We start from the raw sequence: 57,671 nt of genomic DNA, 5'->3' as shown, positions 1-57,671 counted from the left end.
CCAGCAATCAAGATATAGACGTTTTTCATGGGGGGTAATCTTAGCATAGTGAACTGTATAATTTAATATTCTTTCTGTTGCATCTTGATAGGAAAGTTGAAACGGTTGTTGACGCAAAATATAGTGGTCAACTTGTAACCGCCAAGATGGAAGTGAATTGTTTAAAACCCCTTCAATTTCCTTTCGCATTGGTATGGACAATTCACTGCGTTCAAGTAACAAATTGGCGATAATCTGCCCTTGTTCCACTTGTCCAATGTCTGTTAATGCACCTATGCAACGGTATAATGCGCGGATACGTGATTCCTGCCAGTCATGATTTTTGCCAATGATTAATTCATGTTGAGCGATCGCTTTGATCAGTTTGGAGATATTGGGATCTTCTCCCCACATCATCCCGAATTCGAGAGCGATCGCTTCTAGTTCGGCTTTGTCCCGTTCTGATACCGACAGGGTAATAGACTGACCTTTTCGACTCATTATAAATGTCCGTATACTTTATACTTATTTTCTCTTGTCAACTTTCATTTTCGGTGTCATTATAGATTTTAACAACGAGTTACGGACAGTTTTTAATTACAACACAAAAACTGCAACTAATGGTTGCAGAAATTGAAAAGAGTTATTAAGGGTATGTCAGAAAATTACAGTATTCAACTCAAACCTGTTTATTCTCAAACAGTCCCCACACCTGATGGGGTTAAATTACCAGATGGTTGGTGTTTATCTTGGCATCAATTAGAGACTTTAAAAGCCTTGCGCGATCCAAATATTGATGTAGTTTTCAACACTGCTATGACGGGAGATGGTAAAAGTTTAGCTGCTTATTTAGAAGTTCTTCAAGGTGAATTTTCCGCGATTGGACTTTACCCAACTAATGAATTAGCACGTGATCAAGAAACCCAAATTAAAGGGTACATTGATATATTTCAACCAGAAAATCAACCTCGTGTAGTTAGATTGAATGGGGCTGATTTAGAAATTTATGCGGAAAACGAAGAATTAAAAAAAGGTGCTGCACTTTTAACTCGTGTAGTACAATCTGAAATACTTTTAACCAATCCTGATATTTTCCACTACTTACATCATGGAGCATATCTAAGCCATGATGATAGTCCTGATAAACTTTGGGGGCGAGTTAATAAAAACTTTGATTTATTTATTTTTGATGAATTTCATGTTTTTGCTGCTCCCCAAATTGCCAGCGTAATTAACACCATGCTGTTGATTCATTGTACAAATCGGCGAAAAAAGTTTCTCTTTCTTTCCGCCACACCAGATAAAGATTTAATTTGCAGATTAGAAACAGCAGGATTTCGTTGTCAAGAAATAAATCCTCTGGAAGAAAATAAATATCATTTTCCTGATAATACAGAACAAGAAGCGAAACTTAAAAACCAAGATTGGCGACAGGTAGCGCGAGGAATTGCACTCAATTTTATGCCTTTAGAACCGAGTTTTAAAGCTTCGGAAACTTGGTTAAAAGCCAATAGCAATTTAATTGTATCTCAGTTTCAAGAATATCCAGGAAGTAAAGGTGCAATTATTCTCAATTCAATAGCAGCAGTTAAGCGACTAACTCCATTTTTTCAAGAACTTTTAGAACCCTACAATTTAACAGTGGGAGAAAATACAGGTTTATCAAGTAAAGGAGAGAAAGAGTTAAGTTTAGCGGCTGATTTAGTTTTAGGTACAAGTACAATTGATGTGGGGGTTGATTTTAAAATTAACTTTCTAATTTTTGAATCATCAGATTCTGGTAACTTTATTCAACGCTTAGGAAGATTAGGAAGACATGACGGATATGAAAAAAATGGTCAAACAATTAAGTTTAATAATTTCACAGCTTATGCTTTAGTTCCTAAGTTTTTAGTTGAGCGTTTATTTCAAACAGATTCACCACCACTACAAGTTGATAATATTTATGATCGTCCATTTTTACAACAAACCATAAAAGAGCAATATCGTAAAATAAATGACTTTCATGGTTATTATCGCCGATGGGGTGCTGTGCAGTCATTTTGGTTATGTTGTAAATTGAGCGATCGCACTATTAAACAACAATATGATCAAAGTCGAGAAAAGTTTCAAAAAGCCTGTGAACAAGTATTTGATACAAGTTTAAAATCACAAGCTGGACATATTACAGGATGGGCTAAAGACTGGAAAGAAATGTCAGGTAAATCAGGAAATCCCATTGCTGATGATGCAGCTAGTTTTCGCGGTTCTAGTCCTTTGCAATGTGGTTTATATGATTTAACAGAAATTAACGAAGCAGAAAGATTTAAAACTTATGATTTACCAGGAATTTTAAGCAACTTAGAAATAGAAATGTGGACGGAAGCAGGATTCATACGGGCATTAAAAGAAACTGCCCAACGGACTGGACAACCCATAGCTAAAGGTAGATTTGCTCATTGTCTCGCATTTATCAAGTTGCGTTCCTATCATGAGGAACGGTTGAACTGGAAATTTACCTATTCTGGAGACTTGCAACCCATCGCTGACGCTTGGAAAGTTCAGGTTTTAACAGGGGTGGGAGTATGGCAACCGGATAATGCTTGGATAGGTCAAATTGATAAAAAGCTGAAAAAAGAGGGTTTAGTTTGTTATGTAATTCGTCGTCCTGTTACTGAAGTGCGGATGCGGTTAAGGCTACCTATGCACTTTCAACTTTATCCCATCAGTGACCAGTACAGTATTCATGAAGCAACTCAGCCCTATTCTATAGTCTTTGGTCAATCTGCGCTGCTACTAGATACGCTTGCTTATACATTTAAAAGCAAAGGAAACGAACTATGGATTGCTTGAGTTTTCGATCCCTAATAGGGATTAAGGAGTTGTATTAATGCCTTGATTACTTCTTTACTACAATTTCAATCCCTGATAGGGATTAGAGTTTATTCTCAAGGCTTCCTTAGTATATATCTTAAAAAGTCTCATGGAAAAATTCTTTTTATTGCCAGATTTTTTTGATATCTTTACCTGTGATGTTTAATACTGTTTAAGACTAAACTCATTTTAGTATAAATGAAATAAAACAAATTTAATCTTGTTTTAATACGCTGTTAATTTCTCAATTTCTAATCCTGTAAATATATTTTTTGTGTCTACATCTTTTCTACAGACCTTCGTATGTTACATTAAGGAGAACCGGAAAAAAGTTATCCCAGTTCACCTATATAGAGTCGCACCTTATAGGTTAGCACTAGCATGGCTGATTCGGCGCAAACCACTTGAGGTAATTTTTTATGAAAGAAAACCTTCCAAATCGTATGCTGAGGCTTTATATAGAAACCCATCAACAGATGGAACTTTTTGACTTGCAATCTTACACCTCAGAAAAGCCTATTGTAACTGGGGATGTACTGGAATTGGTAGAAGAAATTCAGCAACCACAACCAAGTCTCTATAAGCAACTTGAACTAAATTTATTTCCGCAGAAAATCTACTTGACTCATCTAGAGTTAATGGAATTAGCTGCGTAATGTGTTAAAGAGTTTGGAAATATAAACTTCTTGGTTTACCAAACTCCTTAATTTCAACTAGCTAGTAGGGTGCGTTAGCCATAGCGTAACGCACCAAAATAAATACTAAATAACTAAACCATAAACATTACTAGAAAGAATCACATTGTTGAAATATCTTCATCATGAATAACCCCATTGCTGATGATTACAGACATCTACTTATGGAAGTACAACAACGAATTCGTGCAGCCCAATACGATGCTCTCAAAGCAGTTAATCGAGAAATGATTAACCTTTACTGGGATATTGGCAAGATGATTGTTAGCAGACAACAGAATGTTAATTGGGGCAAATCAGTCGTAGAAGAGTTAGCAAAAGACTTACAAGCCGAGTTTCCAGGTATTAGTGGTTTTTCTACTCGCAACATTTGGAGAATGAGAGATTTTTACCTAACTTACCACTCTCAGGAAATTCTGCCACCAATGGTGGCAGAAATTGGATGGACTCACAATATAGTCATTTTGGAAAAGTGCAAAGATGATTTAGAACGAGAATTTTATATTAAAATGACTCGTAAATTTGGTTGGACAAAAAATGTTTTAGTTCACCAAATTGAAAATCAAACCTATCAAAAAACTCTCCTCAATCAAACTAACTTTGATCAAACAGTTCCAACAGAGATACGTAACCAATTAAAACTAGCTGTTAAAGATGAATATACTTTTGATTTTCTGGAATTAGCAGATGAACACAGCGAAAGACAGCTAGAACAAGCAATTTTGACAAGAGTTGAACCATTCTTACAAGAAATGGGTGGTTTATTTGCTTTTATTGGTAGTCAATATCGCTTAGAAGTTGATGATGAAGAATATTTTATAGATATTCTATTATATCATCGCCGTTTAAAGTGTTTGGTGGCAATAGAATTAAAAATTGGTAAATTTTTACCTGAATATGTTGGCAAAATGCAATTTTATCTATCTGTCTTAGATAATACGGTAAAGTTACCAGATGAAAATCCTTCTATTGGCATTATTCTTTGTAAATCCAAACAGAGAACTATTGTTGAATATGCATTGAAAGATTCTAATAAACCCATTGGTGTATCAACTTATCAAATAGTTTCTACAGTACCGCAAGAGCTAAAAAATCAACTTCCAGATCCTGAACAAGTTGCTAAATTGCTAGAAGGATTTGAATAACTATTAACCAGTAGACTACTCATATCATGAAAAACAACACTCTCACAATTTCAGAACTTCAACATTTATCCTCACAACTTCCTGAAAAAATACCTTACTTAAAAATGTTAGTCCTGTTTGGTTCTAGAGCAACTGGTAACACTAACGCTCATAGTGACTGGGATTTTGCTGTTTTAGGGGATGAAGAAAAATATAACTCATATATGGAAGAACATCCATTAGCTTTGTTTGAATTACCCATGCTAATTGGGGAATTATTTAAAATAAATTCTGATAAAATTGATATTGTTCAATTAAATCAATGTTCTTGGTTAATTTCTCATTTTGTTGCTCGTGACGGAATTTGTGTGTTTGAAAAATATCCTGGAGAATTTGATAATTTTCGCGCACATTCCTTAAAAACTGAATCAGAGTTAAAAAAATTCCGTCAAAAACAACATCGGATAATTGAAATACAACTAAATAAGTGGGGAGCATGAATATGATGATATAGATCCAAATCAAGTTTTCAAAGCAATTAATTTTGCCCTATAGCAATATCCACTTTACGTCAGATAAATCAACTCTTATTTAATTTCATTGGCAGAAGACAATGGCTAAAAAAAGTAAAGATGCAAATGAACATCAACAATTATCACTCTTAGAACTAGAAAATAATTCTAATTCTGAAACCTCAGATGATGATTGGTTATCCGGTGATTTTGGTTTTGATGGAGATAATGACAGGACTATTGAAACTAAAGGAGAATTGCTCACACTTAAACTATTAAAAGAAGCAATACAATCACAAAATATCAATGATCAAGTCATGGCAGATTTTAGCGAATATGTATTACCCAATTTGCTTAAAATAGCTATTGGTGTAACTGCTAAAGGTGGTAAATTCTTTGATGAAATTGATGAAAAACGAGAAGCCGAAGGGAAAACTAAAGTTAGACGTGATAATGCTGCTGATCAATCTTTAAATACTCATTTACTCAATGGCTTATTTCCAGCAAATTTAATTGAACAAAGATTAGAAAAACTGGATACCACAGTTAAGCGATTAGTAAAAGATAAAGAACGACGTTTAGTAATTGCTGGCTTTATTTTACATGACTTTGAAAAATTTCCAGATGCACCTGAAGACTGTCGCAAGTTACCTTTAGATGAACATAGAAAAATTATTGATGAAAAAGTTAAACAATTAGGACTTGATAAATTTATCAATCCAGATAATTCTGAAGAGTATCAAGAATATATTGATGATTTATTGTGTATGGCTTATAATGCACAACGACGCTGGGATACTAACTGGAATTTTTCTGAGTTTGGCTTAAATTCTGCTCTTAAAGACCGCACTATTCGCAGTTTATGTGATTTAACCTGTTTAGCTGATTCTCTCGCTTCAATTATCAAACATCCCCAAGATGCAGAAAATACGAGACTTAATGAAATTATCCACAGTCTGAGTGATGGTAAATTGAAATTCACCTATCATCACATTGCCGAAAATAGAGGCGTTTTAACTAACGTTGTTAATAATGCAGTAATTGAAGCTCACACTAACTTAAATACTGCTGAAAATACATATTATCAACCTTTGTTATATCTACCAACAGGGGTAATTTATCTAGCATTGCGTGATGCTCCTCCTATCTCTCCAGAAATTTTACCAGATATGGTAGTTAATAAGATTAAATCCCTTTGTTCTGGTCAATTAAAACTGAGACAAACGGGATTTGGTAGAGATGGAAAAGGGATGAAATATGCTGAATATTACAACCTCTTTTTTGAGTCTCCTGGTTTAATGCAAGTTGCGTTAGATGCTACTTTACGCATTTTAAATACTGGTAAAACATCTGTTGGTAAAAGTCGTAGTGAAAATTTAGTTAAGTTTCAAAAACAAAATGTTTTATCTGCTGATTATGATTTTCAATTTGATGATGATATTCGCATTGATCAAATTGCCGAATTTGGAGATTTAATTACTCGCAAAATTTGGGATGAAATAGTTAATAAAATTGAAACTGAAAGGAAGAAAGATAAAAAACTTCCACAAGTTCCAGATTTTGATTTAACTCATAAAGTTGCTGAATTTTGGAACTTAACAGAATATTTACCGCAAGTTCGAGAAATTCAACGTATCAATGAAAGTTTGAAAGAACAAAAATTAAAGGGTAATACGGGAGGTGTACCTTATGAATGGTATTATCTAGCGGCTAAATATTTGGAAAAAAATCCCGGTATTGAAGATGTCCGCGAAAATTGTCAACAGGTAATTTATTACTTGACAGATTTAATTTCCCCAATTCTTGCACAATATCAATTACCTGATGGTTGGGATGATTTAAGGTTGTGGGTATCAAGAGTTATCATGTTACCTAATACCAATAAAGAAACATCTGTCACCACTGAAGTTGATAATTTTATCAATGAGTTGAGTAATTATAATGCTGCTAAAAAACCAGGCAGAGGTAAACAATTAATCTGCTCAATTTCTCATTCAGCTTATACTGTCACTGAACAGATGGAATCAGCAGTTTTATTTACACCTCAAGTTTATACAAATAAACAAATGTTAGGAGGTTCTAACGCTAAACGGAATATTTCTAGTATTGCGGGTGTAGAAATGATGTTGAGACAAATATTAATGAATCAAACTCAAGCTGTAGGTAAAAGATTTGAAGATGGTAAATATCGCTATCTCTACTTTTATCCAACTTATTATTTCACTCCAGAAACTAATAAGTTTTTACAAAAAGCCTACACAAATATTGCTCAAACTCGTTTTGATACTAGCATCCGTAATCATTTCATTAGTAAAGATTTACAGGTTGATTTAACCAAAGAAAATTATCAATGTGTGGATAGTTTCTTAATTGATGAGAATTTAGATAGTGAAAAAGATCGCACTTTTAAACTTTCTTATCCAGAAGATCAACCTTTAACTTTTTATTTCATGGCTTTACCTCCTGGAAGGGATAGCACTGATACAGAATCTTGGGTAATGCCGAGTTGGTTAGCGTTCGCTTTTCCGATGATTTTAGATGTGAAAACTGTGGTTTCTGAGTCTCCTATTCCCCCATTTAATGATGGTGCAGAATTTGAAGAAACGGTATTTCTGGATAGTGCGCCTCATGCTTTTAGAACTTTGGTAAAAAGAGATAGATTCAGACTTGATTATATTCTTGAAGGTTGGGAAGAGTCCGGTATTGAATATCCTGCACCTTTAAATGTTTTAACGGCTGCTTATGCTATTCATTTAGATGTGAATGCTAGACAAGGTAAGACTGGTTATGATGCTAATTGGGGGAAATTTACAGAGTTAGCAAAAGATTTTGAAACCAGTCCACTTAATGTCTTTGCTTATCTGAATAAATGGGTGCGTAATCAAAAAGTTGAAACGGCAAGGATTGAAAAAATCAAACTTTACACCTATCATTTTTATCCTTGTTTTGACCCTTATGCAAAATTTGATTCTACTCAGGAGAAATTAATTGTGGAAGAAAAATCAACTTTGAATCATCCAAAGAAATTAACGGAACTTTATCGCCGATTTTATCGGGCAAATAAAAGGTTTAATCCTAAAGCTAATGCTGTTTTAAAACCCATTGATATTGCTGCGGAAACTATTCTCAAAGCAGATTCCAGTGTGTTTGATGGTGAAACTTTAATTATAGCCGTAGCAGCAGAGGTTTTTAAACTCATGGATCGGGTACATTCTTCAACTGCGGAAGGACGTTGGATGATGAATAAAAGGGAGGAAGAAAGACAAGCAGTTTTAGAGTTTGCCAACTATTTTGTAGTGGAGGTATTTGAAGGAAGTTTTAAGAGCGATCGCGCACGTTTAGCAGGTCGTCAATTAAACCTAATTCGAGATACTTGTGAATTTCTTTATCGTCTAGCAGATGATGAAGAAAACGCACTAAGCCCTGGCGATTAGAAATCGCGGCTACACAAACAAAGTCCGCCTTCGCGGACTAATAACAAATTGGGTGTTTTAACCCACGCAGGTGGGTTTTGCCTGTGTAGACGCGGTTTCTAACCGCCGATTCTTAAATTAACCTCATTTTTGTAAATATTGGAGAAACATCATGACACTCTTAAAAACCGTTGATGCTAAATTATTTCAATCAGAAATTCCCTATAAACCAATGGGAAAATATGCCCACTTTCTCACCGTTCGCATTACTGAATCTTATCCTTTATTTCAAACAGATAGCGAACTAAATAAAGCAAGAGTTAGAGCAGGAGTAAAAGATAAAAACACCATTAGTCGTCTTTCTATGTTCAAGCGTAAACAGTCCACACCTGAAAGATTAGTCGGTCGGGAATTATTGCGAAAATATGAATTTATGAAAGCAGAAGAATGTGAATATAACGTATCTTTTGCAATGGATAATGCTGACTGTATAATCTACGGTTTTGCTATTGGTGATTCTGGTTCAGAAAAATCAAAAGTTGTGGTAGATACGGCATTTTCAATTACAGCTTTTGATGAATCTCATGAAACATTCACTCTCAATGCACCCTATGAAAATGGAACAATGGCTGCAAAAGGAGAAAAGAAATCAGATGGGAAGTTAGATGGTGAAATAGGTACAGTTACAGCCAGAATTAACCAGCAAGATCACATTAGACCACAAGTTTTCTTTCCCAGTATTGTAACACTGAAAGATCCCACAGAAGCTAGTTTTCTTTATGTTTTTAATAACATCCTCAGAACTCGTCACTATGGCGCACAAACAACCCGTACAGGTCGCGTTAGAAATGAGTTAATTGGTGTTATTTTTGCTGATGGAGAAATTACCAGTAACCTGCGGTGGACTCAAGCAATATATGATCACATGAAGGCTAATAATACTCTCAAATCTCCAGATCCCTTAGATGAAGATGATGTAATTGCATCTGCTAAAAGTGCAATTGAGAGTTTAATGAATGATGAATTTATTGTGCATACAGATTTAATTGGTGATGCTTTTATACCTCTAATTAATGAAGTTAAAAACATCACAAATAACGAAGAAGGAATTAAATCAATTTTGCAAAAAGCTAATACAGAAGCTAAAGAATATGCCAGTAAACATATCAAGAAGAAAACAGCCACTAAAACTAAGTAGTTGAATATTCAGATCCCCGACTTCTTTGAGAAGTCGGGGATCTATACTCTATCATCACCACTATGACCATTATCTATCGCTGCAAATTAGAACTACACGACAGCCTCTATTTTGCTACCCGTGAAATCGGCAGATTATATGAAACAGAAGCAATAATTCATAACTATGCTCTCTGTTATGCACTTGGTTTAGTTGATAGTCAAATCTACTCAACAACCGTTGCAGAAGAGGATTCTTATCGCTATTTCTGTCCCGAACAAGTGCCAAAATATGAAGCACATTTAACTCCTTTAAATGAACAAGGAATTTACATAACTCCTGCTCGTTCTCTGAGACATTCATCTATTCTCAATACATGGAAATATGCCAATAATAACTATCATGTAGAAATGGAGAAAACCCAAAAGAATATTCCCAGTTTTGGACGAGCAAAGGAAATTGCACCAGAAAGTCAATTTGAGTTTTTTCTAATTGCTCAAAAAGAGATTAAATTACCTAAATGGATTCGTTTAGGTAAATGGATGAGCAAAGCAGAAATTACGGTTGAGAAATTACCACAACCAAAAACAAAAACTGATTTATTTACCTGCACTCATCCTTTAAACCCTTTAGATGTCATGTTTACTAATCAAGTCATTAGTTATGATGTGGTCAATATGCCGCCAGTAAGTCTGATTCAAAATGTGCAAATACAAGGGGAATATTACTATTTTGATGATGTCAAAAATGTAAAAATTCCTAAACAAATGCAATACAGATTTCGTGCTTAAAATGTAATTGGTGGGCAATGCCCACCCTACTTTCAATTATTAATTATGCCCCATAGTCTCATCCTCAACATCATCCCCCAATCTCCAATTTACCCCAATTTCCTCACAGGTAGACATTACCACGCCTTATTTCTTAACCTAGTGAGTTCTGTTGATAGAAAATTAGGAGACTACTTACACGAATCAAACGCCGATAAAGCCTTTACGCTCTCACCATTGCAGATACAAAACAAACATAAAACCCAATCTTATAGTTTGCAATATGCCCATCAAAATCCTATTCCTGCTGGTACTTCTTGTTGGTGGCGTATTTCTCTATTAAATGACAATTTATTTAATCAGCTTACACCTTTATGGTTAAATATAAACCCTAAACAACCTTGGCATTTAGGTTCAGCTAACCTATATATTACTAGCATTCAGGGTACACCCCAATCTAATCAACCTTGGGCAAATGCTTGTAGTTATTCCCAACTTTATCAACAAGCAAGCGAAACAGAACGCAATCTTAATTTCATCTTTTCTACACCTGTAGCTTTTCGTCAAGGTGCATTTGATAATGTTTTACCAACAAGGGAATCTGTATTCAATAGTCTACTAAATCGGTGGCATAAATATAGCGGTATTGAATTAACTAATATTTCTTTTGAATCAATTTATGCTAGTGCTTTTAATATCAATACTGAAGTTATTAGCAACTATGACAATAAATTTATTGGTTGTTTAGGTGAAATCAGTTATCGCATTCTTGGCAATGCAGAAACAACGACAATTAAACAAATTAACGCATTAGCTGACTTTGCTTTATATGCTGGTATTGGCAGAAAAACAACAATGGGAATGGGAATGGTGAGGAGAAGGTGACAGGTGACAGGGAACAGGTGACAGGGAAGAGGAAAGAAGGTAAGAGGGAGAGTTAATAGGTTAGAGGCAAAAGTAAATAAGGGAAGAGGAGTTAGTTATGAAGATTGAATCACATCGAGATTTAATTGTGTGGCAAAAATCAATGAATATGGTAGTGAATATCTATAGCAATCCTAAATGAAATGTGTTCGCGAAGCGTGCCGTAGGTATCACATCTCTTATTTTCCTACCTCGTGTCCTCTGTGCCTCTGTGGTTCGTTAAAAAAACTAGTTCATAACTCAAATAGGAGTCCTATATCAATTAGCATCTGCATTTCCAAATACAGAAATTTATCGTCTTACTTCACAAATTACTCGTGCTGCTGCATCTGTTCCAGCCAATATTGCCGAAGGTCATGCACGAGGAACAACTAAAAACGATTTTGCACATTTTTTATCTATAGCTAAGGTTTCATTAATGGAAACAGAAACTTTTTTAATGCTTGCTGTTAGATTAAATTATCTAACTTCAGAACAAGCAAATCCCACATTATCGCTGATTATAGAAATTAGTAAAATGCTCACTTCTCTTCGTTCTAAAATCTTAAATACACCATAACTAACTTTCTTCCCACTATCAACTTTTATCACTTTTAATTAATTATGTTTCAAAACGAAATGACTAACTCTCTTCCTACTTTCACCTGTAACCTGTCACCTGTCACCTCTGATGATGATTACGTTAATATCGCTTCTTTAAATCAATATTCCTATTGTCCTCACCGTTGTTGGTTGATTCATTGTGCAGGGGAATTTATTGATAATCAATACACAATTGAAGGTACAAGTTTACATGAACGAGTTCACACAGTTGGAGAACAAAATCGTGAGGAAACTTGGCAGATACGCGCTATTTATTTGAAATCAGAGCAATATAAACTTATCGGTAAATCTGATTTAATTGAGTTTGAAAATGGCGGATTTTACCCTATTGAATACAAAAGAGGACGCAGGGGAGAATGGGATAATGATGAATTGCAAGTTTGCGCTCAAGCTTTGTGTTTGGAGGAAATGACAGGAAAAAATATCAATACTGGCTATATCTATTATGCTCAAACTCATCAACGGAAATTAGTAGAAATTACCCCAGAATTACGAGGTAGTACGATCGCTACTATTGAAGCTATCCAAACCTTACTGTTTACAGGTGCTATGCCAAAAGCTGTAAAAACAAAACGCTGTGATGGTTGTAGTCTTTATTCTCGATGTTTGCCACAACTTGCTGATAAAGTTGGGCGTTATCAAGAAGCAAATTAACCCAGATCCCCGACTTCTGAGATCAATTCATAATTTATGTAGAAAATAAAAAAGAAGTCGGGGATCTTATTTAGTCACCTATTATCTATTTTGAGGATTTAATTATGGGTACTCTTTACATCGTACAAGATGATGCTTTTATTGGTAAGGTTGATGAACGGATTAATGTGAAATATGAAAAGAAAATTCTTCAAGATGTTCCGTTTATTCATCTTGAGGGTGTAGTTGTTTTAGGACGAGCAACTATTTCACCGGCTGTTGTAGATGAATTGATGCAGCGTCATATTCCTCTATCTTTTATCAATAAAATTGGTCATTATTTGGGACGGTTAGAACCAGAAATGACTGGTAATATTTTCATTCGCAAGGCACAATGGCAAGCAGCAGGAGAAACCCCCCAATCTATTCATCTGGTGCAAGGGTTTGTTAGGGGAAAATTAAAAAATTATCGTCAAACTTTGATGCGTTATCAGCGTGAATTTAATGATATTGATCTATCTAAAAGTATTCCTCGCATTGAACAGGTAATTGCTGCAATTAATTCAACTGAAAGTATCAATTCTTTGCGGGGTTTAGAAGGTTCTGGTAGTGCTGCTTATTTTGGTTGTTTTGATAGTCTGATTCGTAATTCTCAATTTTCTTTTACTAAGCGTGTCCGTCGTCCACCTACAGATCCAGTAAATTCATTGTTAAGTTTTGGTTATTCTTTATTGCGTCATGATCTGCAAAGTGCTGTGAATATTGTCGGTTTTGATCCGTATTTAGGATACCTACATTTCGATCGCTATAATCGTCCTTCTTTAGCTTTAGATTTAATGGAAGAGTTTCGCCCTTTAGTAGTAGATGCGGTGGTTTTATCTATTTTGAATAAGCAATTATTAACTCCAGCAGATTTTGTAACTGAACCGTTAAGTGGTGCTGTTTCTCTGACTCCAGAAGGACGTAAGACTTTTTTAACTTTGTACGAAAAGAAAAAAATATCGGAGTTTAAACATCCAGTAATGGGGCGTAAATGTAGTTATCGAGAGGCTTTTGAATTGCAAGCGAGATTACTGGCTAAGTATTTAATGGGAACAATTGATAAATATCCCCCTTTGGTATTGAAATAAAATTTATTTAGATAGAATTTATGAATGTTGTTGTTTCTTACGATATTTCTGAGGATAAACGCCGGACTAAAATCCATAGTATCCTCAAATCCTATGGACAATGGGTGCAGTATAGTATTTTTGAATGTGAGTTAACTGATACTCAATATGCTAAATTGCGATCGCGTCTCAATAAACTCATAAAACCTGAAACCGACAGCATTCGCTTTTACTTTCTTTGTGCTTGCTGTTTTGGTAAAATAGAAAGAATCGGTGGTGAACAGCCCCGTGATCAGACGATTTTCTTCGCTTAATGCGCGGGGGGGTGGGTGTAAAAAATTCAATTTCTCAAAAAATGCCTGAAATCATGTCTACACAAGCTTTTCATGCAGTTCATGGAGTTCACCCATCCGCGCACCTTGCACAGCAGGAGTTTCAGCTATTTTACTCCTTGACACTTTTCTTGAAATGGATTATCATGAAAGCATCCGCGCAACTGAACCTTGAAAACTACATATATATAGGCTTTCAGCACCCCGCGATTGCAATTTCACTTACTCCCTATTAGGGATTGAAACATCTGCTAATTCCTTCAAGTAATTTGGATCATTTGATTGCAATTTCACTTACTCCCTATTAGGGATTGAAACCTAATTCATGGCTTATAGGTTGCAGCAGCCCCGGCATTGCAATTTCACTTACTCCCTATTAGGGATTGAAACAAGAACAAAAACAAACATCGGCACAAAATCAAATTGCAATTTCACTTACTCCCTATTAGGGATTGAAACATTGATGAGCGATAGTGTACCCAGCAAAATAGTAATATTGCAATTTCACTTACTCCCTATTAGGGATTGAAACGGGTGAGAAACCGCATAAATTGGATAGATGGTAACGAATGATTGCAATTTCACTTACTCCCTATTAGGGATTGAAACTAAACTTCCAGTCACAGAAATGCTATATAAGTCATATTGCAATTTCACTTACTCCCTATTAGGGATTGAAACTAAAGATGGTTCGAGCATTTCTCTGTTGTCTAAAAAAATTGCAATTTCACTTACTCCCTATTAGGGATTGAAACAAAAATAGTTTTTGTAGATAAGCGATATTTTCCATTGCAATTTCACTTACTCCCTATTAGGGATTGAAACGTTAAGGCTGCTTGGGTAAAATCTGGCATCATGCATTGCAATTTCACTTACTCCCTATTAGGGATTGAAACACTCAGGATGTGGAACGGCACTGTAATATTCGGATTGCAATTTCACTTACTCCCTATTAGGGATTGAAACATTGAAGAGATTTACCTAAAATATATGACTCAAGTATTGCAATTTCACTTACTCCCTATTAGGGATTGAAACTAAGAATAGGGTGTCGGCGCAACGTTTTAAAGACTTGCATTGCAATTTCACTTACTCCCTATTAGGGATTGAAACAAGCAGGGCATGGTGGTAAATTCCTTACCACTGGATTGCAATTTCACTTACTCCCTATTAGGGATTGAAACCAGACCTGAGTCTTTATTCCCTAGCTATAATTTTTTATTGCAATTTCACTTACTCCCTATTAGGGATTGAAACCATTGATGAAACTTATGCCGCCATCGCGACTTCAATTGCAATTTCACTTACTCCCTATTAGGGATTGAAACTGGTTTACAGTAATCGTCAGCATTACCGCAATAATATTGCAATTTCACTTACTCCCTATTAGGGATTGAAACCCAGAAGAATGTGGAATAGACCGAGTGATTTAGTTCCTTATTGCAATTTCACTTACTCCCTATTAGGGATTGAAACGGGATTACCGAGAAGATTATCCTACGCCTGCTAATTGCAATTTCACTTACTCCCTATTAGGGATTGAAACAATTATTTGAGTGTGAGGTACAGGATATTATAAAAAATTGCAATTTCACTTACTCCCTATTAGGGATTGAAACTCATAGCTTGCCTTCTTCCCACGTCCACCAACTGGATTGCAATTTCACTTACTCCCTATTAGGGATTGAAACTAGAAGTTGGAGGAGTGCTAGTTGGAGGTTTAGAAATTGCAATTTCACTTACTCCCTATTAGGGATTGAAACTAAGGAATTTCAGAAGAATAATTCCACATTGACATTGCAATTTCACTTACTCCCTATTAGGGATTGAAACTGTTGAAGATTGTTTACTCCGTAATTCTGTCGCCAAAAAGAGATTGCAATTTCACTTACTCCCTATTAGGGATTGAAACAGTGACAGCGGAACTAACATCGGCCGGAGTACCAGCATTGCAATTTCACTTACTCCCTATTAGGGATTGAAACGGGGTGAAAATCCCCTTTTTTTATTTATGAAAAAATTGCAATTTCATTTACTCCCTATTAGGGATTGAAACCTGTGAATCCTCAAACTTTGGCTGAATTATATGCTTTTGAGATTGCAATTTCATTTACTCCCTATTAGGGATTGAAACCTATTCGCAGATCAAGAACCTTACTCAGGGAGCATATTGCAATTTCATTTACTCCCTATTAGGGATTGAAACCTTGACCTCTTTCTATTTTCAAAATGGGACTAGCATTGCAATTTCATTTACTCCCTATTAGGGATTGAAACTTCCAAGAGCAGAAAATGGATTTAATTTTAAGCCAATTGCAATTTCATTTACTCCCTATTAGGGATTGAAACATGAATCAAAAGCTTTACCAGGTATAGAAAGCAAGCAAGCAGATTGCAATTTCATTTACTCCCTATTAGGGATTGAAACACTTGCCTTGGGGACTCGGTGTTGATAGCACCATCCCATTGCAATTTCATTTACTCCCTATTAGGGATTGAAACTTAGCCAACTCTCCCTCGTCAATACCTTTATTATCATTGCAATTTCATTTACTCCCTATTAGGGATTGAAACCTGGCAAAAGAACCGTTAGCGATTGATAGCTTGGCTGCACATTGCAATTTCATTTACTCCCTATTAGGGATTGAAACCGCAGTATCTACCGCCCCCGCAGTTTCCCTGGCAATTGCAATTTCATTTACTCCCTATTAGGGATTGAAACTCATCTTCCTTCGTGTCGAAATATTTGTAGAAAATAATTGCAATTTCATTTACTCCCTATTAGGGATTGAAACCGCCAACAAGGAATTATTGAGGGTTCGATAATTGCATTGCAATTTCACTTAGGAATGTGAATTAAATAAGGTGCAAAAGTAGGGTGTGTTAGCGACAGCGTAACGCACCATTCCAGGTTACATCAGAATTGCAGGTTATTAAATTTGCGTTCCTAACTAATTTTTTCCGGATAGAGATGGAATATTCAGCACTTATATTTTAGGGGGTTTTACTTTTTATCAGTGATGTAAGTGCAGTGACAATTATAAATTTTACACTTGCCATTTATCAATTGTTGAGTTGGATTAAGAAATTAGCCTTGAAAATAGGCTTTATTGTGGCAAATATATCTACGATTACCATTTAAAGGTATTCAAATTTAAGCTGGGCTAAATGCAATGATTGATACCCCTAATCAACAAAGGTAGAAATAATCAGGGTTATTAAATCATTATTTGCAAGTAAATGCTATGACTCAGATTACAAGATCACTAATATTTTCTGGCGATTTGGCACTAAAATAGCCAGTATTTAGGGTATTCTAAGGGAAATAGTTAGATTTAACAATTTTCCAAGCAGTTTCTGAGTAATCTCTTGGCAGTATTAGCTATAAATCATGACTATCTTTAATTATGCAGGTAAATTATCTAGCATTAGTAAACCTGGGCAAATCGGACAATGATCAGCGGTAAAATAGGGTAACAATTTGTAGTTTTGTCAGTCAGGTGTTTGATAATTTTAATAACAGTTCAGGAGTCATAATACTTGGTAATTCGGGAATATAGAGGAGAAATATTTGATAAAAATAATCTCAGACAACTCTAAAATCCGTTATTATTTTGACTGAATCTGAATGCTCACAAATTTAATAAAGGTATTGCATTTTTTTGAATCAGCAATATCTAAAAACTTTATTTCTATATCCGGCAAAATTCAGCAAGAATTTAGTAGTGCTACAACCGAACAGAAGTAACAGCCTTTTATTGAATTTAAGATAATACCCTAATTCCAGTTAATTTATCAAGCTTAATTATGGAAAATATATCACAACTAGGGTCACAAGTTAGACATAAAACAGCTTACCCAGATATCCTCGTTATTTCCCGAATATTTCGCCCAGATGAGGCTGTAATTGGTGAATATGTCTATAATCGCTGTTTACAAGATCCAGATCGGGTAATTGTTTTAGCTGGTAGTTGTGCTGGAGATAAGAAATTCGATAAATCCCAACAATTTCCTGTTTATCGTTGGTTTAATTTTCCGGCTTGCTGTGATCACTGGCTAGGAAATATAATCCAATCTGGTTTTAATATTATTGCTGCTTTTTTATTAGCTATTAAATTATATTTTCGCTATCATTACCGCTATATTGAATGGTGTCACGGCTATGATTTTCCGGCATTGTTGTTACTCAGTTATATTTTACCAATTCGCTTTTTTATCTATTTACATGGTAATGATTTACTAAGTGTAACTAGTAATCCGTTATGGAGATGGCTATTAAAATTAACTCTCAATCGTGCTGATGGAATTGTTTGTAATAGTTCTTATATTCGCAATTTTTTAAGAAATACTTTTCGGCTAGATACACCCACTCATGTGATAAATCCGGTAGTGAGGTCAGAAAGATTTGGCAATCCCACTAGTTTGAGTCATATTGATGATTTACGTAATCGTATCCGGCAGATTTATAATATTCCTGAAACAGCGATAGTTATTCTTTCTGTGGGTAATTTAGTTAAATATAAAAACTTTAACCGGGTAATAGATAATATTCCCGTATTGCTAAATTTTGGTGTGGATGTTCATTGCATTATTTGCGGTGAAGGATCTTGTGAAATCCAGCTAAAATCTCAAGCGGAAAGGTTACGAATTGATCAACGGGTACATTTTGCAGGGTATGTGCCAGAAAGGGATTTAGCCGGTTATTATGCAGCTTGTGATATTTTTGCCATGTTAAATTCAGATAATTATGAAGATCAAACCATAGATAATTTTGGTATGGTTTATTTAGAAGCTGGTTATTTTGGCAAACCTGTAATTGCTTCTCGTTTAGGTAGTGTTTTAGATGCAGTTCATCATGAAGAAAATGGCCTGTTAGTAAATCCCGATTCTGGTTATGAGGTTTTGCAAACTTTTAATCGGTTATGTCAAGATTCACAGCTTCGGGAAAAACTTGGCCGTCAAGGTAGGGAATTAGCGAAACGGAAGACCTATCATCGCTGGTTATATAGTCCTGAATCTTGTTCTTCTTGTTTGTTAAATTAACCACGACCAAGGATGGTGACTATCCAGTAGAAGCTATTATTGAAATGGCGTTCACGTAGTGTCTCTGAAAGAGAATCGCTAGTTTCCTAGATACCGAAGCATTAGGTTTCGCAGACTGCAAACCAGGACGAGGACAATAGTAAACAACAAATATATATTAGTATTATTGAAACCTAATATATGGTCACTAAAATCATATACAAATCTGCAACTATTGTAACTGTTGTCATGGAGAATAAAATCATTGTTCCATAAATTGACTCAGTTCGATAATATTGCAATCGGAATCTTGAATAAAAATTGCAGACTCTGTATAATTTGCATTTTTTTGTTTTGTTAAAATCAGTAAATTGACTTAAAACCAATATATTTCAGTTAAAGATAATTGTAGCGACTGTCTTGATTGTCAAGCGATCGTTAAGGAAAAATTTAAAGTCTAGGAAAAAAGTCAGAAAATAGAGGAGAAAAACAGAACAGAACAAAACAGGTAAATTATAGATTGCCATAAATTACCAAACTAGATTGGAGGTATAAAAACGACAGTAGAACTTTATGCAGAAATTGGTTGTGAGTCTTGAGAAATAGACCAAGGAAGATGATCTCGAATCATCGCATTTAAAATAACTAACATTTTATGAACGCAAGCAGTAATGGCCAATTTTTTGGGTTTACCACGTTCAACCAAGCGCTCATAAAAAGTTTTGATAACAGGATTATGACGCATGGCAACAACAGCACCCATATAAAGAATGGCACGAACATGGGCGCGACCACCATTAATCATGCGCTTACCTTTGTGCTGACCACTATCATGATTAATTGGTGCAACACCAACTAAGCGAGAGATTTGTTTGGCAGTTAATTGACCTAATTCTGGTAAGTCAGAAACTAAAGTGGTAGAAATTACTTGACCAATGCCAGGAGTAGTTTTGAGTAGATTGACTTTATCAATCCATTGTTGATTATTTTGGGTCAACGTCTCAATTTCTTGATTGAGTTGTTGAAGATGTTGCTCAAGATAATCAATATGGGATTCAATATCTGTCAAAGCTTTACCACGAGCGCGGTCACGGCGATTCTTTTCCGCTGTAGACATTTCTACTAATTGTCTTCGGCGACTAATTAATTCGCCTAATTGACGTGACATTTCACAATCAAAATGCTAACACCTCCGGTTTCATTGCTTCACCGAAATGCGCCAAAATCTGTGCATCAATGGCATCGGTTTTGGCTAACTTACCTGTAGCTTTAGCAAAGTCTCTTCCCTGACGAGGATTGATTAATGCTACTGGTAAAAGAGCCGCTTGCAATTGAATGATTAATTCTGTTTCTAGTCCTCCTGTTGCTTCCAGTACGATTAGGTTTAAATCGTTAGATTGAAGTTGCTTAACTAGATTAGCTATTTCTGTTTCAGTATTAGCAAATTGAAATGCTTTACCCATTGGACGGATATAAACATCAAGTGTTGCTTTACTTACGTCAATGCCTACCCATTGGGAGATATAATCCATTTTTAACTCTCCAATTTCAATTACTTCTTTTTAATTTGTTTTGTTTTTATTCATCCCCTTGATTTCACTCATCCTTGCACGATACGGGCTATATTATCTATGTCTTTGTTCATAGTTTTTACCCCAGGCGACTGTTCGAGTTCTGTCATGGAGATTGTTGTGGTGATCCTTGCTACAAAGCGGTCTTTTCTGACCCAGGTTGGGACGGTCTACCACTTCTTCTAACATACCTCTAAGATACAAGGTTGGGTTAAGCGACAGCGCAACCCAACGCATTTGTTGGGTTTCATGCTTCAACCCAACCTACAAATCAAGGCTTTTTCTAATTTGGACAAGGTATTGTTAATGTGAAATAATCTTCCCGCAATTCTAGTAGTTCGTCAAATTTATTTTGACGGGTAATGATCGGAAAAAACTTCTGTTCTTCCCTCCTCTGCCCCGGTGCCTCTCTTCTCCCCCTGCTTGCCTTCACGCGTCATTTTCGGGTTGACAGACTACTAGTTCAGTTAGGAACGTGGATTTATTAACTTACAATTCTTGATAACGACCGTCTAACATTAGTTAGATTACATCTAACAAGATTTGCACTTTATTTAATCCTCATTCCTTAGCGTCTGTTGATCTTCAAAAGTATATCTGTTTTAAAATACCAGTAACAATTAGACCATCAAATAATTATGGCTATTTGTTTGTCAGATATTATCCTGTATATACTCCTAAAAATCACAGACGCTACTAGATTTAGTGTTAACTTTAACTACCTTAGAATAATCCTAAAGTTAAGGATTTGTCTAATGGCATTGCAGCACCAATACCTAACCAGATGGTAACAAGAGTACCAAAAAGAAATACTGTTGTTGCTACGGGACGACGGAAGGGGTTTTGGAACTTATTCACGTTTTCCAAAAAGGGAACGAGAATTAATCCCAAGGGTACAGCAGCCATTGCTAACACACCTAATAGTTTACTAGGTAGTGAGCGGAGAATTTGGAATACAGGATATAAGTACCACTCTGGCAAAATTTCCAAAGGAGTAGCGAAAGGATTGGCTGGTTCACCGATCATCGCGGGATCTAGAGTTGCTAGAGCCACAATACAGGCGAAAGAACCCATAATGACGACTGGGAATATATAGAGCAAATCGTTGGGCCAAGCAGGTTCACCATAGTAATTGTGACCCATGCCTTGGGCAAGTTTAGCTCTCAATTTGGGATCGCTCAGATCCGGTTTTTTTTGGGTTGACATTTTTAAATGCGCTCTCCGGCTGAAGTGAAGTTAAAGTATTGGTGGAAGCTGTTAACAATGCAACTAGCTCAAGTTTCCGATAGTAGTTTATGTCTACAACTACAAGTTATTTTCTCTTTAGTTTAAAACAAACTACGATGATCTGGAAACACAAGTTTTGCCTATTTGCTAACAACTTTGATTACAAAGGTCCAGAAATACCTTGTTTGCGAATCATCAGGAAGTGGAACAACATGAAGACGGCAATTAACCAAGGAAGAACGAAGGTGTGAGCGCTATAGTAGCGGGTAAGTGTAGCTTGACCAACACTAGAACCACCACGGAGTAAATCGGAGATGAGAACGCCGACTACGGGAATGGCTTCTGGTACACCACTAACAATTTTTACAGCCCAGTAACCAACTTGATCCCAAGGCAGAGAGTAGCCTGTTACACCGAAGGAAACGGTGATAACTGCGAGGATAACACCACTGATCCAGGTTAATTCGCGGGGCTTTTTGAAGCCACCGGTTAGATAAACGCGGAATGTGTGGAGAATCATCATTAATACCATCATGCTGGCTGACCAGCGGTGAATGGAGCGAATTAACCAACCGAAGTTGACTTCATTCATGATGTACTCGACAGAAGAGAAAGCTTCAGCAACTGTAGGTTTGTAGTAGAATGTCATCGCAAATCCGGTGGCGAACTGGATCAGGAAGCATACTAGGGTAATTCCACCTAAACAGTAGAAGATGTTAACGTGGGGAGGAACGTATTTGGTGGTGATATCATCAGCAATTTCTTGGAGATCCAAGCGTTCCTCAAACCAGTCATAGACGTTAGCCATACAATCTTAAAGTCCTAAAAATAGATTGCGGTTGATAAGTTTTGTTATGCGAAGCTTAGTCAGCCATGACTATTCAACTAACCTCAGTTAGAGGGTTCGCTTCTCGCTTCATCCAAGAGAATGGGGTTCTATTTGTCCACGAGCGTAGATTTGGGTGTAACTCACCCTATTTTTGATAAATCTTCCCGTCTTCTTGTCTTTACGAGCCAACGCTAACTATGTTGACTCCAAAGATGATTTTATCGTTGATCAGGAAGAATGGGCAGCTCATAAATTTGGACTAGCAACTTTATGAGAAGAATGCACTTCTTCTATAAAAAAAGTAACATAGTCGAGAGATAGATTTCATCAGCAACTGAGCATTACAGAAATTTTTAGGGAATTTAAGTCTGAGATGGCACTGAAATTAGGGTTCATTCACAAACGGGTTTGGCGGCTAGGATGCTTACTGCTATTGCTTTTTGGTTTGGTGTTTGCAGGATATGTTCCGCCGGCTTCGGCTTTGACTCCAGAACAGAAGTTAGTTTATGAAGTATGGCGAATTGTTAATCGCTCTTATTTGGATGGAACTTTTAACCATCAAAGCTGGCTTGATGTGCGACAAAATGCATTAAAAGGACATTTTGCTAATCATGAAGCAGCCTATACTACTATTCAGGCGATGCTAAAGAGTTTGGATGATCCTTTTACCCGGTTTCTTGATCCTGAGAAATATCGCAGTTTGCAAGTTAGCACTTCTGGAGAGTTAACTGGTGTGGGATTACAAATTACTCTCAATCCCCAAACTGGTGTTTTGGAGGTGATTACACCCATTAATAATTCTCCGGCGGATAGGGCGGGTTTAAAACCACGCGATCGCATCTTGAAGATTGAGGGTTTATCTACAGAGAATCTGACTCTTGATGAGGCGGCGGCGCAGATGCGTGGATTAAGAGGCAGCGTGGTTACGCTTTTAATTGGCAGGGAAGGAGAACAGGATCAGGAGGTTATCTTGGTGCGCGATCGCATTTCGCTGAATCCTGTTGTTTTTGATTTACGATTATCCCCCCAAGGAACCAAGATTGGCTATCTATCACTGAGTCAATTTAGTGCCAATGCTGTTACTGAGTTGGCACAAGCTATTTCTATTTTAGAAAAAAAAGGCGCGTCTGCCTATATTCTTGATTTAAGAAATAATCCCGGTGGACTCTTACAAGCAGGAATTGAAACTGCTCGTTTATGGTTAGACTCTGGCACAATCGTTTACACTGCCAACCGTCAAGGCATTCAGGGAACCTATGAAGCCTTTGGACCGGCTTTAACGACAGATCCTTTAGTAATTCTCGTTAATAAAGGAACTGCCAGTGCCAGCGAAATTCTCGCGGGTGCATTACAAGATAATCATCGCGCCCAATTAATTGGGGAAACAACTTTTGGTAAGGGTTTAATTCAATCTTTGTTTGAATTGTCCGACGGTTCTGGTTTGGCGGTGACAATTGCTAAATATGAAACTCCTAACCATCGAGATATTAATAAGTTGGGAATTAAGCCTGATCAAATTATTTCCCAACCATCACTTAACCGAGAACAAATCGGCACAAAGACAGATACTCAATATCAGGCGGCTGTAGAACTTTTGAGTAAGAATTTGGTAATGGGTAATTGGTAATGGGTAATTGGTAGGAATTTCTTTCCCTATTCCCTATTCCCTATTCCCTATTCCCTATTCCCTATTCCCTATTCCCTCTTAACTGTCACCTGTCACCTGTCACCTGTCACCTAAATTCAAGTTGGTGATTTTTTGGTAAGCTTGGTCTATACAGGATTTACCTCTAAGGTAGCCTGTATTAGCGCCAGGGCATAAATAAGTTAAAGTTTGTGGTGTGAAGCGATCGCTTAATAACTTAACGCTTTTAAGTTGTCGTAGCCAATGAAAAGTTTTAGAAGTGCGTAGTGGCATAGGTTCACCATGCTGGTTAGGAAGTAAATGCCGTCCCGAAAATAACACGCCGTCAAATTCACGATAGTATAGACAAGAAGAGCCTGGAGAATGGCCTGGTGTCCAAATTATTTGTGTTGTGGCATTGAGAGTGAACTCATCAGTAAAAGTGGTGACAGTTGAACCGGGCAATAAATAGGCTTCTTGTTCTTGGATGAGAATTTCGCAATTTAAGATTTGCTGATATTCTGCGGCTTTACCAATAGCACCACGATGACTGATAAAAAACCACCGAATTCCCCCATGTAAGGACAAAAAATCCTGGTTTATTTGTTCTAAAGCTGGGCAATCTATGAGAATATTTCCTTCATTGCCGATAATGAAGTAAGATGTCCCTCCTAAAGTGTCCCGATTAGGTGGAAAGGCAAAAATACTGTTATTCGTAAAAATCAGAGGATTTTCTGGCGTTGACAGGCTTTTTGTCAGAATAGAACGTGGTGGTTTAGTCTTGTAACTCGACTGCTGGGGAAAAGAAGACATAAATGAAAAAACTCAAACTCAAGGAGTGGTGAACAATCAGGTTACAGTGTGTTTACCATGACTGTGAACCGTGATTGAAAAATTAAGGCGTGCAGTCTTGCTTATAATTAGAATCTGTAACAAAAATTATAGGTAAGTCATTCTATCAAAATATAGTGAAAATAATATGGCATTTTGGTTTCTCCTCCTTCTGGGGTCATTGACTTATTTAATGATGCAACAGAGCGTTGCACGGGCTACAAGAACCCCTGTATGGTTATTGTGGTTGGTTTTAATGACACCTGCATTTGTATTGACTGGTTGGACGCTGATATATGGTGTTAAACAAGCTCCCCCATCAGCGCTCATTCTTTGGGTATCGGGAGGTTGTTTATTATTATATTGGGTGTTGTTTAATCGGGGTCGGCAATTACCCGTAAATTCAGAAAATCAATCTCCAGAAAATCTATCACCATCCAATAATACTCCTCCTGTAGAAATAGCGCCCGTCCGTCCCATTAACGTAGCAGAAGAAAGTCAACTGCGAAATTGTTTTCCCTGGTCTGTATATTATGTCCAAAATATTGAGTATCGTCCCCAAGCGGTAATTTGTCGGGGACAGTTGCGAACTATGGCTAGTGCGGCTTATGAGCAGATTAAAACTAATATTGAAGGACAATTTGGCGATCGCTTTTTAGTCATATTTCAAGAAGGGATGAATGATAAACCCTTCTTTGTATTAGTTCCCAATCCTCAAGCAGTTAAACCAAATAACCAACAAGACGCAGAAAAAATTTCCGAACCAGTCTTAGCATTACTATTGTTAGTAGCAACTTTATTCAGCACCACTTTTATCGGCTTGAAAATTGCGGGTTTTAATATCACCCAACTAGAATCTGATTTCACATTATTTTTTCAGGGTTTACCCTATGCTTTGGGCTTAATAACTATCTTAGGAACTCACGAACTAGGTCATTATTTAACAGCGAAATTCTACAAAATTCGCACCACATTACCCTATTTTATTCCTATACCTTTTTTCTTAGGCACATTTGGTGCTTTTATTAAAATCCAGAGTCCCATACCTCACCGCAAAGCGTTATTTGATGTGAGTATTGCTGGTCCATTGGCAGGATTTATTATGACTATACCTTTATTAATTTGGGGTTTAGCTCATTCAGAAATAGTAGCTTTACCCGAAAAAACCGGACTTTTAAACCCCAATGCACTCAATCCTAAATATTCGATTCTATTAGCTTTACTCTCAAAGTTGGCTTTAGGAAGTGAATTAACTGCAAAATCTGCCATTGATTTACATCCAGTTGCAGTTGCAGGTTTCTTAGGATTAATTGTCACCGCATTAAATTTGATGCCTGTGGGACAATTAGATGGTGGTCACATTGTTCATGCTATGTTTGGACAACGAACTGCTGTGATTATTGGTCAAGTTGCCAGATTATTATTACTAATGCTTTCGTTTATCCGAGAAGAATTTTTATTTTGGGCAATTATTTTATTATTTGTTCCCTTAGTTGACGAACCTGCTTTAAACGATGTCACGGAATTAGATAATAAACGTGATTTTATGGGATTAATATCAATGGCTTTGTTACTGTTGATTGTTTTACCATTACCCAAAGTTTTAGCTAATTTGTTGCATATATAGGAATCCGGTTTGATTCTGTGAATTTTCCTGCGTAGGAAGGCAAGAGGCAAAAGGCAAGAGGCAAGAGGCAAGAGGATTTGAGAATATGAAGGTGTACCGAGTTTTGTATGGCTACGCCACGCAAGCTATCAAAAATCAAATAGGAGTCCTATATAAATGTAATTAAGAGGCAAGAGGTAATGACCAATGACCAATTACCCATTACCCATTACCAACCTCAATATTGTAGTCTAGGATTCTTGTGAATTAGCGGCTTCAGTAGCCTTTTTAGAAGCATCTGTGCTACCCATACGGATTTCAGAAGTGAAGGAAGCCATACTAAAGCCACCAAAACGCTTTAGCACACTTACTCGCATCCGTAAATTAGGACTGGCAAACCATAGTCTTTCTTCAGACCACATGGTTTCATACTCAGTAATTAGAGTTAAAGCACCATCGTCACCGATTTTATAGCTACCAGCAACGGGGGCTTTTTCGGCATAACCCATTTCTCGGAGTAATTTACCTTCATCTGGGTTATCTGTATTGGGGACTGTGACTAAAACAGTCGAACCCTGATGTTTTTCTTCATCCCATTCCATTGTGCCATTCCAGATAACTCGCGCCCCACAGGAAGCCGTATTTGGCGCAATTTCATACTGTTCACACAGTTTAATTACTTCTGGATGATCAGCGGCTAACATCTCAATTACAATGTCTGATTTGCCGTCTTCTGACTGTTTAAACGCTAAGTGGTGACTGGTGCGATGGGAAAACCATTTTCCAGCACTTAATTCAAAAAATTCTTCAATGTTCATAAATAAAGTTGTCCTGCATCACAATTTTAACAATGCCTTTTATTATAAGAGACCCGCGTCTTTAGACCGGGAAGTGTCAATAAAAACTAGGAGGCGACTTTAAGTAGGTGAACACAATAAAACCAAACTGTGTAAAGAAATGTAAAATCGCCCAAACCCTCTTCACTCTTGCCTCTTGCCTCTTGCCTTTTGCCTTGCCATAACGACAATTTTCAACACCAACCTACTTAAGTTCAACTCAGGTTGTTGGTTTCTTCAAGTCTTTGTAGAGAAATCCTGGCTGCTTCAGCAACGTTTTTATGACTATCTTTTTCTAGATATTTTAAGGCGGAGACACTTTTAGGAGTCGGTAAATTGCCTAAAGCCTCAGCTAGTCGTTGTCGCACTAACCAATCCTCTGATTGGGCAAAACGGAGAATATGTGTGACAGAATTTATATCGCGGATTTCTCCCAAAGCTGAAATAGCCGCTTGTTGGATGACTATTTCTTCGCTATTTAACGCTTGGATGAGAATATCATGGGCGCGAGGGTCTTTGATATTACCTAAAGATACGGCAGCACTAAATCGCACTAGCCAGTCCGTATCTTCATAAAATGCCCGTGATAGCACTTCTAAGGCTCTATTATCTTCTAGATACCCCAATGCACCGGCAGCATCAGCGCGGATGCCATAATCTGGATCTGTTTCTAAAATTTTCACGAGAATAGAATAGCACTCTGGGGTTTTTTTGATTCCTAGAGCGAATATTGCCATTGAGCGCAGTTGCAGGGATTCATCATCTAGAACCTTTTTAATTAAAGGGACTGCATCATCGGCAGATATGTGACGCAAACTAGCAAGAGCTACCATGCGATCGCGCAAATTTGGACTTTCTAACTGAGTCGCAATTACTTCTAAACTTGGAGCAGCCATTTATTTGACAGCAATTTCTTAATTTATCTTTACTTTAACGTAATTGGGGCAGTCTAAACTATGATTCTTGTGATTCTGATGATTTGGATGATTTTGGCGATGAAAACCCCATTAATCATCTAAATCAAAGAGATCACACAAATCATAGTTCAGACTTTGGTATGATATCGTCACTTAAATAACAGTAAAACTTCACACCTATACTGTGTCTTTAGCAAGAGGAGAATAGATCGGAATAGACGTAGGGTTAATGGAACGACTGTTAAAGACAGCGAAATTACCATTAGGAGAATGATCATGGTTTTAGTTAGCGATCGCCCGGGTACGAAAAAAATCACCAGCTTACAACAGCAGCTTATTTATGAAATGAACATCATGTTCGATGCTGAAAATCATTTCTTAGAAGCCCAGCAAATGATGTGGCAATGTTGTCAAAACAGTAAATTGAAAGCTGTAATTGAGCCACATATTCCAGAAACCGAACAGCATATCGAAAACCTGAAACAGGTTTTATCTATTTTAGGAGAGCAACCACAGCGAATTACCTGTGATCTTGCGGCTGGTTTAATTAGTGAAGGTCAAAAATTCGTCCTTTTAGCTGCCGATAATCCCAAAATTATAGACTTAGGATTGGCGGAATGGCATAGTAAAATTGAACAATTGGAAATAGCTTGTTATCGTAGTTTAATTAAGGTAGCGGAACAAATGGGACAAAACCAAGTTGTCCAGTTGTTAGAACAAAACCTACACCAAGAAGAACAGACAGCACAAAAGCTGGAACAGTTGATGATGCAGTTAGTTCAAGAAGCAAAGCAAACTGAAGCTAAGGCTACTGCTAAGGCTCGTTAGTATGATTGGTATGTTCTAAAAAACCCAGTTCATACTGAGTGTTTTTGGATATTATAATCCCCGATTTTTCATGCTTCGGGGATTTTAATTTGCGAATTTTGGCGTTGCTGAATTGAGGTATGAAATTCCCAAATTGAACCTTTAAAACTCAAACCTCAGTGCGTCTTTGCGCCTTTGCGTGAGACTAGAATTCATACCCTTAATCAGCAACGCCCGAATTTTCATCACTCAAATCTCAAAAATCTATAAATCAGGAGGCAGAATTACGTTATCAATTGCATGAACAACACCGTTACTACCTTGGATATCTGCCTGAGTTACTTTGGCATCATTTACAGTTACACCTGTAACTGGGTCAACTTTAACATTAATAGCACCCCCTTCTACGGTTTTCACTTCCCCAGATTTTAAGTCAGTGGAGAGGACCTTACCAGATACTACATGATAAGTTAATATCTTGACCAATACTTCCTTATTTTCTGGCTTCAATAAATCCTTTAATGCGTCCGCTGGTAGTTTTGCAAATGCTGCGTCTGTAGGAGCAAAAATGGTAAAAAGACCTTTTCCTTGTAAGGTTTCTGTAAGTCCCGCTGCTTTTAAAGCTTTAGCGAGAGTTTTAAAAGATTCATTCTTCTCAAGCAAAGTCACTAAATTCACTGATGTTGACTGGGTGGGTTTGCTAACTGGTGTAGTGGGGACTTCCCTTACTGGCTGGTTGGGTTCGGCGACCGGTGCGGTTTCACTAGGTTTGCTACCACGATTGTAAGGTGGTTCATTGAAAATATTTGGTCTGGGATTGCGGACTTCTTTGGCTGGAGATGGGATAGTAGTTAAAAGAGCGATACTCATTAATCCCATAATTGCTGTGATTTTGGGCAATAATTTGCTGTAATTAGCGTTCATAAATTTTGTTTATCTTGATTGCATACAAGTTATACCAAGATTTATCACATTTTGCCAACCAAAAAGGTTCTTGACTCAGGAACAAGATTTTTCGCAAAAATTGAGGTAAGGTGATCAAAGAATCTAGAAATCAGTGGTCAGGAGTAGGAATATTTATAATATCTAAGAGTTTGTTTGAAAAGTATTAGATGAAACCTATCCCCCCTTCCCTACCTCTCCCTAACTCTCTTCTAAGAGGCTATCGTGTACACACAAGTTAAATTACCCCCCTTAATCCCCCCGATGCTTTGGGGGGAAACCGGAAAAATTAGTTCCCTCCCCAAAGCATCGGGGAGGGTTAGGGTGGGGTAATTTGAGGAATAATGGTGATTTGATAACTTGTGTGTAGACCGTAGCTCCTAAGAGGAGAGGGAAAAGGAATAACATTTAATACTGGAGAGGTTTACCAGAGGGATTTATTTATACATTAAAAACTTTTCAAACATCCTCTAACAAGTTCAACACTTTTATGCTATTTTATGCTATGAACTATTGGGAAAATTTTAAGTATCTCGAACAGTGCTAAATCAATTTATGTCCATAAAAATCCGAACCTGATTGTTGCACAAATTCGAGTGATTTCCAACTTGATGGGCAACAACTTAACCCAGAAAATGGTAAATTTACAGGAAAAATGCTAAGAATTAAAGATACAATTATAAAACTAACGAATAAACAAGTTGCCGAATATACAATATGCTAGAACTATATCAGTGGGAACTATCTCAATTTTCCGAAAAAGTTCGTCTAATCCTAGATTATAAAGGACTAGAGTATCGCAAAATCGAAGTTGCACCAGGAATTGGCCAGTTAGAATTATTTCGTTTAACTGGACAAAAGCAAGTTCCAGTGTTAAAAGATGGCAATAGATATATTGCTGATTCTACAGAAATCGCTAAATATTTAGATTCAGAATACCCAGATTATCCCCTGATACCGATAGATCCCAAAAAACGCGCTTTGACTTTATTATTGGAAGATTGGGCTGATGAATCTATAGGTGTTAAAGGTAGAAAGGTTCTATTTGCAGCTATTAGTCAAGATCAGAGTTTTCGTAAGTCGTTGTTACCAGTTTCTACTCCAGATATTCTTAGAAGTGTTGTGGAAGGTGTTCCTAGTGATTTTCTGTCAGCACTGGGTTTTGGTGTCGGTTTTACCCCAGATGTGGTAAATGCGGCTGTTACTAGCTTAAAACAAGATTTGGATATTATTACCCAATTATTGGTGGGTAGTCCTTATTTAACGGGTGATGAACCAACTTTAGCTGATTTAACGGTTGCTAGTTTATCCATACTTTTGAAGTTTCCTGATGGTGCTTATTTGGATTTACCTGTATCTCTCAGAGGGAAAGGGTTGTCGAGTATAGCCAATAATCCTGATTATGAAGCATTTTTCGCTTGGCGCGATCGCATCTACTCTCAATTTAGAAAACCATTACCAGGAATCACACCACCCGTAGGAAATTCACCCACAAGTATTCAAATTGATTAGGCAAGAGGCAATAGGCAATAGGCAATAGGCAAGAGGCAATAGGCAATAGGCAAGAAAAATATCAATATTTCCTGTTCCCTGTTCCCTGTTCCCTGTTCCCTGCTATAACAACGAACAACGAACAACAAACAAAAATGAATTTGGGATTACCATTAGGTTCTGTTATTGAAGGTTCTCTAACTGGGGGTTTGGAGGTCAGATTACACCCAGATATTTCTGTCGAAGATATGCGGGTAGGTAAATTTCTCGTGGTACAAGGGATGCGATCGCGCTTTTTCTGTATGCTAACAGATGTATCCTTGGGTATGGCGAATGACCGCATTACAGCTAGTCCTCCCAATTGGGAAGATAGCTTTCTGCGTGAAGTATTAGCAGGTAGCGGTACTTATGGGATGATCAACCTAGCACCCATGTTGATGTTTACCCCTGAATCTCCAGAATCTGGCTTTTCTAACAATGGTAAATCCCCTAATTCTTTTATCCCATCGTCCACTGGTTTAGCATCCTTTCAACCCCAAACCAGTACGACGATGGAATTATTACCTGTGAAAACTATTCCTAGTCACTTTAGCCAAGTTTACGAAGCCAATGAGGAGGACTTCCGCAAAGTGTTTGGCTGGGAAGATGACCCTCATCGTAACAACTTTTCAATCGGTAAACCCTTAGATATGGATGTGCCGATTTGCATTGATTTAAACCGCTTTGTGGAACGGAGTAATGGGATTTTTGGTAAATCGGGGACTGGGAAATCTTTCCTGACACGGTTAATTTTAGCCGGGGTTATTCGTAAAAATGCGGCCGTTAACTTGATTTTTGATATGCACTCAGAATATGGTTGGGAAGCAGTCGCAGAAGGAAAGAACGTTAATACTGTAAAAGGTTTAAAACAACTATTTCCCGGACAAGTTGAAGTTTACACACTTGATCCAGATTCAACAAAACGCCGAGGTGTAAGAGACGCACAAGAACTATATCTAAGCTATGAACAGGTTGAAGTTGAAGATATTAAACTATGTAATCGTGATTTAGGACTTTCAGAAGCGGCTTTAGATAATGCTAATATCCTCTTTACAGAGTTGGGTAAATCGTGGATTATTCAATTACTAAATATGAGTAATGAAGATATTGAGATGTTTTGTGACGAAAAACGCGGACACAAAGGCTCAATTATGGCATTACAGCGGAAACTTTTTCGCTTAGATAGTTTAAAATATATGCGAAGTGCTTGTCCGCAAAATTATATTAAAAATATCGTCCAATCTTTAGAAGCTGGAAAAAACGTAGTTATCGAATTTGGTTCCCAGTCCAATATGCTCTCATATATGCTGGTGACGAATATGATTACCAGACGGATACATGAGCATTATGTCAAAAAAGCTGATAAATTTCTCCAAAGTAAAAATCCTTTGGATCGGCCGACACCATTAATGATTACAATAGAGGAAGCACACCGCTTTCTTGACCCAGGAGTGGTACAAAGTACAATTTTTGGAACTATTGCTAGAGAACTACGAAAATATTTTGTCACGCTTTTGGTAGTTGATCAACGTCCATCAGGGATAGATAATGAAGTCATGTCTCAGATTGGGACTCGAATCACCGCTTTGCTGAATGACGAAAAAGATATTGATGCTATTTTTACAGGTGTATCTGGTGCGGGTGGTTTACGCTCAGTCTTAGCTAAGTTGGACTCTAAACAACAAGCACTAATTTTGGGTCATGCTGTTCCTATGCCAGTAGTCGTGCGGACTCGTCCCTATGATTCTACCTTTTATTCCGAAATTGGTGCGATCGCTTGGGAAGAAAAAACAGATGAGGAAGTATTCACCGCTGCTGAACTAGCAAAAGCAGATTTAGGTTTTTAGTAGTTTCAAGTCAACAACAGACAACAGACAACAGACAACAGACAACAGACAACAGACAACAGACAACGGACAACGGACAACTAACAATTTCGTAACATCCCTCCATTATCCAAGTAGCTCAAGTTCGGTTATCCGGCTAATCAAAAGCAACTTTAGAGGGGTTTTCGCGTCACTATGGATATGCGAACACAGTTTTTGGAAGTTAAAAAAAAAATAGTTTCCATAATCATCAACTTTTTGGCTTGATTACTAGAGTATTTATTATCTGGGAACTTTACTATTGACTCTGTTTGTCGTAACATAAAACCAATGTAAACTCATACTGACTCCGGTTTCAAAACGACTACTAGATAACTTAAACAAAAGAATTCTAGCCACCAACCCAATGTATTTCTGCTAAAACTCCAAAATCAAAATTATAGAGAGGGTAAGGAGACATATTTTTAGACTAACAACATCTTCATAAAGGTTGGATCAATATCAATCATGCTTGATGGTAGCTTTTCATATCCAGTGATGTATATTGTAAGCTTACGAATTGCCTTTGTTAAAAAAATATTGATTATGTTTAAGGAGTAGAGGATAAAAGCACCAATGCCTACAGTTAAAAATCATACAGAGAATGTCAATGCCAAATTTACCGCTGATATGGTCAGAACCTATCTGCGAGAAATTGGTCGTGTACCTTTGTTAAGCCGTGAACAAGAGATTATCTACGGTAAACAAGTACAGCAGATGATGGCGCTGCTAGAAGCTAAAGAAGCTTTGAGGAAGGAAATTGATCATGAACCTAGTTTATCAGAATGGGCTGCCCGTGTTAATCAATCAGAAACAGAAATAAATCATCTGATGGTACAAGGTAAGCGAGCCAAGCAAAAAATGATTGAGGCTAATTTACGCTTGGTTGTAGCTATTGCAAAAAAATATCAAAAGCGAAATATGGAATTTCTGGATTTAATCCAGGAAGGTACTTTGGGATTAGAACGGGGTGTGGAGAAATTTGATCCTATGCGGGGTTATAAGTTCTCAACCTATGCCTACTGGTGGATTCGTCAGGCAATTACCAGAGCGATCGCCCAACAAGGTCGAACCATTCGCCTACCAATCCATATTACCGAAAAATTGAACAAAATTAAAAAAGTTCAACGGGAGTTAGCACAAAAGCTAGGAAGATCACCCTCACCGACAGAAATCGCCAAAGAACTGGAGTTAGAACCGGCTCAGATTCGTGAATATCTGAATATGGCGCGTCAACCAGTCTCTTTAGATGTGCGCGTCGGTGAAAACCAAGATACCGAATTACAAGAAATGTTGGAAGATGACGGTCCTTCCCCTGAGTATTACACTACTCAAGAGTTTCTACGTCAAGACTTGAATAATTTACTTGCAGAACTCACACCCCAACAGCGTCAAGTTGTCGCCTTACGCTTTGGTTTAGAAGATGGAAATGAAATGTCCTTGGCGAAAGTTGGTGAACGGTTGAACCTCAGTCGGGAACGAGTCCGCCAATTAGAGCATCAAGCCCTTGCACATTTACGTCGCCGTCGAGCTAATGTCAAAGAATACGTTGCCAGCTAAAACAGTATACACGCAACAGCGTATTTTAAAGCATTCCTCTTGGTGATGCGCCTCCTGAGTTCAAAACAGGGGGCGATTTTTTTTTGAAGAAATAGAAAAGGTTCTGCAAATTTCTGATTTATTTTGCGAAATCTGTAGATGGGAAGTTGTATCTACTGGCAGATCAATACAAGAATTAAACATTGAAACAGGCTGAGAATTTTCAATCTCGATTTTACATCCCTCCGGTGGAGGATTTTATGAACTGATGGATAAATTTATTAACTAATGATAATCTGAGATTATTCCCCAAATTTACATAAATGGTGAGTTTTTGCTGAATTTAAAATTAAATATATAGATAAAACTTTTGAGGGAATCGTCAGTAATGAGTATTCAGTTATTATGGCAAAAATCCAGGAAAGAACAATAGTTAGCTTTATTACAGGAGAAATCCGATGCTTAATCATATTTCCAAATTAATGACTTCTAGCCAATTTAAATTTCCCATTGTTGGACTAATTGTTTCGGCTGGTATTTTGGGTATTAGTTATTCTAGTCAACAACATTACAAACTCCTCTCATCAACGGCCTTAACTACTAATTATGTAGTACCCATAAATCAAAGACAGATTAACTTTGATCCTGCTGTGATTAAAGAGGAAGCTATGCAAAAATCACCTGTGAATATTTCTAATCAGATATCTACTGATAAGTTAACAGAAAATATCACAGCATTATCTACAAATACGAGAGAATTGGGGAGAAAAGGACAAATCCAATTTCCCGAACAAGATGGGACTTATCTTTATGGACAATCATCCACACCAAATGAATTAGGACAAGGTTACATTCTCTTTCAAAAACAACAAAGTAAAATTATTGGTGCTTTGTATGTTCCTCACTCTGAATTTAGTTGTTTTCAAGGAACTTTAGCTAAGTCAGGAGAATTAGCAATGACAGTGAAAAGTTCTCCCGGTGAAGTTGGTGTAATGGAGGTTTCTACAGCAAGTACGATCCCTAAAGTTAATGAAAATGAGTTCACAACTTATCCTTATTCAGTAACATTACAAGACTATCATCAGTTGAGTTCTGTAAGTTCTAATGATAGGGAAATTTTGCAGATATGCCAACAAGGAAGCGATGGTTTTAAATAAGTAGGTGGACGTAAATAATTGTCCTTGGGATATAGCATTTTTTAGTGAGGTACAAGAACCCCAACCCCCTCCCCGCAAGCGAGGAGGAGGCTATAAATATACTCGATATGATTAGGAAATGCTATAAAGCAGGGAGAAATAAGTTAATGACCAATGACCAACGACCAATGACCAATGACCAATGACCAATAACTAATGACCAATGACTAATTTGAATTAATACTCAATTCCTGCTTGAGCTTTCACCCCTTGATCCTTAAAAGGATGCTTAACTAATGTCATTTCAGTGACTAAATCGGCTTTTTCAATTAATGCCGGTGGTGCGCCTCTTCCCGTGAGAATTACGTGCTTGTCTGCTGGTTTTTGAGCTAAACCTGCTAATACTTCTTCAACCTGTAAATAACCCAGTTTCAGAGCAATATTAATTTCATCGAGGAGAACTAATTTAAAGTCTGGGTTGTTGATAAATTCTAGGGATTTTTCCCAAGCAGCAGCAGCTTTATCAAGATCACGATCACGATCTTGAGTTTCCCATGTAAAGCCTTCTCCCATTGCATGAAATTCGAGTTGGTTTTCCCAGTGGCTAAAAGCACGTTTTTCTGCTGGTTCCCATGCGCCTTTGATGAATTGCACTATGGCTACTTTATGTCCATGTCCGAGCGATCGCAAAACCATTCCCAAAGCCGCAGTAGTTTTACCCTTACCATGACCAGTATTGACGATAATTAAGCCTTTTTCCGGTATGGCTTTAGCTATGCGTTGATCTTGGACTTCTTTCCGTCGCTGCATTTTTTGACGGTATTTTTCATCAGTTTGGGATGTTGATATTACCTCATCAATTAACCGGGAAATCTCTTGATCTGCTGAATCTGGATGTAATTCTTCTGGAGTGTCGTTGTTCATAAATCCTGTTGATAAATAACTGTTAAGACTAAGAGCATGAAGTATAATTTTTCCGTTTCGACAAATTCATTAGTTATGATAGACCAGAAATCACATAAATTCTGTTAGCTGTGATCTGAATAAAAAGTAGAAATATCTGTGAGGGTTGGCATCGGTTTCTGAGTTAATCCTCTGGGATAATCTTATTGTAAACCAAAAAGAGCGATCGCATTTTTCGACGCAGAGTAACGCTAAGTCGATCTTTTCAAGCTTTTACTCTGCTTATATTTTATATCTCAATCGGACCAACATTAAAACAAAGTTCTAATTGCTGATACTTTTAACCGAGACATTCCCCGATATCTGAGATATCGTGAATGTCCAGTACAACATCACCAACTGAGTTGGTAAAGGTGGTTACGTCGTAACAATCCCCTGACAATAGTATTATCAAAATTTTCGTCAGCAAGCAGTTTTAACATACTTCCCGTTCTGCTTTCCGCGCCAACAATCTATCACGCAACCCTTGGGAATCAAATCTGACCTCATTTATTTTACGAACTTCCTGTGCTTGTTGGTGTCTTTGCTGTAAATACACTTCCACTTCTTGTTGATGATTGAGATAGAAGGCAATGGTAGCATAAATATCAGCAAGTTTAAGGGATGGATAACGGTAAGCAATTTCTTCTGCTGTTGTTCCTTGTTTAAAAACAGCAATTACCGTATCTAGTGTTACACGAGTTTTGCCTATCCTAATGCGATAACATTATATCCAGTGTATTTGCTATTCAGGATTTCCCAAAAATGTCACAAAAGCCAGGTAAGAAAATTGCACCTATTCCCATGTCTAAAAATGTTAGCGTGGTTGACTTGATTGATACCTATTTTACCGCTTACAACTCAGCCCGGTTGCGGGAAGCCTGTCAACTGCTAACTAAGGAAGTGTTTCAAGAGGGTGTCACCGTAGGAGTAAGCCTATCTGGGGCGATGACACCGGCAGGTTTTGGAGTTTCCGCCCTTGCGCCTCTCATTCGCAATGGTTTTATTGACTGGATGATTTGCACAGGTGCGAATCTTTACCATGATATGCACTATGGTTTGGGTTTTGAACTATTTGCGGGTAGTCCCTTTTTAGATGATGTCAAATTGCGAGAAGAAGGAACAATCAGAATTTATGACATTATTTTTGGTTACGACGTACTGCTAGAAACGGACGCTTTTATTCGCAAAGTTCTCCAAGCTGAACCTTTCCAAAAGCGCATGGGAACTGCGGAATTTCATCATTTACTGGGTAAGTGCGTCTGGGAAATCGAAAAGCAATTGGGTGTCAAAAATTCCTGCTTATTGGCGACAGCCTATGAATGTGGCGTACCTATTTATACTTCTTCTCCTGGAGATAGTTCCATTGGGATGAATGTGGCTGCTTTGGCTTTAGAAGGTTCAAAGCTGGTAATAGATCCGTCCATTGATGTCAATGAAACCGCAGCTATCGTCTATGGGGCGCGAGAAAACGACGGTACAAGTGCAGCGGTAATTATTGGTGGTGGTAGTCCTAAAAACTTTTTATTACAAACACAACCGCAACTTCACGAGGTTTTAGGATTGGAAGAACGGGGACATGACTTCTTTATTCAGTTTACTGATGCCCGTCCTGATACTGGTGGTTTGTCTGGGGCGACTCCTGCTGAAGCTGTGAGTTGGGGTAAAATTGACCCCGATGAGTTACCTAGCGCTATTGTTTGTTATACCGATAGTACGATCGCTCTACCTTTGGTGACAGCATACACTCTTAATCAATGTCCACCACGCCCCCTAAAACGGCTGTATGATGGACGGGAAGCTTTGTTAGATACTTTGCAAAAAGATTATTTAGCAGCTAAAGATCAGCCTGTGAGTGAGGGTAGTCAGGAAAAAACAGCTACTTATCCTTGCGGTACACCTGTGAAAGGTTAGGGTTTTAAAGTTATTTTAGTAAGGTGCGTCGGCAGCTAATAATTTATTAAGTTTGACGCACCATTCTAACTTATAAGCGATTAATGTCTCATTTATTATGATATATTGTGGATGGTTCCAATCATTTTAAAACTTGATACATGATATAACATCACAAATCATCCAATAGAAAAATATGAAAAATATTCAGATTACTTCATTAGGTATCAACCAAGCACTTAAAAACCATGATTATTTATCATCCATTGCAGAATATATATGGAACGGTTTTGATGCGGAGGCTACTGAAATTAATATAATAATGCAATCTGATGACTTGGGAAGAATATCAGAACTAAAAATTATAGATAATGGATGTGGTATTGCTGATCCAAATAGATTTTCACTCTTTTATGAATCGAATAAACAAATTAATTTTGGTACTGCCAAGAATCTATCACATATTCACGGTAACAATGGTATAGGCAGATTAACTTTTTTTACTTTTTCTTCCTCAGCACAATGGGATACTATTTATGAAAAAGAAGGAAAAAGATATAGTTATAGCATAAATATAAATCATAAACAATTGGATAACTATGATATCTCAGAAGAGGTAGAAACTGATAAAAAAACAGGAACAACAGTTTTTTTTGATGATATTCATACAATTACATCTAATGATTTTAATGATGATCTTAATATCTATCTATATAGAGAATTTAGCTGGTTTCTTGAACTAAATTCAATGAAAAACTTTTCAATTAAAATAAATGATATGGATTTAGATTATAAATCTAATTTCATTAGCGATTTCACTGAATTAGAACATAAAATTGGTCAATATTTATTTAATTTGAAATTTATTCGCTGGTCTCAATCTCTAAAGAATGAATATTCCAGATATTACTGTATTAATTCCAAAGGTGAGGAAATAGATAAAAATACAACTACTCTTAATAATAAAGGTGATCATTTTTCTCATAGTGTTTTTGTTAAAAGTGAGTTCTTTGATCAAGAACATTTTGGATGGAGAAATATACAGAATAAGCAAATTTATAATTCTTTGATTCATTTTATTAATCAACAGCTTCAAAATAGAAGAAAAATTTTTCTGAAGACAAAATCGGATGTAATAATAGATGAATTTAGAAGAAATAATGCTTTCCCAAGATTTAGTAATAATACTTGGGATCAATACAGAAAAGCTGAACTTGAAGATTTTATCAAAGAATTATATCAGGTAGAACCAAAAATTTTTAGTTCTCTCAATATTGAACAAAAGAAAGTATTTGTTCATTTTTTGAATTTAATTCTTGATTCAGATGAAAGAACTAAATTAATTGATGTATTAGGAGAAATTATCAAGTTAACTTCTTCTGATTTAGAACATTTATCTGAATCTTTAAAAGTTACCAAACTTACAAATATTATTAAAACTGTAAGATTAATAGAAGATAGATACAGAGCTATTGATCAGTTGAGAAATTTAGTTTTCAATCAAGATTTAGAAGCTAACGAACGAGATCATATTCAAAAATTTGTAGAAAATCATTACTGGATTTTTGGTGAGCAATATCATCTTGTAACTGCTGCTGAACCAAAGTTTGAAGAAGCATTACGTAGGTATACTTATCTATTAAGAGGAGAAAAGCCTATTGTTTCTATTGATCATCCTGACAAGAATAAAGAAATGGATATATTTATGGTACGGCAGCTTTTAAATAATTCTTCTATCAATAATGTAGTTGTAGAGCTAAAACATCCTCAAAAGAAGCTTGGTTCAAAAGAATTAGAGCAGGTTAAAAAATATATGGGAGTAATTTTGGAACAAGATGAATTTAATGCTTCTAACGTGACTTGGGAATTTTATTTAATTGGTAATGATTTTGACAAATCTAAATATATTGAAAGAGAAATACAAAGTGCTAAGTCTCATGGTGAAAAATCTCTAGTACAGGTTGTTGATAATTATAAAATTTATGTTAAAAAGTGGAGTGAGATATTCACTGAGTTTGATTTAAGACATAAATTTTTGTATGACAAACTTGAATTAGAGAAGGCACAACTTAATATGGATGCTAGAAGTGCAAACGAAATCATTAGTAATATCCATAGCAATAGTGCGGTGCAACCTCCTCAACGTGTTATTCCAGAAAATTAAAATTTTTGTAACTTTATAAGTGAAGAGGCTTAACATCCGGTTAAAAAGTTGTTATCGTAGACTTGATAAGGAAGAACTATTTGCTATTTTTCAAACCCAGTTGATATCCTACATAAATCCATTGATTAACGCATCTTTATCCGCGTTTATCTACGCTCATCCGCGTACCCTTATTCTTGCTATTCTCTCCTCAGAGTGATTTTTATAAATTAACTAATTATAAATAAAAGCCAATTGCCAGAAGGCTTTTTGGAAAAAATTATAGGTAACAAGAAGTAAATATGATTTATCAAGAATAAGCACGATCTCCTCATTTTCTTCAAAAATTTAGGAATATGGATGATTTTCAGCTTTGGCTTGATTACAAAAGAAAAATAATCAGCATATTCCTAAATATATAAAAGTAACTGAACATTAATCTTACCTTTGATTGATGTAGATCATGTCTGTATTTTGAGAACATATAAGGTGTTTACGTGCTAATCGGAATTAATAATAATGACCATACATAAGATAAACATTGGTTTGACAGAAAAGCAGCGTCAAGGTGTGATGAATTTGCTAAATCTTGATTTAGCAGATGCCAATGTACTGCTAGTAAAAACGAAAAAGTATCATTGGGATGTTGTCGGTCCGCAGTTTCGCACCTTGCATAAACTTTGGGAAGAACACTATCAAGAACTGACAATAAATATTGATAAAATAGCTGAAAGAATTCGGACTTTGGGCTGTTATCCAACTGGTACAATGGCAGGATTTTTAAGTATTGCGACCCTCAAAGAACATAGCGATAAAATTCCTACAGCAACCAAGATGGTGACTCAATTGGTGGAAGATCATGAGCAGATTATTCGCAATTTCAGAAATCATATAGATCAGTGTAGTGAAGAATTTCATGATCAAGGTTCTGCTGACTTTTTAACTGATTTGATGGAAAAACATGAAGAAATGGCTTGGATGTTGCGTTCATTTATTGAAGGAGAAGCAGTAGAAGCGGATGGAAAAAAACAACCAGCAGCAACTAAAGTTCCGGTGGGTGTGTAATTGATATTTGTCAACACAAAATATTAGGAGTAAAGAAGTGCCAGAAGAATATCAAGCAGAACGTACCATCTCCGCTGTATTTAAAGAAGAGAAACAAATTGATAATGTAATTCGGCGGTTACTAGATAGAAATGTCCCCAAGGATAATATTTCGGTAATGGGGCGAAATTTTCAGTCAGAAACGCGAATTTCTGGTTTTATTACAAAGCGAGATGTGATTCTCGGCGGTTTGAGAACAGGAGCAATTTTTGGTTCTTTGTTTGGTTCGTTCCTGAGTTTGCTTACAGGTGTAGGTGTATTGTTTGTTCCCTTTGTTGGGCCAATTGTGGCAGCAGGTCCAATTGGGGCGATATTATTAGGGGCTGCAAGTGGAGCGATCGCTGGTAGTGCTGGTGCAGGTTTAGTATCAGTTCTGACTGCTTTAGGAATGCCAGAAGACAAAGCTACACTTTATCAAACCCGCTTAGAAGCTGGTGAATTTTTAGTGATGGTAGAAGTACCGAGCGATCGCAGTGGCGAATTTCAATTAATTCTCGAAAGTGCTGGTGGTGAAGAAATTAACACCATTGAAAAAACACTACCCCATCCTTGTCCGGGAATCTGTAACAATCCAGATGATTTATCGCCTGAAGTTCGCACCCATCTTTCCCCAGAAGCCCAGCGGATATTCATGCAACGTTATAATACTGCACTGAATGAAAATATGGATGAACTTACTTCTGAACAAATGGCTTGGGATGAAGTTCACAAACAATTTGATGAAGACGAAAATGGAGTTTTTTCAAAAGTTAAAGTTTTACGCTAGGAATATGTAAACAACAAATTGCACAATCTAGCAAAAAATATTTACCCAGTTATTAATCTAGAGAAATACTCTTGTGGTGCGGGCATCTTGCCCGCTATCTATATTCAGGAAACAGGTTAATTGCCCCTACATTTATTCATCAAATGTCTATTTACTACTTTGCTGTTTAATTGCTTGTTTTACCACTTCGATATCTAACTCAAATATCCGAGCAATTTGTTCTACAGTTAGCCCCTCATTTAACAGTTTAGGAATCGTTTTTAACTTAGTTTCTAACTCCGTCTCTTCTTTTACTTCTTGATAAAATCGGGTTTGCTGCCATTCTGTTAATCCAAACATTGCTTCTAACTCCTGACGGCTATAGGATGAAAATTTGTAAACCAGCATTCTTTCTACTAATTCTAAAAGATTACGACTCTTGGCCGCATCTGCTTTTTCGACCAAATTGATCAAAGTTTTTGCTTGTTGGATAGCTTCATCTTCAGGGGCAACTACTAATTTAATAATTCCTAAACCAATTGAAGATGATGTATCAGCTATTTCATCTAAATAAACAACATGAATTAGTCCAGCAGTTAGTAAAGTTTGATATGCCAAGGGTATACCAGGGTCAAGATCCCGATTTGCCCACAATACTACCGCTTGCCATGTTCTTTGAGGTTTATTTTGGTTTAAGTAAAGAACTGCTTCTGTGATTAATCGCCAGTATAAATTATCATCGCTTTGAAATTGTACTTCTACAAAATAAATCGGGTCTTGTGGGTACTCTGGTTTAGGTAAAAATAAGCCATCTATTCGCCGGGCTAATTCTTTGATTTCCACTGAGGAAAATTCGTAGTGTAAAGCTAGTGTAGGAGGCTGTTCTAGCAGTTCAAATAACACACTGGGGAGATTTTGCAGTAATGTGTAAAATATCGTGTCTGTCTTCATATCTTGTTGTTAACTATTATTCTAACGGAAAACCGCCATATTTTTCAATAATTTGATCAATATCTTCCATAATCTTAATAGTTTCCGATATGATGGAAATTATATTTTGATAATGGCTAATATCATCAAAATTCAATTGTCTCCCTTTTCTATCTTTCAGCCATTTTTGACAAACTTGATAACCTCCAATATAAAAATTCCAAATTTGTTGCGGAACTTGATCAAAATACTGTTCAGAATTTATCCAAATTTGTTGATGATTTTCATTATATTTCACTTGTTCCACAATATCAGAACCAGGAATGGGATAAGTAGAAATTTCTGTTCCTGTTTCTTTCATGAGATGATATTTTACTAATTTATTACCTTTGATTACTAATTCCCAAAAAAGCGCAGAATTGGCAGTTAAAGGAACGCGAGGAAAATCAATCTTTAAAAATTCGGCGTAGCGTTGACGGTAAATAGGAGAATGAAAGATAGCGTAAATGTAATTAAAAATATCCTCTGGTCTAAAGGTTTTATTTTTATCTGATTTTCCATCAAACATAAATTCTAAATCTAGTTTTTGGGAAAATTCAATAATAAATTCTGGGGATAAATTCGGTTTACGTCCTCTAGGTGTATTAGTTGGGATAGAATCAAATAAAGTTGGGGTATCTGTTGGGTAAAGGTAAAGAGGGAAAATATTAACTCCACCTCTTCTAAAAATATTAGTATCAATAGGTTGGTTCGCAACTGATACCAAAGACCAGATAGGATCATTTACAGCAATTCCTTGACGACCTAAACCTAAACATAAATTATCTTTTCTAAAAACATGATCAAGTAATTCTCGTCTAGGCCTATCCATTATTAGATCACTATAATAACAGTAACGCCAATCGAAAGGGCGATATAAACAACTAATTATTTTATCTTCCCATTGATTATCTAAGCGAATTAATTGACGGACTTTATCTAATCGCCAATCTTGATGATCGTGAATATTATATTTATTGCTATAGTCTTCATTAGATAAATTAGTTTCTCGCAATTCTCTAAATTTTTGAGTAATGCTTTCCTCCTCAAAATCAATAGCAAAATGATCTCTATGGGTTTTTATACCAGCAGCATTCACTAGCATGATATCAATAACTTTCCATCCTTGTTCATACTCTGATGATAAACTGGTATTTTGAGGGTTAAATAAATAAAATTTAGCTTCAGGTTTGACAATTTTCCAATCAGTTGAACTAATATCATTTTCAGCTAACCAATGATACTTACCTCCAACTAACTCCTTATTTTCATAAACCTCTCTCATACCCCATAAATCAGCATGATAAACAGATGCTAACTTTTGCTGACTATGTTCATATTTAATAAAAATACTGATTGCTACACCTTGCTGAATATCAAATACATTTTTATCCTGTGAACCGTCAGGACAAACTTCTTTTTTCTTGCTATTACCATGTAAATCTAAAACATAAATCTCATCAAAAGTTTGCATCAAATTTTGACGCATTCCTCGAAAAGTGGGATTATCTAAATAACCATGATTTGTAATTAAAGCCACAATACCATAACCCGTTTCCGAAACCCGATGTTGAGCAAAACGGATAAACTTTACATAATCATCTAATAATCCTTTCGGGTTTCTTTCTCCTAAAGGTTTACCATCTACTTGATAATAATCTCTAACTAATCCTACAATCCAAGGATCAGTATTTATAGATTCATAAGAATAGGGAGGATTTCCTAAAATTACCATCACAGGAACATCTTGTTTTATATCTTTTGCTGCTTCTGCTTCATCTCTAATTCTGTTCATAAAACCATCAGCAGCAGGAATTTGAAAAGCCTCTTGTAATGTATTTGTTAAATAAATCCTTAACCGTTCATCAGAAATAAAATCATAACCCAATTCTTGCAACTGTAAACCTAATTTCATGTGTGCTACAGTATAAGGTGCCATCAACAATTCAAAACCAAATAAACGCGGTAATAAATGTTGACTAACATAACTTGACCACATCCCCTTTTGAGATTTAAACTTATCATAAATAAAATCAATCACACTGTGCATAAAAGTTCCCGTACCCACCGCAGGATCTAAAATCAAAACTTGATGAGTTTCGATAGTTCCCTCACCCTTGGGATTGGGGATTTTAATCTTTTTAGAATCTGCTAAACCTTTACTAATATTAAACTTATGTTTGAGAATATAATCCACACTTTTAACAATATAATCAACCACAGGTTCAGGAGTATAATAAACCCCTCTTGATTCTCGCATTTTTGGCTCATATTCTGCCAAAAACGTCTCATAAAAATGCACAACAGGATCTTCTCTGCGGGTACGTTTACCAAAATCTTTAAGAATTTCTGCCATTTCCGTTTGTTGCAGAATATTCGCTAAATTATCCACAGCCCAACTAATTCTATCATCTAAATCTGGTCCTGCTATTTGTCCAAAAATACTCCTTAAAAATGGGTTAGTTTTTGGTAATTTAAAAGCTGCTGTTTCCCGTGAAAAAGTATTAACATTATCAGTATTACACCGCGCTGCAAATAACCCATAACAAATAGTTTGGGCATACATATCCGCAAATTGTTCTACCGTCAAATCCTTAATTAATACTCTTTGAAATGACTCTAACTGCTGACGTAACATTCCCCCATTATCTACATCATGTAAAGCCGTTTTAATAGCATCTCTCATCAATTGCGCTAAACTGGCCATACGTTTAGCTAAATCCTTCGGTGTGGTGACTTGGGGAACTTTAGCTAATAAAAATTGCCGTAAAAGTTGGTCAACTTCTTGTATTCCTTCTTTATCAACTTTGATTTTTTTGTTTTTATCAATTGTTCCTAAAGATGCAGTTAATTTTAATTCTCCTTGAATATACCAGCGAAATTCTAAATAATCAGTTAAAATCAAATTACCTAAAGCCTGAAAATAACGCCCCATTTGGGTAGTTTTTTCTACTTTCTTGAGAGAAATACCAATATCTTTAGCTTCAATATGTCCAATTTCTAAAATACCATTTTTTACAACAAAATCTGGCGCACCGCAAGCTATTCTTTTCGGTTCATTAATAGCTTGAATTTGAGAATCTAAAGAATCTATTAACTTCTTTAATGCTGGGCGATAAGTATGTTCTGTGGCATTTTGTTGTTGATAAATTTGCGTAATTTCTTGAATGTAGGTTTGTAGATTATTCATATATGTATGGATTTAAAAACAATTTAGATTGAATTAAGTGATAAGTAACTCAACTTTTAAAATGACCTTTATCTGCAAATCTGCCCTCAGTCATATTCTGCCACTAACTCCTGTTTCATTAATGCCATAAATATGATGAATTACATGAGGATACTTTTCTCTAGCCATTTTACTAGCTACTTCCTTATCCTGATCAATAAAATAATCACCGCTATCAGGTTCAATAGCAATATACCAACCAGAATATTTATCTAATATTTCTGGTTTTAACCGCTCAAAAATCGCCCAACAACGCTCAGAGAATGCCTGTCTTCTAGCTTTTTCCTGAGCCTTTCTTTCTTGTGTCCACTGAATTTCGGGAAATACTCGACCACGACGGACAACTCTTTGGGGTGTGGATTGTGTCATCTTCATCACCTGATTAAAGTGTATTCCTCATTTTAACATGATGTGCCATAGCTCTTAATTCATTGAAAAACATCTACACAAAAATAGGATGAGCTTTTATACCCACCCCTGATGTATTAATCTTATTTGAATAGTTGAAAATTATTGGGGTTTATTTTGTTGACGACGAGAACGCATATTTTCGCGCATTTGCTTAATTTGCGCTTTCTGTTCAGGAGTTAATACAGCGTCCATTTGTTGTTTTGATGACTCTCTAATTTCTTTCATTTTAGCTTTTTGTTCAGTGGATAAGCCTAATGAAGCAAAAATATCACCTTTTTTTCCACGTCCTTCTCTGCGTTGCTCTTGTCCTTGTTGACGTTGTGCTTTATATTCTGCCATTGTGGCTTGTAATTTAGTCTTTTGTTCGGGTGTCAAAACAGCTTCAATTTGAGTGCGGGTATTGCTACGAATTTCTTTTATTTTAGCTTTTTGTTCAGGGGTCAAATTCAACTTTTTAGCTGGACTTTCTTTTTGCCATTCCTGACCAGCTTGGGGTGAAGATGAATTTTGTTCTGCTTGAACTGCAAAGGGAGTTGCGATTAAAGTCAAAGCCAGAGTACCAGCAATTAGTGATAATGTCTTCAGTTTCATAATTACCTTTTGGTTATGTTTGGTTATGTCGGTTTTCTATGTTCCTATCATAGAGACTAACACCCAGTAACCACATGAGGCAAAAGTCACGTCTACACCCATTACTTTAGTCATGACATTAGCATTCAGATATCTTATGCTTGTTCCATTTTAATTTAATCGTGATACAAATATTTTAAGTTAGGTTGAGGATTTCAGCCTTGTAACTATATCAACTATCAATCAATTATGAATCGTCCTATTCAGTTTAATAATCATCCTTTTCGATTTCTTTTGTATTTAGAATGGCTATTATTGGGATTTTCAGCGTTAATGGCATTAATGCCATCTCCCTCACCGCGCTTTTCGGCAATGTATCCAGAATTGACAATTTGTAGTTTAACAATTTTTGGTTTAATGGGGTTAAGATTGCCTACTTTCAATAAAACCAATAAAATTATTTATACAGCATTGGAAGTTATCTTAATTTTAATTACTGGTTTTTTCGGTGGTAGAAGTGCCAGACTTTTCCCCTTTCTCTATTTAATTTTGGTAACTCGTAGTTGTTTAATTTTTCAACTTCCCGGACGATTAACAGTTACTTTATCTTCATTTATTTTATTTCTATTTACTCTGCGACAACGGATACCTCCTGGAAGATTTTCACCAATAGCTCAGGAAAGATTTAGATTTTTCAGTTTTAGTTTGGCGGTTCTATTTGGTTTAAGTTTAGTATTTGTTTTAATACTAATGAATACTGTTTTGGCTGAACGGCAAAGTAGAGATAAACTGCAAGCTGCTAACGAAAAACTCCGTCAATATGCCTTGAAAATTGAAAGTCAGGCAACTTTGGAAGAACGCAACCGCATTGCTAGAGAAATTCATGATTCTTTAGGACATTCTCTAACGGCTTTAAATCTGCAATTAGAAACTGCTTTAAAATTATCAAAACATGATATACCTAGAGCGATGACGTTTTTAGTCACTGCAAAAGAACTTGGTTCAAAAGCCTTACAAGATGTCCGGCAATCGGTTTCTACTATGAGATACCATCCTTTACAGGGACAAACCTTAGAGGAGGCAATTAAGGTTCTTGCAGCGGATTTTCAGCGTTATAATGGCATTTTACCTAGTTGTCAAATTTCTATTATCTCTCCACTGTCTATGGAAATCAGCACTCCTATTTATCGAATCATCCAAGAATCATTAACGAATATTTCTAAATATGCCCAAGCTACAGAAGTTCAATTAGAATTAATAACAACTTTAGCAGGGTTGAAGTTAATAATTCAGGATAATGGCAAAGGTTTTGAAGTGGGGCAAAATACTACTGGATTTGGTTTACAAAGTATGCGCGATCGCACTTTAGCATTAGGAGGCGAATTTCGGATTAACAGCAGCCATAATCATGGTTGTCAAATAATAGTTGATATCCCTTATTCATATCCAGAGATAGCAATAGAATAGCCAATTACCTATTACCAATAAAAATGATTACAGTCTTACTTGTAGATGATCAAAGTTTAATTCGTCAAGGTCTAAGAGCCTTATTAGAATTAGAAGTAGATATAGAAATTGTGGGCGAAGCAGAAAATGGTCAAACCGCAATTAATCTAGTTGAAAAATTACGACCTAACGTAATTTTAATGGATATCAGAATGCCTATCATGGATGGAGTTGCTGCTACCAAAGAAATTAATCAGCATTTTCCTCAATGTAAAATTCTCATATTAACAACTTTTGATGATGATGAATATGTGAAAGCTGGATTACAAAATGGCGCAATGGGTTATTTACTCAAAGATACACCCTCAGAAGAGTTAGCAGTTGCCATTCGTGCAGTTGACAAAGGATATTCCCAATTAGGACCAGGAATAGTCAAAAAACTAGTCACTCAATTTCCGGCTACCTTACCCCAAGCTGTATTAGCTATACCACCGAACCTCACGGAACTTACCCCCAGAGAAAAAGAAGTTTTGCGGTTAATTGCCATTGGCGATAATAATCGAGAAATTGCCAAAAAACTGTACATTTCCGAAGGTACAGTCAAAAATCATGTCACCAATATGTTGAATCGGCTGAATTTACGCGATCGCACACAAGCTGCTATCCTAGCCAATAGTTTTTTGACATACTTAGAACAAGATATTTGAAATAAATAGCACGTAGTTTCTTTGATGTAGTCATTATCAGATTACAACCTTTTGTCTGCACCACATTTACATAAGTAGGTTGGTGTTGAAAATTGTCGTTATGGCAAGGCAAAAGGCAAGAGGCAAGAGGCAAGAGTGAAGAGGGTTTGGGCGATTTTACATTTCTTTACACAGTTTGGTTTTATTGTGTTCACCTACTTAGACATACTTGATAATGATAATATTGACAAAAATTAATACACAATACTCAAAACTTCCTATAGTTGACACTCTCAACAAAAACTAAAACAAAATACCCAAAATTGACACCGATTAAATCACCTCAAAAGCTTATGTCATATAAGTTACACAGCTTAAGATTACAAACAAAGCAATAATCTTAACTTGTATTAATAATAAGAAAAACTAAATTCCGTATTTTTTCGGTATCATCTTAGTTTTGACTGGTGCATAATTTAAATCACAAGGATACTAGAAAAGAGGCATCCATTTACACAGTTCCATTATTGTTTCTTTAAAATAAATGATACTGTACTACTACAAGTAAAAAGAGTTTGTTTAATTCCGTATTTACTTGATTTTCCTACCCACTTTCCCATTTAAAACAACGGAGAATAATCATCATGGCTATCAACTCAGAAAAACTCAGCATGGTTTTACAAAACTTTGTTAGTGCTACTACTGATGTACAGGGAGCAGCACTTGTTACTCCCGATGGACTCCCTTTAGCAGCAAGCTTGCCAGGTGGAATGGATGAAGAAAGGGTATCAGCCATGTCCGCATCTATGTTATCCTTAGGCGAAAGAATTGGTATGGAATTAGCCAGAGGAACTATTGACCGAATCTTTGTAGAAGGCAATAAAGGCTTTGGTATCTTAACTGGTTGTGGTCAAGATGCCGTGCTTCTAGTTTTAGCCAGTGAAAGCGCTAAACAAGGATTACTAATGCTAGAAATCAAACGAGTTCTAGCAGAATTAAAGCTGATCCTCATGTAAATTACATCACCTTAGAGGTTAACTTATCCAGAGTTCCCCAATAGATAAATACTGCTGATTCTAGGGAACTTTTTACTTAATTGGATGTGTTTATTTTTGCAGTAAGTAGCTAGATTGGTCGTGTCAGCCTGAGTACGAGATAGTGCCAACCTTGCCAGAATTAAACAAGAAGAAAATAAAAATGTGAGCAACTGTAAACATTTTTGTATCGAAGGGTGATAAAGATGGAAATTATGCGCTTGGTTGTCACAGGAACTGTAGGGGCTGGTAAATCTACCTTTATTCGTTCCGTTAGTGAAATTGAAGTTGTAGATACAGATACCCGTGCAACTGATGAAACAGCATTGCTGAAGAAAAGAACCACTGTAGCCTTTGACTTCGGCAGATTGCAATTTGGTCCAGATATGGCATTGCACCTTTACGGAACACCTGGTCAAACTCGCTTTGACTTTATGTGGGACATTTTGATTAATAAAGCACACGCTTATATCGTACTCATCGCAGCCCATAGACCAAGAGAATTTCGTCAAGCACGGAATATTATCAACTTCATGCAAGCGAGAGTTAGTGTACCGATGATCATCGGTATCAGCCATACAGATTGTCCCGGAGCTTGGGCAGAGGAAGATATATACTTAGCAATTGGTTATGTAGATGAGCAGAATCGGCCTCCTTTAGTTAAGGTGAATCCTAACGAAAGAGACTCAGTAGCAGAAGCAGTAATTCACTTAGTACAGCACTTAATGGAAAGTTGTGCAGTTGAGAGTTAAGAGCTTTTTTGAAAGTACAAATTGGGATTTTGAGTTCTGGGTTTTAATAAATCTCTTCTTCATCAAGGAGGCTGATTATGTCTATTAATGGTAACTTTGCAGATTTTTCTTTGCCAGAACTGCTGCAATTTTTAGATCAAGGCAAAAAGACAGGTATACTTCATATTGAATTGTCATCTGACAAAAATCAAACTAACGCCAAGCAAATTTATTATATTTGGCTGCATCAAGGACGAGTTGTAGCTGCATCTGATCGTTTAGATCAACAAGGTTTAACATTGTTAATTGCTCAACGAGGATGGGTGAGTGAGCGGGTAATCTCTAGGGTGACTCACATTTCTGCCTGTTTTATTAATTCACCTTTGGGACTGTGCCTAAAATCCCAAGGTTTAATCCAACCAGAACAACTGAAACTATTGTTTAACTCTCAAGTTCTCCGTCCAGTCTGTGCCTTATTTCAAATTAAAGATGGTCAGTTCAAATTTGAACCAATTACAGCTTTACCATTGGGAGAAATGACAGGTTTGAGTATGTCCGCAACCGAAGTTATATTAATCGGATTGCGAGCATTACGAGACTGGAATGCCTTAGCTGAAAAACTACCAGATCCCACCTCTGGCTTATCAGGTCTAAGTTCAAAACAGCCCAAATTACAGCTAAATGCTCAAGAATGGCAAGTATGGGAATTTGCCAATGGTGAAGTTGCCCTAGCCAAAATCGCCGATCAACTTAATCTCGCCGTAGATACAGTATTGCAAATAGCTTTCCGTCTCATTGTGATTGGTTCAGCAGAAGAACATTTTATGGTTGCGGCTACTTCTATCTCCATGACCGAGGAAGTTTCTACTTACGAAATACCCATAGTTGCACCAGTTCCAGAACCGGCTCAAAAGCCAGCAGTTAGTCAATCATTTCTCAAAAATTTAGTCGGTTTTCTGCGGAGTAAAACTGCTTAATTAATCCTGTTACTGCTACTATCTTAATTTTGAGAAATTTATATACTCTATCTTTTACAGAGTAAAAACAGACATTAATTAAATCCAGATACGACTATCAATGAAGAGAATCCTTTAACTGAGAATTTGAATTATGTCATTACGCAAAGAACTAGGCGATTTTAATAGTATTGTCTGTTTTAAATCTGCTATTACAGGTATGGAAGAAGCTCTTGGGGAAAAAGCTACAGCTATTGCCCTAACTACAGCCGGTCGTACTAGGGGTAAAAAGTTAGCTGAAGATTTAGGTTTAGCAGGATCTACACTTTCATTAGATGATGCAGCCGGTAAATTAAAACAGGCTTTAGGTAAAGAAGGTACTTGTTTGTGTATTGTTGAAAAAATTGTTGCTGACGGCGAACTTATTAGAGTCTATACAACTGAAACCTTATGTTCTGCTGGTGAAGTAGCAGGTTCACCCCGTAAATGCACTTTTACTATGGGTGCAGTTTGGGGTGCTGTTGAACAACTAATTGGTAAACGGTTGAGAGGAGTACATACTGACTCAGTCCTCAGAGGTGGTACTCATGATGTGTTTGAATTCACTCCTTTGTAGGAATACCAAATTTTGAGAAATATTGATACTCTATCTTTTATAGAGTATCAACAAAAGGGCGTTGCTGAATTGGCGTATGATTTTTGGAGGTAGAGACGTTCCATGGAACGTCTCTACAAGAGTCTTGAACGTATGCAAAATTATTTTCATCCCTAAAATCAGCAACGCCTATCAACAAAAGTTAATTAAATCCACACCTAACTATTTTTAAGGATTCATTATGGCTATTGAACCTCGCGCTTTTTTGACCACCATGGAAACTCGGATTGGTCTGACAGCTGAAGATAAAAAGGTAATGCAAGCAAATACAGATTGGGGAACAGCAGTTGCTGAAGAAATGGCAAATCATTTTTATGCTTACCTGGGACGTGATGAAGAAATGAATGGTATTTTAAATGCCACTGAGGGACGAGTTCATCGGTTACACGCCACCTTTATTGACTGGTTTAATCAGATGTTCACAGGTATGGATAATTGGGGTGATGAATATGCAAAATGTCGTTGGCACATTGGCTTGGTTCATGTGAAAATTGGTATTGGTCCTCAGCACGTAGTTCCAGCAATGGCAGTTGTGGTTGATAAAGTCGGTAAAAAACTCAAAGCTGATGGTAAATCAGATGAATTAAAAGATGCCTTGGCTAAAGTTTGTATGATTGATTTAGCTTTTATTGAACAAGCTTATGTAGAAGTTTCTTCTGCTGCGGTACTTAAAGAAACTGGTTGGTCAGCAGCCTTATTCAGACGTTTGATTGCTACTGGTGCATCTGATATGTAATAGACATTTCCAGAAATCAATGTAGAGACGTTCCATGGAACGTCTCTACAAGGGTTATAGGATACGCATATTTAATTTCTGGAGATGAAATAGTAATACTAAGATACCGGACTTCTTAAAGAAGTCCGGTATCTGTCTATTTGATGTGATTCATCTATAATAGATATCACTTCTCACTGTTTACCTCTCATGCAAATTCCTCGTTTACATCCAGACACTATTGAAGAAGTTAAACTCCGGGCTGATATTGTTGATGTAGTCTCGGAGTATGTAGTCTTGCGGAAACGGGGTAAAGATTTTGTCGGGTTATGCCCTTTTCATGATGAGAAAAGTCCTAGTTTTACAGTTAGTCCCAATAAGCAAATGTATTATTGCTTTGGCTGTCAAGCTGCGGGTAATGCAATTAAATTTGTCATGGATTTGGGAAAACGCCAATTTGCAGATGTGGTACTAGATTTAGCAAAGCGTTATCAAGTCCCGGTTAAAACTTTAGAACCTGAACAAAGACAAGAATTACAACGGCAGATATCTTTACGTGATCAATTATATACTGTTCTCGCTTCTGCTGCTCAATTTTATCAACACACTTTAAGACAATCTCAAGGACAAAAAGCATTAGAGTATTTAGAAAAAACTCGTCAATTTCAACAAGGAACAATTCAACAATTTGGTTTAGGTTATGCTCCTGCAGGTTGGGAAACTCTTTACCGTTATTTGGTGGAAAGTAAACATTATCCGGTGCAATTGGTAGAACAAGCGGGATTAATTAAACCCCGGAAAGAAGGGGGCGGATATTATGATGTATTCCGCGATCGCCTAATGATTCCCATTCGTGATATCCAAGGGAGAGTAATTGCTTTTGGTGGCAGAACTTTAACAGAAGAACAACCGAAATATCTCAATTCTCCAGAAACAGAATTATTTAGTAAGGGGAAAACCCTATTTGCTTTAGATGAAGCTAAAGACGGTATTTCCAAAGTTGATCAAGCGGTAGTTGTAGAGGGATATTTTGATGCGATCGCTCTCCATGCAGCCGGAATTAATAACGCCGTTGCTTCCCTTGGTACAGCCTTAAGTTTAGAACAAGTGCGGCTCTTATTACGTTACACAGAATCCAAACAATTAATCCTGAATTTCGATGCTGATAAAGCCGGAACAACCGCCACAGAAAGGGCAATTGGTGAAATTGCTAATTTGGCTTATACAGGGGAAGTCCAATTAAAAATTCTCAATTTACCCAATGGTAAAGATGCTGACGAATATCTACATAGTCATACCCCAGCAGATTATCAACAACTATTAACAAATGCGCCACTTTGGCTAGATTGGCAAATTCAAAATATTATTAAAAATCGAGATTTAAAACAAGCTACCGATTTTCAACAAGTCACCCAACAAATAGTTAAACTATTGCAGAATATAGTTAATAGTGATACACTTAATTATTATGTTTCCTACTGTGCAGAAATCCTGAGTTTAGGAGATACTAGACTCATACCTTTAAGAGTTGAAAATCTCTTAACTCAAATTAAACCCGGTAGTATAAAACCCTCAATTCCGCGCACAAGCAGACCACCTACTAAAACCACAAAGCTATCTTTAGTAACAACTGAACGGAGTTTACTAGAACGAGCCGAGGCATTATTATTAATTATTTATCTTCATTCTTCCCAGCAGCGGCAAATAATTATTGAAGATTTAGAAACCCGCAATTTAGAATTTAGTCTTTCTCATCATCGCTTTTTGTGGCAACAAATGGCAGAATTCATAGTTGATGAAGTTGATTTAATTTCTAGTGTGCAAAATAGATATTTAGAATTAGGGGAAGAATTAGACATAGTTTCCCATATATTTCATCTCAATGAAAAAAATAAAACAGAAATATTGCGAACTCCTCATGTTATCCAAGCAGCACTGGCTTGTATGGAAAGAGTATTCAGAGAAAAACGCTATCGTTATTTTATGGAACAATGGGAAAAAATAGACCCTCAAACCGAACCAGAAAAAGATAAATATTATGCTGAAGCCATATATATAGAAAAAATCCATTTACACGACTTGGAGAAACAGCGACAATTTTCTATTACCGATTTAATTTAGTCAAAAATAATAATTCTATCCGTGTCTCTATCCTGAAAATCCTGATTTCTAAACTGACGCAGTTACATCTTCATCATAAAAAGTCAAAGGCTCAGGGTGGTGGTGACAATTACGGCAACCTAATACTTGTATATTTGTACTATCATTAGCAAATACATTCTGGAACAATCCGTAGTTTATGACTTGCTTGAGCCGGATGCGTTATAAGTTCCATGACATCGTAAGCTAAACCAATAATTTGCGCTGCTAATTCATTATGTTCTCGTAAACTGCGGGCGACTCCTGTACCAGGTTCAGGATTATCAATAGCATTAATTCCAGTCACAGCAATAATGGGGTTCTTCAATTGTCACCTCCGATAATTCTTAAATAGTGAAGTTGCTGCATAAAATCATTGACATCTCGTTCCACAATGCTTTGAGGAATCCCAAATTCAGAAGTAATTAAATTAAACTGATAATTTCTGGTTTGGTTTGTTGTTTTTGCAACTGTTGAATAATAAAACAGCCGCAGGAATTAAGCGTATAACTTTCCCCCGTAGCCGAATCAAAAGCAAATCCATCCGCAGATATGTTTAAGGTATGGGTAGTATTTGTTTTCATGAGTAATTACCAAGTTTATTTCTCTCTCTGCGCCTCTGCGTCTCTGCGTGAAACCTCTTATTCCTTCCTTTGTGAACAATCCCCAAGAGGACGGGGAGGAAGTCCCAAAGCCTCAATTAATTTGTCTTCAGTGACGTTTAATTTAGTGGCTGCACCGCGAATATCAGGACGTGGAGGTGGTTCAAAGGGTATTCCTAAAGCTGCTTTTAATTTTGCTTCTGTGACTCCTAATTTTTTAGCGGCTGTAACAAAATCTATGGGTGGTTCTGGTGGTCTGTGCTGTTCCTGTTCTGGGGTTGGTGTGACATTTTCT

Annotated in this window: 49 protein-coding genes, 2 pseudogenes and 1 CRISPR repeat array (2 of these 52 only partly in view); of the genes and pseudogenes, 33 read left to right on the top strand and 18 right to left on the bottom strand. The window is 36.6% G+C overall.

The features are described 5' to 3' along the window. Positions 1 to 480, bottom strand: the 5' portion of a protein-coding gene (locus tag HEQ36_RS01740) for a WYL domain-containing protein (protein WP_053539689.1). 393 nt of this gene lie to the left of the window's left edge; only the first 480 of its 873 coding nucleotides appear in the window; the start codon lies at positions 478 to 480; the stop codon falls past the left edge of the window. Between the two features lie 153 nt (positions 481 to 633). Between HEQ36_RS01740 and cas3 the strand changes: the two genes are divergently transcribed. The 13 genes from cas3 (at position 634) to HEQ36_RS01675 (ending at position 19,167) form a co-directional block, all read left to right on the top strand. Further along, positions 634 to 2,811, top strand: a complete 2,178-nt coding sequence (gene cas3 / locus HEQ36_RS01735; protein WP_168635271.1) for a type I-D CRISPR-associated helicase Cas3' — start codon at positions 634 to 636, stop codon at positions 2,809 to 2,811. Positions 2,812 to 3,251: 440 nt separating this feature from the next. Further along, on the top strand, positions 3,252 to 3,488 hold the full coding sequence (locus tag HEQ36_RS01730; protein ID WP_168635270.1) for a hypothetical protein: 237 nt from the start codon (positions 3,252 to 3,254) through the stop codon (positions 3,486 to 3,488). 164 nt (positions 3,489 to 3,652) lie between these two features. Then, positions 3,653 to 4,672, top strand: a complete 1,020-nt coding sequence (locus HEQ36_RS01725) for a PDDEXK nuclease domain-containing protein (protein ID WP_168635269.1) — start codon at positions 3,653 to 3,655, stop codon at positions 4,670 to 4,672. Between the two features lie 26 nt (positions 4,673 to 4,698). Next, on the top strand, positions 4,699 to 5,151 hold the full coding sequence (locus tag HEQ36_RS01720) for a nucleotidyltransferase domain-containing protein (protein ID WP_168635268.1): 453 nt from the start codon (positions 4,699 to 4,701) through the stop codon (positions 5,149 to 5,151). A gap of 113 nt (positions 5,152 to 5,264) precedes the next feature. After that, a complete protein-coding gene (cas10d, locus tag HEQ36_RS01715) occupies positions 5,265 to 8,597 on the top strand; it encodes a type I-D CRISPR-associated protein Cas10d/Csc3 (protein ID WP_168635267.1) in 3,333 nt (1,110 codons plus the stop codon). A gap of 151 nt (positions 8,598 to 8,748) precedes the next feature. Further along, positions 8,749 to 9,774 carry a type I-D CRISPR-associated protein Cas7/Csc2 gene (gene cas7d, locus HEQ36_RS01710; protein ID WP_290706488.1) on the top strand — a complete coding sequence of 342 codons (1,026 nt, stop codon included), beginning with the start codon at positions 8,749 to 8,751 and terminating at the stop codon, positions 9,772 to 9,774. A 62-nt stretch (positions 9,775 to 9,836) separates the two neighbouring features. After that, positions 9,837 to 10,544: a type I-D CRISPR-associated protein Cas5/Csc1 gene (gene cas5d, locus HEQ36_RS01705; protein WP_168635265.1), complete on the top strand. Its 708-nt coding sequence runs from the start codon at positions 9,837 to 9,839 to the stop codon at positions 10,542 to 10,544. Positions 10,545 to 10,589: 45 nt separating this feature from the next. Beyond that, positions 10,590 to 11,408, top strand: coding sequence for a CRISPR-associated endoribonuclease Cas6 (gene cas6 / locus HEQ36_RS01700; protein WP_168635264.1), 819 nt, complete (start codon positions 10,590 to 10,592; stop codon positions 11,406 to 11,408). A gap of 274 nt (positions 11,409 to 11,682) precedes the next feature. Beyond that, positions 11,683 to 12,006 (top strand): four helix bundle protein, encoded by a 324-nt coding sequence (locus HEQ36_RS01695; protein ID WP_325064588.1) that lies wholly within the window; start codon positions 11,683 to 11,685, stop codon positions 12,004 to 12,006. Positions 12,007 to 12,065: 59 nt separating this feature from the next. Next, positions 12,066 to 12,704, top strand: a complete 639-nt coding sequence (gene cas4 / locus HEQ36_RS01690; RefSeq protein ID WP_053541302.1) for a CRISPR-associated protein Cas4 — start codon at positions 12,066 to 12,068, stop codon at positions 12,702 to 12,704. Between the two features lie 104 nt (positions 12,705 to 12,808). Beyond that, positions 12,809 to 13,813: a type I-D CRISPR-associated endonuclease Cas1d gene (cas1d, locus tag HEQ36_RS01685; protein ID WP_168635263.1), complete on the top strand. Its 1,005-nt coding sequence runs from the start codon at positions 12,809 to 12,811 to the stop codon at positions 13,811 to 13,813. Between the two features lie 20 nt (positions 13,814 to 13,833). Then, the gene (gene cas2, locus HEQ36_RS01680; RefSeq protein WP_053539699.1) at positions 13,834 to 14,106 is read left to right on the top strand and encodes a CRISPR-associated endonuclease Cas2; all 273 of its coding nucleotides are present in this window, start codon (positions 13,834 to 13,836) and stop codon (positions 14,104 to 14,106) included. A 227-nt stretch (positions 14,107 to 14,333) separates the two neighbouring features. Further along, positions 14,334 to 16,919: direct repeats of the CRISPR family, unit length 37 nt; unit sequence ATTGCAATTTCACTTACTCCCTATTAGGGATTGAAAC. A 1,012-nt stretch (positions 16,920 to 17,931) separates the two neighbouring features. Continuing rightward, positions 17,932 to 19,167, top strand: a complete 1,236-nt coding sequence (locus HEQ36_RS01675) for a glycosyltransferase family 4 protein (RefSeq protein WP_053539700.1) — start codon at positions 17,932 to 17,934, stop codon at positions 19,165 to 19,167. 550 nt (positions 19,168 to 19,717) lie between these two features. Here the strand turns inward: HEQ36_RS01675 and HEQ36_RS01670 are convergent. From HEQ36_RS01670 to petB, 3 genes and pseudogenes are all read right to left on the bottom strand, one after another. After that, a pseudogene (locus HEQ36_RS01670) lies at positions 19,718 to 20,678 on the bottom strand (IS110 family transposase). 762 nt (positions 20,679 to 21,440) lie between these two features. Beyond that, entirely contained in the window at positions 21,441 to 21,923 is a 483-nt protein-coding gene (petD, locus tag HEQ36_RS01665; protein WP_053540296.1) for a cytochrome b6-f complex subunit IV, read from the bottom strand. Positions 21,924 to 22,104: 181 nt separating this feature from the next. Further along, a complete protein-coding gene (gene petB, locus HEQ36_RS01660; RefSeq protein WP_015083377.1) occupies positions 22,105 to 22,752 on the bottom strand; it encodes a cytochrome b6 in 648 nt (215 codons plus the stop codon). Between the two features lie 394 nt (positions 22,753 to 23,146). Here petB and ctpA point away from each other — a divergent pair, with 394 nt between their 5' ends. Next, a complete protein-coding gene (gene ctpA / locus HEQ36_RS01655; RefSeq protein WP_168635057.1) occupies positions 23,147 to 24,400 on the top strand; it encodes a carboxyl-terminal processing protease CtpA in 1,254 nt (417 codons plus the stop codon). Positions 24,401 to 24,499: 99 nt separating this feature from the next. Here the strand turns inward: ctpA and HEQ36_RS01650 are convergent, their stop codons facing one another. Next, entirely contained in the window at positions 24,500 to 25,210 is a 711-nt protein-coding gene (locus HEQ36_RS01650; protein ID WP_053540294.1) for a hypothetical protein, read from the bottom strand. Positions 25,211 to 25,376: 166 nt separating this feature from the next. Here HEQ36_RS01650 and HEQ36_RS01645 point away from each other — a divergent pair, with 166 nt between their 5' ends. Then, positions 25,377 to 26,855, top strand: coding sequence for a site-2 protease family protein (locus tag HEQ36_RS01645; RefSeq protein WP_168635056.1), 1,479 nt, complete (start codon positions 25,377 to 25,379; stop codon positions 26,853 to 26,855). Positions 26,856 to 27,085: 230 nt separating this feature from the next. Here HEQ36_RS01645 and HEQ36_RS01640 read toward each other — a convergent pair whose 3' ends face one another. Both HEQ36_RS01640 and HEQ36_RS01635 read right to left on the bottom strand, forming a co-directional pair. Continuing rightward, on the bottom strand, positions 27,086 to 27,652 hold the full coding sequence (locus tag HEQ36_RS01640) for a phycobiliprotein lyase (protein ID WP_168635055.1): 567 nt from the start codon (positions 27,650 to 27,652) through the stop codon (positions 27,086 to 27,088). 233 nt (positions 27,653 to 27,885) lie between these two features. After that, a complete protein-coding gene (locus HEQ36_RS01635; protein WP_039200245.1) occupies positions 27,886 to 28,566 on the bottom strand; it encodes a HEAT repeat domain-containing protein in 681 nt (226 codons plus the stop codon). Between the two features lie 297 nt (positions 28,567 to 28,863). Between HEQ36_RS01635 and HEQ36_RS01630 the strand changes: the two genes are divergently transcribed. Continuing rightward, positions 28,864 to 29,415, top strand: coding sequence for a DUF892 family protein (locus HEQ36_RS01630; RefSeq protein WP_053540292.1), 552 nt, complete (start codon positions 28,864 to 28,866; stop codon positions 29,413 to 29,415). A gap of 243 nt (positions 29,416 to 29,658) precedes the next feature. Here the strand turns inward: HEQ36_RS01630 and HEQ36_RS01625 are convergent, their stop codons facing one another. Continuing rightward, positions 29,659 to 30,318, bottom strand: coding sequence for a fasciclin domain-containing protein (locus HEQ36_RS01625; RefSeq protein ID WP_053540291.1), 660 nt, complete (start codon positions 30,316 to 30,318; stop codon positions 29,659 to 29,661). Positions 30,319 to 31,053: 735 nt separating this feature from the next. Here HEQ36_RS01625 and HEQ36_RS01620 point away from each other — a divergent pair. The 4 genes from HEQ36_RS01620 to HEQ36_RS01605 all read left to right on the top strand — a co-directional run bounded on the left by HEQ36_RS01620 (position 31,054) and on the right by HEQ36_RS01605 (position 36,427). Then, complete coding sequence (locus HEQ36_RS01620) at positions 31,054 to 31,848, top strand: glutathione S-transferase family protein (RefSeq protein WP_168635054.1); 795 nt, start codon at positions 31,054 to 31,056, stop codon at positions 31,846 to 31,848. A 134-nt stretch (positions 31,849 to 31,982) separates the two neighbouring features. Then, complete coding sequence (locus HEQ36_RS01615) at positions 31,983 to 33,713, top strand: ATP-binding protein (protein WP_039199949.1); 1,731 nt, start codon at positions 31,983 to 31,985, stop codon at positions 33,711 to 33,713. 594 nt (positions 33,714 to 34,307) lie between these two features. Then, positions 34,308 to 35,291: an RNA polymerase sigma factor, RpoD/SigA family gene (locus HEQ36_RS01610; protein ID WP_039199951.1), complete on the top strand. Its 984-nt coding sequence runs from the start codon at positions 34,308 to 34,310 to the stop codon at positions 35,289 to 35,291. A gap of 437 nt (positions 35,292 to 35,728) precedes the next feature. Further along, a complete protein-coding gene (locus HEQ36_RS01605) occupies positions 35,729 to 36,427 on the top strand; it encodes a hypothetical protein (RefSeq protein ID WP_168635053.1) in 699 nt (232 codons plus the stop codon). A gap of 216 nt (positions 36,428 to 36,643) precedes the next feature. Here the strand turns inward: HEQ36_RS01605 and cobO are convergent, their stop codons facing one another. The 3 genes and pseudogenes from cobO to HEQ36_RS01590 form a co-directional block, all read right to left on the bottom strand. Next, positions 36,644 to 37,330 carry a cob(I)yrinic acid a,c-diamide adenosyltransferase gene (cobO, locus tag HEQ36_RS01600; RefSeq protein ID WP_168635052.1) on the bottom strand — a complete coding sequence of 229 codons (687 nt, stop codon included), beginning with the start codon at positions 37,328 to 37,330 and terminating at the stop codon, positions 36,644 to 36,646. 454 nt (positions 37,331 to 37,784) lie between these two features. Continuing rightward, on the bottom strand, positions 37,785 to 37,913 hold the full coding sequence (locus HEQ36_RS01595) for a hypothetical protein (protein ID WP_290599901.1): 129 nt from the start codon (positions 37,911 to 37,913) through the stop codon (positions 37,785 to 37,787). Positions 37,914 to 37,943: 30 nt separating this feature from the next. Next, positions 37,944 to 38,060 (bottom strand): annotated as a pseudogene (locus HEQ36_RS01590) (DUF433 domain-containing protein); the annotation flags it as partial. 53 nt (positions 38,061 to 38,113) lie between these two features. On the opposite strand from HEQ36_RS01590, the gene speY reads away from it, so the two are divergent. The 4 genes from speY to HEQ36_RS01570 all read left to right on the top strand — a co-directional run bounded on the left by speY (position 38,114) and on the right by HEQ36_RS01570 (position 43,254). After that, positions 38,114 to 39,262 carry a deoxyhypusine synthase gene (speY, locus tag HEQ36_RS01585; RefSeq protein ID WP_168635051.1) on the top strand — a complete coding sequence of 383 codons (1,149 nt, stop codon included), beginning with the start codon at positions 38,114 to 38,116 and terminating at the stop codon, positions 39,260 to 39,262. Positions 39,263 to 39,437: 175 nt separating this feature from the next. Beyond that, positions 39,438 to 41,405 (top strand): ATP-binding protein, encoded by a 1,968-nt coding sequence (locus HEQ36_RS01580; RefSeq protein ID WP_015083335.1) that lies wholly within the window; start codon positions 39,438 to 39,440, stop codon positions 41,403 to 41,405. Between the two features lie 504 nt (positions 41,406 to 41,909). Further along, on the top strand, positions 41,910 to 42,449 hold the full coding sequence (locus HEQ36_RS01575; protein WP_152608806.1) for a Dps family protein: 540 nt from the start codon (positions 41,910 to 41,912) through the stop codon (positions 42,447 to 42,449). A gap of 37 nt (positions 42,450 to 42,486) precedes the next feature. Further along, on the top strand, positions 42,487 to 43,254 hold the full coding sequence (locus HEQ36_RS01570) for a ChaB family protein (protein WP_168635506.1): 768 nt from the start codon (positions 42,487 to 42,489) through the stop codon (positions 43,252 to 43,254). A 147-nt stretch (positions 43,255 to 43,401) separates the two neighbouring features. On the opposite strand, the gene HEQ36_RS01565 is transcribed toward HEQ36_RS01570, so the two are convergent. The 4 genes from HEQ36_RS01565 to HEQ36_RS01550 form a co-directional block, all read right to left on the bottom strand. Next, positions 43,402 to 44,184 (bottom strand): Rpn family recombination-promoting nuclease/putative transposase, encoded by a 783-nt coding sequence (locus HEQ36_RS01565; protein WP_168635050.1) that lies wholly within the window; start codon positions 44,182 to 44,184, stop codon positions 43,402 to 43,404. 16 nt (positions 44,185 to 44,200) lie between these two features. Beyond that, positions 44,201 to 47,392: a type ISP restriction/modification enzyme gene (locus tag HEQ36_RS01560; RefSeq protein WP_168635049.1), complete on the bottom strand. Its 3,192-nt coding sequence runs from the start codon at positions 47,390 to 47,392 to the stop codon at positions 44,201 to 44,203. Positions 47,393 to 47,482: 90 nt separating this feature from the next. Next, positions 47,483 to 47,800 (bottom strand): hypothetical protein, encoded by a 318-nt coding sequence (locus tag HEQ36_RS01555; RefSeq protein ID WP_168635048.1) that lies wholly within the window; start codon positions 47,798 to 47,800, stop codon positions 47,483 to 47,485. A gap of 141 nt (positions 47,801 to 47,941) precedes the next feature. After that, positions 47,942 to 48,433, bottom strand: coding sequence for a Spy/CpxP family protein refolding chaperone (locus tag HEQ36_RS01550; RefSeq protein ID WP_168635047.1), 492 nt, complete (start codon positions 48,431 to 48,433; stop codon positions 47,942 to 47,944). A gap of 228 nt (positions 48,434 to 48,661) precedes the next feature. Between HEQ36_RS01550 and HEQ36_RS01545 the strand changes: the two genes are divergently transcribed. The 9 genes from HEQ36_RS01545 to HEQ36_RS25930 all read left to right on the top strand — a co-directional run bounded on the left by HEQ36_RS01545 (position 48,662) and on the right by HEQ36_RS25930 (position 56,905). Beyond that, entirely contained in the window at positions 48,662 to 49,879 is a 1,218-nt protein-coding gene (locus HEQ36_RS01545; RefSeq protein ID WP_168635046.1) for a sensor histidine kinase, read from the top strand. Positions 49,880 to 49,902: 23 nt separating this feature from the next. Further along, complete coding sequence (locus HEQ36_RS01540; RefSeq protein WP_168635045.1) at positions 49,903 to 50,565, top strand: response regulator transcription factor; 663 nt, start codon at positions 49,903 to 49,905, stop codon at positions 50,563 to 50,565. Positions 50,566 to 51,188: 623 nt separating this feature from the next. Beyond that, positions 51,189 to 51,560: a roadblock/LC7 domain-containing protein gene (locus tag HEQ36_RS01535; protein ID WP_168635044.1), complete on the top strand. Its 372-nt coding sequence runs from the start codon at positions 51,189 to 51,191 to the stop codon at positions 51,558 to 51,560. Positions 51,561 to 51,784: 224 nt separating this feature from the next. After that, positions 51,785 to 52,330 (top strand): ATP/GTP-binding protein, encoded by a 546-nt coding sequence (locus HEQ36_RS01530; protein ID WP_027404353.1) that lies wholly within the window; start codon positions 51,785 to 51,787, stop codon positions 52,328 to 52,330. Between the two features lie 77 nt (positions 52,331 to 52,407). Continuing rightward, complete coding sequence (locus HEQ36_RS01525) at positions 52,408 to 53,286, top strand: DUF4388 domain-containing protein (RefSeq protein ID WP_168635043.1); 879 nt, start codon at positions 52,408 to 52,410, stop codon at positions 53,284 to 53,286. Positions 53,287 to 53,419: 133 nt separating this feature from the next. Next, positions 53,420 to 53,881: a hydrocarbon-binding protein gene (locus tag HEQ36_RS01520; RefSeq protein WP_053540278.1), complete on the top strand. Its 462-nt coding sequence runs from the start codon at positions 53,420 to 53,422 to the stop codon at positions 53,879 to 53,881. Between the two features lie 220 nt (positions 53,882 to 54,101). Beyond that, positions 54,102 to 54,656, top strand: a complete 555-nt coding sequence (locus HEQ36_RS01515) for a protoglobin domain-containing protein (RefSeq protein ID WP_039199993.1) — start codon at positions 54,102 to 54,104, stop codon at positions 54,654 to 54,656. Positions 54,657 to 54,845: 189 nt separating this feature from the next. Then, positions 54,846 to 56,756, top strand: a complete 1,911-nt coding sequence (gene dnaG, locus HEQ36_RS01510; RefSeq protein WP_168635042.1) for a DNA primase — start codon at positions 54,846 to 54,848, stop codon at positions 56,754 to 56,756. Next, on the top strand, positions 56,687 to 56,905 hold the full coding sequence (locus HEQ36_RS25930) for an HNH endonuclease (RefSeq protein ID WP_325064585.1): 219 nt from the start codon (positions 56,687 to 56,689) through the stop codon (positions 56,903 to 56,905). Before dnaG ends, HEQ36_RS25930 begins: the two co-directional genes overlap by 70 nt. On the opposite strand, the gene HEQ36_RS01505 is transcribed toward HEQ36_RS25930, so the two are convergent. From HEQ36_RS01505 to HEQ36_RS01495, 3 genes are all read right to left on the bottom strand, one after another. Continuing rightward, positions 56,902 to 57,102 (bottom strand): hypothetical protein, encoded by a 201-nt coding sequence (locus tag HEQ36_RS01505; protein WP_039199996.1) that lies wholly within the window; start codon positions 57,100 to 57,102, stop codon positions 56,902 to 56,904. The two genes, HEQ36_RS25930 and HEQ36_RS01505, sit on opposite strands and share 4 nt — an antisense overlap. Positions 57,103 to 57,199: 97 nt before the next feature. Then, positions 57,200 to 57,358, bottom strand: a complete 159-nt coding sequence (locus HEQ36_RS01500; RefSeq protein WP_168635041.1) for a PqqD family protein — start codon at positions 57,356 to 57,358, stop codon at positions 57,200 to 57,202. Between the two features lie 57 nt (positions 57,359 to 57,415). Continuing rightward, a protein-coding gene (locus tag HEQ36_RS01495; protein ID WP_052149747.1) for a hypothetical protein crosses the window boundary here: on the bottom strand, positions 57,416 to 57,671 show its 3' portion. Its footprint extends 104 nt past the window's final position; the window shows 256 of its 360 coding nt (coding positions 105–360); its start codon lies beyond the right edge, outside the window; it ends in the stop codon at positions 57,416 to 57,418.

It is taken from the genome of Anabaena sp. 54 (genome assembly GCF_017355725.1).
Lineage (GTDB): Bacteria > Cyanobacteriota > Cyanobacteriia > Cyanobacteriales > Nostocaceae > Dolichospermum > Dolichospermum heterosporum.
Note: the sequence above shows the minus strand (reverse complement) of the source record. Positions and strands in the feature narration are given on the sequence as shown.

Coding starts and splice junctions, on each gene's coding strand:
- cas3 (WP_168635271.1), top strand. CDS start 634: ATGTCAGAAAATTACAGTATTCAACTCAAACCTGTTTATTCTCAAACA.
- HEQ36_RS01730 (WP_168635270.1), top strand. CDS start 3,252: ATGAAAGAAAACCTTCCAAATCGTATGCTGAGGCTTTATATAGAAACC.
- HEQ36_RS01725 (WP_168635269.1), top strand. CDS start 3,653: ATGAATAACCCCATTGCTGATGATTACAGACATCTACTTATGGAAGTA.
- HEQ36_RS01720 (WP_168635268.1), top strand. CDS start 4,699: ATGAAAAACAACACTCTCACAATTTCAGAACTTCAACATTTATCCTCA.
- cas10d (WP_168635267.1), top strand. CDS start 5,265: ATGGCTAAAAAAAGTAAAGATGCAAATGAACATCAACAATTATCACTC.
- cas7d (WP_290706488.1), top strand. CDS start 8,749: ATGACACTCTTAAAAACCGTTGATGCTAAATTATTTCAATCAGAAATT.
- cas5d (WP_168635265.1), top strand. CDS start 9,837: ATGACCATTATCTATCGCTGCAAATTAGAACTACACGACAGCCTCTAT.
- cas6 (WP_168635264.1), top strand. CDS start 10,590: ATGCCCCATAGTCTCATCCTCAACATCATCCCCCAATCTCCAATTTAC.
- cas4 (WP_053541302.1), top strand. CDS start 12,066: ATGACTAACTCTCTTCCTACTTTCACCTGTAACCTGTCACCTGTCACC.
- cas1d (WP_168635263.1), top strand. CDS start 12,809: ATGGGTACTCTTTACATCGTACAAGATGATGCTTTTATTGGTAAGGTT.
- cas2 (WP_053539699.1), top strand. CDS start 13,834: ATGAATGTTGTTGTTTCTTACGATATTTCTGAGGATAAACGCCGGACT.
- HEQ36_RS01675 (WP_053539700.1), top strand. CDS start 17,932: ATGGAAAATATATCACAACTAGGGTCACAAGTTAGACATAAAACAGCT.
- petD (WP_053540296.1), bottom strand. CDS start 21,923: ATGTCAACCCAAAAAAAACCGGATCTGAGCGATCCCAAATTGAGAGCT.
- petB (WP_015083377.1), bottom strand. CDS start 22,752: ATGGCTAACGTCTATGACTGGTTTGAGGAACGCTTGGATCTCCAAGAA.
- ctpA (WP_168635057.1), top strand. CDS start 23,147: ATGGCACTGAAATTAGGGTTCATTCACAAACGGGTTTGGCGGCTAGGA.
- HEQ36_RS01650 (WP_053540294.1), bottom strand. CDS start 25,210: ATGTCTTCTTTTCCCCAGCAGTCGAGTTACAAGACTAAACCACCACGT.
- HEQ36_RS01645 (WP_168635056.1), top strand. CDS start 25,377: ATGGCATTTTGGTTTCTCCTCCTTCTGGGGTCATTGACTTATTTAATG.
- HEQ36_RS01640 (WP_168635055.1), bottom strand. CDS start 27,652: ATGAACATTGAAGAATTTTTTGAATTAAGTGCTGGAAAATGGTTTTCC.
- HEQ36_RS01635 (WP_039200245.1), bottom strand. CDS start 28,566: ATGGCTGCTCCAAGTTTAGAAGTAATTGCGACTCAGTTAGAAAGTCCA.
- HEQ36_RS01630 (WP_053540292.1), top strand. CDS start 28,864: ATGGTTTTAGTTAGCGATCGCCCGGGTACGAAAAAAATCACCAGCTTA.
- HEQ36_RS01625 (WP_053540291.1), bottom strand. CDS start 30,318: ATGAACGCTAATTACAGCAAATTATTGCCCAAAATCACAGCAATTATG.
- HEQ36_RS01620 (WP_168635054.1), top strand. CDS start 31,054: ATGCTAGAACTATATCAGTGGGAACTATCTCAATTTTCCGAAAAAGTT.
- HEQ36_RS01615 (WP_039199949.1), top strand. CDS start 31,983: ATGAATTTGGGATTACCATTAGGTTCTGTTATTGAAGGTTCTCTAACT.
- HEQ36_RS01610 (WP_039199951.1), top strand. CDS start 34,308: ATGCCTACAGTTAAAAATCATACAGAGAATGTCAATGCCAAATTTACC.
- HEQ36_RS01605 (WP_168635053.1), top strand. CDS start 35,729: ATGCTTAATCATATTTCCAAATTAATGACTTCTAGCCAATTTAAATTT.
- cobO (WP_168635052.1), bottom strand. CDS start 37,330: ATGAACAACGACACTCCAGAAGAATTACATCCAGATTCAGCAGATCAA.
- speY (WP_168635051.1), top strand. CDS start 38,114: ATGTCACAAAAGCCAGGTAAGAAAATTGCACCTATTCCCATGTCTAAA.
- HEQ36_RS01580 (WP_015083335.1), top strand. CDS start 39,438: ATGAAAAATATTCAGATTACTTCATTAGGTATCAACCAAGCACTTAAA.
- HEQ36_RS01565 (WP_168635050.1), bottom strand. CDS start 44,184: ATGAAGACAGACACGATATTTTACACATTACTGCAAAATCTCCCCAGT.
- HEQ36_RS01560 (WP_168635049.1), bottom strand. CDS start 47,392: ATGAATAATCTACAAACCTACATTCAAGAAATTACGCAAATTTATCAA.
- HEQ36_RS01555 (WP_168635048.1), bottom strand. CDS start 47,800: ATGACACAATCCACACCCCAAAGAGTTGTCCGTCGTGGTCGAGTATTT.
- HEQ36_RS01550 (WP_168635047.1), bottom strand. CDS start 48,433: ATGAAACTGAAGACATTATCACTAATTGCTGGTACTCTGGCTTTGACT.
- HEQ36_RS01545 (WP_168635046.1), top strand. CDS start 48,662: ATGAATCGTCCTATTCAGTTTAATAATCATCCTTTTCGATTTCTTTTG.
- HEQ36_RS01540 (WP_168635045.1), top strand. CDS start 49,903: ATGATTACAGTCTTACTTGTAGATGATCAAAGTTTAATTCGTCAAGGT.
- HEQ36_RS01535 (WP_168635044.1), top strand. CDS start 51,189: ATGGCTATCAACTCAGAAAAACTCAGCATGGTTTTACAAAACTTTGTT.
- HEQ36_RS01530 (WP_027404353.1), top strand. CDS start 51,785: ATGGAAATTATGCGCTTGGTTGTCACAGGAACTGTAGGGGCTGGTAAA.
- HEQ36_RS01525 (WP_168635043.1), top strand. CDS start 52,408: ATGTCTATTAATGGTAACTTTGCAGATTTTTCTTTGCCAGAACTGCTG.
- HEQ36_RS01520 (WP_053540278.1), top strand. CDS start 53,420: ATGTCATTACGCAAAGAACTAGGCGATTTTAATAGTATTGTCTGTTTT.
- HEQ36_RS01515 (WP_039199993.1), top strand. CDS start 54,102: ATGGCTATTGAACCTCGCGCTTTTTTGACCACCATGGAAACTCGGATT.
- dnaG (WP_168635042.1), top strand. CDS start 54,846: ATGCAAATTCCTCGTTTACATCCAGACACTATTGAAGAAGTTAAACTC.
- HEQ36_RS01500 (WP_168635041.1), bottom strand. CDS start 57,358: ATGAAAACAAATACTACCCATACCTTAAACATATCTGCGGATGGATTT.